This is a genomic window from Rufibacter aurantiacus (assembly GCF_017916345.1).
GTDB lineage: Bacteria > Bacteroidota > Bacteroidia > Cytophagales > Hymenobacteraceae > Nibribacter > Nibribacter roseolus.
The window spans coordinates 57,672-115,342 of record NZ_JAFMSV010000001.1; the positions used below are offsets into that span (position 1 = coordinate 57,672).

The window sequence follows — 57,671 nt, forward strand, 5'->3', positions numbered from 1 at the left end:
AAACCCGTTTAAGGGCCGATTTCTGCAAAACGGACCTTAAACGGGTTTTCTTTGATGATAAGCGTGGGTGACTAGAAGACGCCCAGGAATTTCCGACGCTTGTAGATGTTCTTCAGGTCCTTCTCAAACAGGGTGTAAGGGTCTTGGTAGAACTTTAGGAAATTCTGCTCACTCACCTGTCCGGGGAAGGGGGCATAGTAGTGGGTGGGACTGCTGGTATCATTGCGCCAGACCAATACATAAGACAGACGCATGGGATACTTCTTCATGGTCGCCAGCAAAGTGTTCGTCCACCAGGTGGTGTTGGGGATAGACTCCAGGCCGGTCTCGGTGAATGCCGCCAGCTTATTCGCTTTGCGGGCGTAGTCAGACAGGATCTTGAGTTTGTAGGCTGCGGTATCAATGGCGTAGCGGTCGCGGCCCATGTCACCGTAATTATCCATGCCTACCATGTCCACATATTTGTCGCCGGGATAACGCTCCAGGAACTCGGCCTCAGAGTGGAACCTGTTATCTGGGGAGAAGGCGTAGATGAAGTTGTGCACGCCCAGGCTGTCGCGGAGGTAAGAGACGGTGAACTGCCATAATGAGATAAACTCCTCGCGGCTGGTGTGCGGCTTGCCCCACCAGAACCATCCGCCGTCAAACTCATGGAAAGGCCGGAAAATGATGGGCACCAGTTTACCGTCGGCGCCTTTGATGCTGTGCGCCCAATCGCCTATGCCGCGCAGGATCTCCTTGTACTGCTCATGGGCCTCGCCACCGGGGATAATGTACTTCACCGCCGGCAAAGAAAGAGAGTCTACCCAGTAGAATCCGCCTTTTGATATGGGGTTGGAGAAATGCCAGGCGGCCGTGGTCACGCCGCCCCGGTTGTAGGTATCAATCACGTTCTGCCGCACCTCTTCCTTCGCAGCCTGGATGGCCTCTGGCGAACGCCCCGAGAAACCGCTGAAGTCCACCCCAATCACCGCCGGATGCGATCCCGTCACCGATTTTACATCGGAGCGGTCTTTCCCGCTGAACCAGCCGTGCCCGTACTCTGTGGCGTGCTGGTGCCCGAACAAGGTGTGTTTTTTGGCCAGTTTACCTAAATTCTGATACAGAGCCCGGGTTTCTGGGGTGGCTTTCCGGTCAATGGGCCGACCGCCCACACAACCAACCAGGAACAACACCCCGGCCACTAAAATATTGGTGATTCTGTGCATAGATAAGGTTTTGGAACACAATAACCTGCAAGATAGCACGCGACCGCAGGTTATTCAATCTGGCAGGTGGTTTTAGCGGTCCCAAGCCCTTTTACCAAGGCAAAACCGCCCCTATCAATTCAAAACCCAGATTAAGATAAAATTAATTCTTCTGCGTTTTCCTGCGCGAAATTGCGCCACCAGCATGTTATAATTCATATTTTTACATACCTTGCCCCCACAGACGGCAACAATGTCATTTTGGCTTTTATTATATCACTCCCAAAACGAGGCATAAGTTACCATGCATATTGACCTACAACCAGAACTCATTCACCAGGATGACTATCTAAAGGTGGAAGTTGACGAGCGCGCCAAATACATTTATGTGGAATGGCTGCAAGCGCCGGCCACCGAGGAGTTCAGGAAATCTTTCAGGCTGGCGGGAATGATCTCCCTGGATAAAAAGTGCGAGTACTGGCTCAGTGACGCCCGTCCCATTCCGTTCCTGGATTTTGGGGACCAGAATTGGATTCTCAGGGAAATGAAGCCCCTGCTGCGTACCTCCAGCCTAAAAAAGTATGCCCGGTTATCTTCCATGGAAAGCATCAACCTGCTGGACATTCACCGCATTTACAGCTCCATTGCCGAAGATGACAAAGGTGAATTCAAAACCCAGTTTGAATCTTTCACCAGCAAACAGGCCGCGCTCGACTGGCTTTTCGCAGAATTTGACCAATAGAATTTCTGAGAGTTGCTATAGTTGAACTATAGGTTGATTCGCTGCTCAGAGACTTTCTATAATGTCCCCTTTTACAAGGGACTGCGAGCCGGATTTTGCCCCTCTAGAGAATCACTGTATAACTGCCGGTAAAGTTGCTTTTGAGGAGCGTCAACCATCCCAATAAAGCAAATTCAGAGGGAAGCTGTTTTCGGGCTTTTTTGCTGAAACAGGCTTAATACAGCTCCGCTTTGATTACTTAAAATTCTCAAAACTCAATGCGGAAACAAGCTTGCCCCAAGACTTTCGGCTCCGCTTTTGGTTTGAAGAACTTTTGCCAAAATCAGGCTGAAAACCTCCTCCTGCTCAAGGCCTTTTCGCCCTTTTAATCTTGGCTGTTAAGACCTAAAATATTTTACTTTTTCTATGTATTCGGTCTTAAACTATTTGTAAGTTTAGAGAAGAAAGACACGTCATTTCTTCTTCCCTATGCAACCCCCAAAAACCGATTCTGCCTGGTTTAGACCAATCCTTTTACTGGTGCTGGCCCTTCTGTTTCACCTCGCTGGCTGCGGCGGAAAAAGCGATGAACTAGGCCTGGAGCAAAAGAACTTTGAGGCCCAGATCGCCCAGGAACAGAACCTGGTGTTTACCTTTGACAAAGACCTGGTAACAGACTCGCTGCTGAACCAGTGGGACACCATTCCTTATCTGCAGATCACACCCAAGGTGAAGGGCAAGTTCAAGTGGACGGCCCCCAACGAACTGGTGTTTTCCCCCGATCAATCCTTCGCGCCCAGCACCGATTACCGCGCCGAGCTCACGCCTCAATTGCTGCGCCACTCTGCCACCAAATACAAGATCCCGGCCGGGCAGGACATCCGGTTCCATACGCCTTACCTTACGCTTACCTCGGCGAAGGCCTACTGGACCCAGAACGAGAACAACCCAACCCAACTGGAGGCCAACCTGCTGTTCGACTTCAACTATCCGGTTCCTTTCCAGAATCTGCGCGATAAACTCAAAGTCTACCACGGCTCCACGGAGTTGCCAGTAGAACTGGTGAGCGGAGGCCGGGAAAATGTATCGGTGAAGGTGAAAGGGCTGGAGCAGGCCACCCAGGGCGAGATTTCGGTGCGGGTGTACGTAGAGAAGGGACTTTCCACTCCCGGCAGCAACCACGCTACCCCAGAACTGGAGCAGCAAACCGTGGAAGTACCCAGCCGCGAGCAGATGCAGGTAATGGAAGTGGTGGCGCTGCAGGAAGAAGGCCAGGACAAAATTTTCGTGCTCACCTCCCAGCCCGTGGCCAACACCGATGTGACCTCGCTCGTTTCCCTGAACCCCGGTCGGGACTACACCGTGGAGCGCCTGGAGAACGGCCTGGTGTTGAGCGGCACGTTCACCCCGGAACAGACCTACCGATTGGCCATTTCCGGCGAACTGAGCGGCGTAGTGGGCAAACCTCTGGGCAAGGCCTATGAACACCCGGTTACGTTTGAATCCTCCAAGCCCACGGTGGCCTTTGTGAACCGAAAAAGCATTTACCTGAGCAGTGCCGGCGCCCGCAACATTGCCCTGAACCTCACGCAGGTGCCCCGGGTGAAAGTGAGCATCAGCAAGGTGTTTGAGAACAACATCCTGCGGTATTTGCAAGACGGCAAAACCTACGACGGCCACTACGACGAGGAAACCGAGGAGTATTACGAGACCTCTTACTATGCCATCAACGAAGATAACGGCAAAACCATTTTTGAGCGGGAATACGAGACCAGCAGCCTGCGCAAACAAGGCAAAAACCACCTCCTGAACCTGGACCTGGAAGACCTGGACTTTGACAGCCAATTCAAAGGCCTGTACGTGATCACCGTCTCCAGCACCGATAATAACTGGCTCAAAGACTCCAAGATCATCTCGGTCTCTGACATCGGGCTCATAGCGAAGCAAGGAAAGAACGAGGTGCTGGTCTTCGCCAACTCCATTCGTACCGCCGAGGTGCTGCCCGAGGTGGAGGTCCGGTTCATCAGCACGAACAACCAAGTGGTCCACAAAGCCACCACCGACAAAGATGGCGTAGCCCGCTTCCCAGACATAAACAAAACCGCCGATGGCTTCAAAATTGGTCTCATCACCGCCCGCCAAGGCGATGACTTCAACTACCTGCCCTACTCCCAGACCCAGGTGAACACCTCCCGCTTTGACGTGGGCGGCAAACGCATGGCAGACCTGCATTATGATGCCTTCCTTTACGGTGACCGTGACCTGTACCGCCCCGGCGACACCGTGCACGTGAACACCCTGGTGCGTACCCCAGCATGGCAAACCGTGGCGGGCTTACCGGTGAAAGTGAAACTGCTGCTGCCCAACGGTAAAGAGTATCGCAGCCTCAAAGGCACCCTCAACCAGGAAGGCTCCTACGAAGCCAGGTTTATTCTGAGTCCCTCGGTGGTGACCGGCACGTACACGCTGGAGGTTTACTCAGGGAACGATGTGCTCCTGAACTCCCGCAAAATTGGCGTGGAGGAATTCATGCCTGACCGGCTGAAAGTCACCACTATCCTGAACAAAACTGATTTCCGGGCCGGGGAACAGGTGAGCGTGAATCTTACGGCGCAGAACCTGTTCGGGCCGCCTGCCGCGGGTCGCAATTATGAGGTGCAACTCAGTCTGAAGAAGAAATCCTTTGAAGCACCCCGCTACCTTGACTATACCTTTGAACTGAACAACTCCGCCGAAGTGAACCTGCAGAACAGCGTGCGCCAGAGCCAGACCAACGAACAAGGGAAAGGCCAGGAGACGTTTGAACTGCACGGTTTCCAGGATGTGGGGCTGCTGGAAGGCTCTGTGTTCACCACCGTTTTTGACGAGACCGGCCGACCCGTAAACCGCCTCAACCGGTTCAACGTGAGCACGCAGTATGCCTTCTTCGGGATCAGGAAATTTGACTCTTATGTTAGTACCCGCCAGCAGATGCAGGTGCCCATCATCGCCCTGAATGCCCAAGGGCAGCCCATCGACACCAAAGTACAGGTGCAGCTGGTGCGCTACACCTATGAAACGGTGATGGAGCGCTACTCTGAGAATTACAACTACAAATCGCAGCGCCGGGCCAGCGTGTTGCTGAACACCGTTTTGCAGGTACCCAAAGAAGGGACCGCCGTGCGGTTCACCCCCGCTACTTCTGGCGAGTATGAGTTGCGCGTGATGCGGCCCGGAGCCTACAACTACGTGGCCCAGGAGTTCTACGCCTACGGCTGGGGCGATACCGAGAGCACCTCCTTTGAAGTGAACACCGAGGGCGAAGTAGAAATTGCCCTGGACAAGGAAACCTACGAAGTGGGCGATGATGCCCGCATCCTGTTCAAGTCTCCGTTCGCCGGCAAGATTCTGGTGACCGTGGAGCAGAATAAAGTCCTGAGTTACCATTACCTTAAAACCGACAAGAAAGCCGCCTCCTTGAAGTTGCCCATCCAGGACGAGCACCTGCCCACGGTCTACATCTCGGCGGTAGCGCTGCGCGAAGTCAAAGACAACCAAATGCCGCTCACCATTGCCCGGGGCTTCAAACCACTGCCCGTCACCAAAAAACAGACGAAACTGGAGGTAGCCATCACCGCTCCGGAGGCTTCCCGCTCTAACCGTTTGCAGCCCATTTCCATCAAAACGGCCCCAAACGCGGAGGTCACGCTGGCGGTGGTAGACGAAGGTATTCTGCAGCTTAAAGATTACCAGACCCCAGATCCGCACGGGTTCTTCTACCAGAAACGCGCACTAGAAGTAGAGGCCTTTGATCTGTATCCTTTCCTGTTTCCGGAGCTCTCGGGCACGCGCTCCAGCGTGGGCGGCGACGGCTATGACCTGGAGAAACGCATAAATCCGCTCACCTCTAAACGGGTGAAACTGGTATCCTTGTGGAGTGGCCGGCTTAAGACCAACGGCAGCGGGGAAGCTACGGTGACCGTGAAGATACCGGAGTTCTCCGGGGCGGTTAGAGTCATGGCGGTGGCGTACAAAGGCAATGCCTTCGGCTCTGCCGAGAAAATGATGCGCGTCGCCAATCCGGTGGTGATCAGCACAGCCCTGCCCCGATTCCTGAGTCCGAAAGACACGCTCATTGTGCCGGTCACCATCAGCAACACTACTGCTAAAAATGCCGCTTTCAGCAGCTCTATCTCCGTTACGGGGCCGCTTCGCGTGGTGGGTTCTGCCACTGCCTCCAACTCCGCCGGCGCCAACGCCGAGAAGCAGGTGCTCTACAAACTGGTGGCAGCGCCGGTGATTGGGCCAGCCTCGGTGAAAGTGGTTGTGAAAGCCTTGGGCGAGCAGTTCAGCACTACCACGGAACTCTCCGTGAGGCCAGCCGCTCCTCTGGCGCAGATCACCCAGGCGGGCACTTTGAAGAACGCGGCCAGTGTACAGATTAATTCAACGCCTGATTTTCTGCCTTCCTCGGTGTCGTCTAAACTGGTGGTGAGTACGTCGCCTCTGGTGCAGTTCAACGATGATATCACCTATCTGCTTCAGTACCCGCACGGCTGCCTGGAACAGACTACCTCCACGGCCTTCCCGCTCCTGTACTACACAGATCTGTCGCGCTCTTTGAACCAGCAGCAGAAAGGCCGCACGTACAACCCGGCGTACCTGGTGCAGGAGGCCATCACCAAGATTGAGGGCATGCAGCAATACGATGGCGGCTTCACCTACTGGCCAGGTGCCACCACCACCGACTGGTGGAGCAGCGCTTACGCCACCCACTTCCTGCTGGAGGCCCGCAAGGCCGGTTACCCGGTGAACCAACCGGTGCTGAACCGCGCCATTACCTACCTGCAACGCATGGTGAAAGGCAAAGCCACCGAGGTGTACCGTTTCTACAATACCGCCCGCCAGGTGCAGAGCAAATACATCGCGGCGCATGAAGCCTCTTACTCGCTGTACGTGCTCAGTCTGGCGGGCAAGCCCGATTGGCCCACCATGAACTACTACAAGGCCAAACCTGAGCTGCTTTCCCTGGATTCCCGGTACCTGCTGGCCAGCACCTACGCGCTCAACGGCGGACAACAGAGCTTCCGACAACTGCTGCCACGGGCGTTTGCCGGGGAAACCTCGGTGCGGGCCTTAGATGGGTCCTTCTACTCCCCGCTGCGGGACATGGCTATCTCCCTGAACAGTCTGGTGGAGGCCAACCCAGATCATCCGCAGATAGCCACGCTAGCCCGGCATGTGTCGCAGGAGCTGCGGTCCAGCCGCTGGTACAACACCCAGGAACGCGCGTTTGCCTTGCTAGCTTTGGGCAAACAGGCCCGGCGAAGCGCCGGTAACGCCACGGCTCAGGTTTTACAGAAAGGCAAAGCCGTAGGGGCGTTTACGGGCAAAGACCTTATACTCACGAATAAACTGAACAACGGAGCTTTCACCCTCCAGAGCAAAGGCCAGGGTACTTTGTTTTACTTCTGGCAGATGGAAGGCATCAGCGGTAGTGGCAGTTACAAACAGGAAGACAATTACCTGCAGGTGCGCCGCACGTACTTCAACCGCGATGGCAAAGAGATCACCAACCGAACCGTGAAACAGAACGACCTTGTGGTGGTGCGCATCGCGTTGCAGTCACTGGACGGCCGCACCATTCCGAACGTAGCCATCACCGATCTGCTGCCCGCTGGCTTCGAGATTGAGAATCCACGGCTGATGACCTCGCGGGAGTTCAGCTGGCTCCAGGCCATGGAACCCGCCACCCCTGACTACCTGGACATCCGCGACGACCGCATCAACCTGTACACCACCGCCCGGCCCAAAACCCAGTACTTCTTCTACCAGGTGCGGGCGGTTTCCAAAGGCGATTTCCAGGTGGGTCCGGTTGGGGCCGATGCCATGTACAACGCCGAATACCACTCGTATCATGGAGCCGGCATAATGAAAGTGCGATAGGCTTCTGTATTCTGATTTTGGGCTATTTCAGAGAAATCGGCCCCAAATCAAAAGAGTATACACGCATTCCGTCCCCCTTTGAAGGGGGACGAAGAAGTTAATAAAAGATTAGGCTAAAAAATATCGCCACGATTTGCGGCTCCATATATCATGACGCTTACCACCAAAGTCCACAGTTTAAAGGTCACCGGCCTTCCTGAGAGAGGAAGGCGATGGCCGCGTATGGTGTTGGGAATGCTAACTTGTTTCCTGGGCTTGTTTATTCTCCTGAATCTGCTGTTTCCGCTGAAAGTAGACATCTCCTACTCCCCCGTGATTACTGCCGCCGACGGTAGCATCCTGCACTCGTTTCTGAGCAAAGACGAAAAATGGCGGATGCAGCTGGAGCCCGATGAGGTGAGCCCCATGCTGAAGAAAGCGGTGTTGCTGAAGGAAGACAAGTATTTCTATTACCATCCGGGAGTGAACCCGTTAGCGGTGGGTCGGGCTTTTTTAAAGAACATCACGCAGGGCAAAACCACCTCGGGGGCATCTACCATCACCATGCAGGTGGCGCGTCTGCTGTACCCCAACGAGCGCACCTACTGGTACAAACTCACAGAGGTGTTCCGGGCAATGCAACTGGAATGGCGCTATTCCAAAGACGATATTCTGCACCTGTACCTCACCCTGGTGCCCTTCGGCGGCAACATCGAGGGCGTGAAAGCGGCCTCGGTGCTGTACTTCCACCAATCGCCCCGGCAGTTGAGTCTGGCGCAGGCGGTGACGCTGACGGTAATTCCCAACAAGCCTTCTTCGTTGCGCATCGGGCGGCAGAACGATAAAATTGTGGCCTTCCGGAACAAGTGGCTGCGGTATTACGCCCGGGAAGGTGCTTTCCCGAAACAGCAGATTGAGGATGCGCTGTACGAACCACTGAATGCCCATCGGTTGGAGGCTCCTAAGGTGGCGCCGCATTTTGCCCTTCGTTTGCAGAAAACACACCAAAATCAGGCGATCATTAAAACCACGCTGAACCCGGCGGCGCAGGAGAAGGTGGAGCTATTGGCGTACAATTACCTGCAGCAGCTGAAGTACCGCAACATCCACAACGCGGCGGTGCTGGTGATCAACAACCAAACCCACGCCGTGGAAGCGTACCTGGGCTCCGCTGATTTCACTGATGTGCTGCACAGCGGGCAGGTGGACGGGGTACGGGCCATCCGCTCGCCGGGCAGCACCTTGAAGCCATTCCTGTACGCCACGGCTTTTGAACGCGGCCTGATCACGCCTAAAACCATCATCTCAGACGTGCCCATTGATTACGCCGGGTACCGGCCCGAGAACTACTTCGGGACATACAGCGGCAACATCACCATTGAACGGGCCCTGGCTACCTCCCTGAACATTCCGGCGGTGAAGCTCCTGAATCAGGTGGGCGTGACGGCGTTTGTGCAGAAACTAACGCAGGCCGAGTTCTCGCAGATGAAGCAACGCGGCGACCAGTTGGGTTTATCGCTTATTTTAGGCGGATGCGGGGTAAAACTGGAAGAACTCACGGCGCTGTACTCGGCGTTTGCGAACGAGGGCACTTACACTCCTTTGCGGTGGCTTCAGGGAGACACGGTGCGGCAGGAAAAACGACTGCTATCTCCCGGCTCGGCGTTTATGGTGAACCAGATCTTAACCCAGCTCCAACGACCCGACCTGCCGCACAATGCCCTGAATAGTGTCCATTTACCTAAAATCGCGTGGAAAACGGGAACCTCTTACGGCCGCAAAGACGCCTGGAGCATCGGGTATAACCAAAAATACACGGTGGGTGTGTGGGTAGGAAATTTCTCGGGCGAGGGCGTGCCCGAGCTGAACGGCACTGATACGGCCACCCCGCTCCTGTTCTCCATTTTCAACACCATTGACTACAACAGCCCCAACGGGTGGTACAAAGCGCCCAAGAGCATCGGTACCCGCAATGTCTGCCTGGAGACCGGTTTACCCGCCAATAGTTTCTGCCAGGATCTGGTGGTGGATACGTATCTTCCCGGCATTTCCTCGGCCACTAAATGCAGCCACCTGAAACAGGTTCCCGTCTCTTTGGATGGCAAGTACGCGTATTGCACCAGTTGCCTGCCGGAGAGCGGATACCAACAGAAATGGTACCCCAATTATTTGCCGGAGATTCTGACGTATTTTGTCACGCAGCACCAGCCCTACCTGGCTTTGCCGCCACACAATCCCAGTTGTAGCCGCATTTTCCAGGAATTTGCCCCGGTGATCGCCTCGCCTACCCAAGGCATGGAATACTTGTTAGAGAAAGCTGATCACCAAAAACTGATGCTGCAATGCAACGCTCACAACGAGGTAAAGAAAGTGTACTGGTACGTTAATGACCAGCTCCTGCGAGCCGCCCCCTGCGATGAACCCGTGTTTTTTGAACCGCAGCAAGCCGGCAAGCTCAAAATCTCCTGCCTGGATGACCAGGGCCGCAATACCAATGCGTATGTGACCGTACGGTTTATGGATTGAATTACTTAGGCCTGCACTGCATTTTCCAACTCCTGGGGCTGTTCATTCTTCACCACGCAAGGCAGGAAAATAGTAAAGGTGCTGCCCTGGTTTTCTACGCTCTGCACCGTAATCTCACCGCCCAGGCTTTCCACCAATTCCTTGCAAAGCATGAGCCCCAGCCCCGTGCCTTCCTCTTTGAATGTTCCGGGCGTAGTGAACCGCTTTTCAGAAAACAGTTTGGCCAGGTTTCTCTCAGAGATTCCTTTACCGGTATCCTGCACCTTTACCACTACCCCGGCCTCGGCTTTGTACGCGCTCAGGGTAATTTCCCCGGATTCAAAACAAAACTTGATGGCGTTGCTCAGCAGGTTCCTCAGCACGAAGGCCAGGCGCTCTTTGTCGGTGAACAGCATGAGGTCTGGGCTGACCTGATTGCGCAACTTCACCTGTTTGGCCTGTGCTTGCTCATATACCACCTCCAGGCTCTGTCCCGCAAATTCATGAAGGTTCAAGGGCTGCATTTCCAGGGCAGAGCCTTTCATCTGGGCTTTGGACCAGGCCAGTAGGTTGTTCATCATGTTCACCATCACCTCCATGTTACGGGCCAGGGTTTCAAAAATGCGCTTTACTTCGTCCTCGGTCAAAGTCCGGTTCTGTACCAACTGCAGAATACCCTGGATAGAGTTGAAAGGAGCCCGAAGATCATGGGAAACGATGGAGAAAATTTTGTTCTTGAAGCTGTTGTGGCGGTCTAACTGGGCATTCTTTTGCTGCAGACTTTTTGACTGACGGCAGATTTCTTCCTTCTGTGCGGTGATCTGCTCGTTTTTAACAGTCAGCAAAGAGGTGGCTTCCCTCAACTGCCGCGAGATGTTTCTGAAATGCTGCCTGCTCAGGTATAATCCACCCATTACCAGCAACAACAGGCACAGAACGGCCCAGCCAAACATCAGGGTGATATTCTGCTGCCTTATTTCGGCTTGCTGCAGTCGTCTCTGGGCTTTCAGTTCCAGGTTCTCCAGATCCTTCTGCTTGGTTTCATAGCGGGCAATGATTTCCGCTGCCACCCGGTTTTGCCGTTCATTATCCAGAACAGAATCTTGTCGGGCAAATGCTTGCTGATAACGGTATGCCTGCTGGTAATCGCCTTTAGAAGCGTAGATTTCTGCCAGAAGCCGGGCCGAGGCCACCACCTTTTTCCCTGATTCCGTTTTCTCAGCTACTTCATAACTTTTGAGGGCATACTTCAGGGCGGCATCAAGTTGCTTAAGTCCAACATATGAGGTAGCGATTCCCCGCAGGGTCACGGTCATGTTCATGAGGTTGTTGATCTCCTCGTCTAATTCCAGCGCCTTAAACAGGAAGGGCAAGCCTTGCGCAGGTTTACCCATGGCATTGTGGAGGTTACCAATGTTCAGCAGGTTCACCGCATAGCTTTTCTTATTGCCTAACTTCTGCTGTATGGTAGCTGCCTTCTGGTAGTAGGCAAGGGCTTTGGCGAACTCGCCGCGGGTTTCAAAGATGTCGCCCTGGTTGTTGTACACCATGGCCATGCCAGACTGGTTGTTGGTTTTTAAAGCCAACTCAAAGGACTTGTTGTAATACTGGAGGGCACGTTTTTCATCTTTGGTTTTGAAACAGAGAATACCCAGGCTGTTGTAAGTGGAGACTAACAGCGCCGTGTCTTTCAACTCTTCCCCAATATTAAGCGATGTGTAATAATTGGGAAAAGCTTTGTCAAACTCGCCCAGCACCAGGTGCCCGTTGCCAATAAGGCCGATGGCTTTGGCTTCTCCCCGGGCGTAGTGCAGCTGTTTCGCTAAGGTTACAGCCACCCTGGCGTGTTCCATGCTTTTCTTCACATCAGAGAGGCGGTATTCTCTGCTGAGTTCACAGAGCAGGCCCACTTTGGCCGTGTCCTCTGGGGCAGTTGTTACCCTATGCTTCAATTGCTCAATCCTGTTCTCCTGTGCCCAGGCCAAGCTTGGCAACAAAAACATTAGCGCGTAAAGTATTCTCATATAATTAAATCAAGAACCCTGCAATCCTCCCCAGAAAAGATAGATAATGTCTGAACTTACCTTCAGACAACTCCCAAAGATAATTCATTCAGTAGTAAGCACATTTGCTCTGAATAACTTTATTTTGAGTAGCCTTAAAAAACCGGTTCAGGCCAAATATAAATTTTATTATGTTTCATAAGAATGGAGCTTAACTAAGCGCTTCGGGATTAGCGTTTTTAGATCCAGATAGTATGGGGTTGGCCCCTAAGGTTCCATCTAGTATCTTACCCGCACATATTTAAACCGTCACGTATGTTTCAGAAAAAGTATTGGGCTGCAAGCGCCTTTGCCTTCTTGTTTTCCTTCCAGATAATAGCCCAAGGAGATCCTGCCTGGCCAGGAGTTTTCCAGAAAATCAACACCGAGGTTCAAACTAACTCCAAGGCCTATAGTTCTTTGAAGACCGCCTCAGAGGCCATAGGGCACCGCATGACGGGCTCCCCTAACGGTAAGAAAGCGGAGGAATTCGCCTATAATCTGTTCAAGGCTTACGGTTTCACCGATGTGCGTTACCAGCCGTTTGAGGTGGAAAGCTGGAGCCGCGGATCTCTGACCTTGCAGGTGGGCCCCAATGCAAACCAATTACAGAACATCAAAGCAGTGTCTTTGGCGCACTCGCCGGTAAAAGCGAACCTCACAGGCCAGGTGGTGGACATGGGCAACGGTCTGGAAGCTGATTACCAGTCCCGTCCGGATGCAGTGAAAGGCAAGATTGCGCTGGTGTATTTAGGTGTGTTGCCCGGCTCGCCGGAAGGTACCCGCAGTCTGCACCGTTCAGAGAAAACAGCCTTGGCCACCAAATACGGCGCCACCGGCGTCATCATCATCAACACCGTGACGGGCGGCACTTTGCTTACCGGAACGGCCTCCGTAACCGGCAAACTTATTCCCATTCCGGCGGTGTGCATTGGTCTGGAAGACGGCCAGAACCTGAAGGCGCAACTACAGAAAGCCCCTTTGACCGCGAAGATTGACATGACCAACAACTCCGGCAAAATCAAGGCGCGCAACGTTATCGCGACGCTCAAGGGCACTTCGCTGCCCAACGAGAAAGTGGTGGTGGGCGGACACCTGGACAGCTGGGACTTAGCCTCCGGCGCCATTGACAACGGCATCGGTTCCTTCTCGGTCATTGACATGGCCCGCACTTTCCAGGCCCTGAAGCTGAAGCCCAAGCGCACTATTGAGTTTGTCATGTTCATGGGCGAAGAAGAAGGGCTGCTGGGTTCTGAGGCTTATTTAGAGGAAGCCATCAAAAACAAGAAATTGCAGCAATTGGCCTTTATGCTCAACTATGACATGACCAACGACCCCAAAGGCTACAACGCTAGCCAGGAGTCTTGCCGGGAACTTTTCCAGAGCATCGGGGCTATTGCGGCTAAGATAGACACCACCTTCAAGAACAGCTTCAGCTCGCGGGCCGGGCTGCACTCAGACCACCAGCCGTTCATGCTGCACGGCATTCCTACCGGGGGTTCCTCGGGCGGCAAACTGCCCAAGGGCGCCGGTGACTGCTACCACGCTGATTGCGATTCTTTCAAACTGGTGGATGAGCAAGGCCTGAAAAATACCGTGCGGTTCAGCAGCATGCTCCTCTACGGCATTGCCGATGCCAACACCATCCCGGCCCGGCGCCTGAATGACGAGGAAACCAAAGCTTTCCTACTGCAGAACAACCTCAAGGAGCCCCTGAAGATTGCCGGCGAGTGGCGCTGGAACGACTAGCAGGTATTTTTGAACTTACAAAATAAGGAATCCCGCTTCGGGCCTGTTTTTCAGAAAACAGGCCCGAAGCGGGATTCCTCTTTCAGGCCCTTTCTCGTTTCTATCCTACTTTCCACCTCTTTATAAATGTAACCCAAAGCTGGCTGAGAAAGAATCAGGAGAGTGCCTCTTTGAATAGTTTGGTATCTAACCCGCTGTTTTCCTTGCCTTTCCCAAATAGAGGTTTTCTGGTCAGCAGGTCTTCTTAGGAAGTAATTGCTTTTCTTTTAGCGCCTCTTTGCCCACTTTAAACCCTTTCAAACCCGCTTTGGGCGAAAATACCCGCCCCCTGTTTAGCATTTTATCAACTTCAAATATGATTTACATCATCTAAATGGAACCTTTTGATACAGATATTTATTCAACATTAAAAGCTAAGAAAATATGGGAAGATTTATATGCGCAACAGATTTTTCAGGAGCCTCTGAAAATGCAATTCAATATGCGGGTGAGATTGGGCAGCGCATAAACTCTGAGATTGTTTTATTCCATAATATCTGTGAAACCAAAGAGCCTGTTCTGGTAGCGGCTTCAGGAGAAAATCACTGCCCTATTGCCAGGGAAAAAGAGCAGAAAAAAGAGGCAAGAACCCAGATGAAGCGGCTGCAGACGTATCTTGAAAACGGTGACGAGGACTTCTCTCTGGGTTATAAATCAAAGATCAGCCACGGTGATACCTCCCAAATTATCGCTACCCTGGCCCAGGAAGAACACGCTGACCTGGTGGTGCTTGGCGCTGACCCATCGCACGGGTTACGGGAAATGGTAGACCAATCCTTAACGGCCCGTATCATAAAGCAGGTGCCTTGCCCGGTGCTGGTGGTGCCAGGTAACGTTTCTTTCAGGCCAATCCGCCGGATGGTGCTGACAATAGACTTACACGGCTTTTGCCCGGCCAACATGGCCGAGGTTCTGAAACTGGCAGGCTATTTTGGGGCGCAGTTGCAGTTGCTTTTCGTGCTTCCCAAAGAAGAACCTACGGCCCGGCAGTTTGTGGAGGAAGAACTGGAAAGAATCAGCAAACGCCTTCCTTACCAACGCATTACCCGACACATAGAAGTAAACCCATCGGTGGAAGAAGGCATCAGCCAATTCTGCTTTAACCACCGTGCCGATATGCTGGTAGTGGGTGCCCACGCTACCAATGTCTGGAAACACCTCCTGCAGCCCGGCCATCAGCAAACCCCATCTTACTATCCAAACCTGCCCTTGCTGGTGGTGCACCCCAAGAAGATCAGGCTCTAATCTTCTTTCATAAGCGGGCATTCAATGGCCTCTGTCCTTCTAAATCCAGAGGCCGCATTTTTTCTCCTCATCATTCATAGTTCAAACAAAAAGCCGGACAAACTGCCCGGCTTTTTGCGTTCTCTTAAACTTAAATGGTCTTCTCAACCTGGTATTCTTTTGGGACCTATTTCCCAAAAACAGATTAAATTCAGGAAACAACGGCGGGGCTCCAATCCTGGCTGTTGCAGTTAGGGCAGATAGTCTGGGGCTTCTGGGCCTGCTTTTCTACATGGCCACAGGTGGCGCACGCAAATATGTTGGGCTCTGTTTTCTGTTCCTGCCGCAGTTCCTCGTCTATCTCCGGGATAATGGAAAGGCCGGGCCGCTCGTCTGGGTACTGCAGGATGGTGAAGGCGCCGTTGGCTTCCATGTAGGTGCGCTGCACCTTGCCCAGGTTGTAGATATCCTCGTGGCGGAACTGGGCCAGCAGGCGTTCGCGGGTAATGCGGGTGCGTTCCATCACTCCCAACTGCAGCGCGCCGTCTTTCACCAGAATATCCATGTCATCCATCACTTTCCGCTCAAAACCGGCATCCTGGGTGCTGCGCCAGGCAATAAAGCGTTCCACGCCCACCACCACCACGGCAATGATCACAATGGGCAGCACGCCCCTGGAAGGGTCCATGAGCGCCACCCCGTTCGCGGCGGCCAGGGAAACCAGGGCGGCCATCTCGGTACGGCTCAGCATAGAGGACATCCGCTTGCCCATGGCGCGCATGGCAAACATCAGAATAAAGTAGATAATGGCAATCCTGATCACCACTTCCAAAAGGAAAATCCAAGGCACCTCGCCCAGCACTATCCGCAACCAATCGGTGATTTGTATTTCTTCTGGTCTCATGTTCGTTTACTTATTTGGCCGCCGGAATCCATTCGTCACAGGAACAGTTGGGGCATGGCTGGTCTTGCACCTGGATGGCCTGAGCTATGGTACCGCAGCGGGTACAGGCCTGGTGATTTTTATCTACATCAAGGGAATCCATTAACTCCCGGTCTTTGGCCGGATAAATAGGTAGTCCCGGTTTAGGGTCTTTGGCTTTTACCACACTAAAAAGGCCACAGGCCTCCAGATACAGCCGTTTCACCTGGCCCAGATGGTGGATATTATGAGTTCTCAGGGCCGCAAACACCTGGTCTTTTGACAAGCGTGCCTGCTCCATCTCATTGATATTCAATACGCCCTCCTTTAATACCATGGAAAGCTGTCCCTGGGTGATCTCTTCCATCCGTCGGCTCCGGAAAGCCCACAGGTTAATGCCGCGCTGGAAGAACAAGGCGCAGATGAAGATCACAATGCCCAGCAGAATACCCCGGTCGGGCAACTGCATAGGCGCCGAGGCTATTCCGCCCAGGGTAACCATCACGGCCAGTTCTGATATGGTGAGCTGCGCGTTCATGCGTTTTCCCATGAGGCGCAGGACGATGAGCAAGGCAATGTATATCACGATGGTCCGGATGAAGACCTCCAGCATGAATTCCCAGGGCGTGTTCCCGATGAGGAGCCGTTGCCAGTCTGGGAAATAGATCTCTTCTTTTTTCATAACCTTCTGCAATACGAGGTGGCAACAGAACAGAGTTACCCTGATTCTTAGGGGATTAATACGGATGCTTTCCTTAAAGAGAGATCTGCAGTCCTCTAATCAAGGTTAATTTTTCTTAAATTCTAATGTTTGTTTAGGGCCTCTTTGGGCAAAACAGGCCCTAAACTGGGAAAGCTCATATACCAAAAACCTACTCTTACACGGGGACGGTTAATACGCAGGAGAGAAAAGAAAAAAATTCAATTCTCGTTTATGGATTCTGCGCCGATACAGCATCTTACCTTCAAAGAATAGAAAAGGCCAAGACAGGTATGTTTTACTTTTAGTTATTATCCTTTTATTTATACCCGCTTACTGACCCGCTGCATGTTTCTAAAGCTATTCTCCCGCGCTAAGCCTCCGCAAGACCTGGAACTGATACAGCAGTACCGGGAAAGTGGTGACGTGGAGTTGGTGGGGCAGTTGTTTGAGCGCTACACAGAGATGGTGTACCTGATCTGCCTCAAGTACCTGAAGAACGAGGACGAGAGCAAAGACGCCACCATGCACATCTTTGAGCAGCTGATCCCCGCGCTGCGCAAACATGAGATCGGCAATTTCAAAAGCTGGCTGCACGTGCTCTCCAAGAACTACTGCCTCATGTACCTCCGGAACCAGAAAAAGCGGGGCGCCGACCTGATTGACGAAAAAACGCTACCAATGGTAGAGAAAGCAGCCAGCACCCTGGCAAACGATCCGGACCATGAACCGGAGTTGCAGCTGCTCTCAAAGGCCCTCACCACCCTGGGACCTGAGCAGCGCGCCTGCGTGGAGCTCTTCTACCTGGAGAAAAAAAGCTACAAAGAAGTGGCCGAGCTGACCGGACTGGAGATGGGCAAAGTGAAAAGCCACATCCAGAACGGCAAAAGAAACCTTAAAATCTACATGGATAAAAACTATGAGCAGGAATAACCTTCCCGAAGACTGGGACATGCAGGAGCACCCTTCCCTTGAGGTGCTGCGGCAATACCAAGCCGGGGAACTATCCGCTCCCCAAAGCCACCAACTGGAACGGCACCTGCTTTCCTGCGAGATGTGTTCTGATTTGGTGGAAGGTATGTCGCTCTCCCAGCCTTACCGCGTAAAATCGGCGGTGCGGGAAACCCGCGGGCGCCTCAAAAACTTTTTGGCCCAAAAGAAACGCAAACGCAAGGTGTTTCAGTGGCCAGCCTGGCAAACGGCGGCCGTACTGCTGGTGCTGCTCTTCGCCATTGGTGAGGTGGTGTACCACCAGTTCTTTGCCAACCACAACCACTTCCAGACCACTACCGGAGAAACGGAAAAGGCCTGGAGACTAACCGGACGCGTAGAAGACAACAACGGGCAAACTGTTTCCGGCGCCACCATCCAGGTAGTTGGAGGCAAAACCAAAACCACCACAAACCAGGGCGGCGGATTTGAACTGGAAATACAGAGCCAGAAATCAAGGATCATGGTTTCGCACCCAGACTTTAGCACCAAAGAAGTTGAAGTCAACTCCTCCAGCCCTCAGGTTAACATTACCTTAGAAAAGGCAGAATAAGTTTCTACTGCTAACATGATGGACAACTACCTCCGCCAGACGTGGCAGCAACTGGCCTCGCGCTACACCGCAGATCAGGCATTGATCACGCGATTATGGGAAGAACTGGAAAAAGCGTACTCGGGTAAGTCAAGGCATTATCATAACCTGCGGCACGTAGAAGCCATGTTGCGGTTAGCCGAGGAATACCAAACAACCCCCGGCGCACCCGACCTAGTGAAGTTCGCCATTTTCTACCACGATGCCGTGTACCGTTCCACCAGATCAGACAACGAGGAAAAAAGCGCGCAACTGGCTTGTTCCAGGCTTCAGGAACTAGGCATTTCTCTGGCAGAGGCAAACACCGCTGTAAAGATGATTCTAGCCACCAAGACACATGCTTCCGACGGCAATTCTGATGTTAGCTATTTGCTGGATTTTGACTTAGCCATCTTGGGTGCTCCCTGGAATGCTTACCTGCAGTACAGCAGACAAATCAGAAAAGAATACAGCCTCTACCCGGATTTCCTGTATAACAGTGGCCGCCAAAAGGTGCTTCGGCATTTCCTGGAAAAGGAGAGTATCTTCCAAACAGCATTCTTCAAGGCAAAACTGGAGGGACAAGCCCGTCAGAACCTGGAAAAAGAGTTGGAGTTACTAAGACCGTAGCAAATCCCCTATCTGAGTTTCAGGCCTTCTTTTCTAAAATCAGCCATGAAACCGGGTGTTCTTTACTTTCCTCTAAAAAAGTAATTCACTTTCTCTTTCCGTGGATTCTCTCCTACATTTAGGGGCCGGTTTAGAAAAAACTGGCGAAAAATGCCATGGCAGAAGAAACTACAAAAACCATCCGGTGGGGCATTATTGGGTGCGGCGATGTCACCGAGGTGAAAAGCGGTCCGGCCTTCCAGAAAGTACCCCATTCCAAACTGGTGGCCGTCATGCGACGAAATGGGGAGAAAGCTCAGGACTACGCCCGGCGTCACGGCGTGCCCAGGTGGTACGATGATGCCCAGGCCTTGATCCAGGACCCCGAGGTGGATGCCGTATACATCGCGACGCCGCCCGGCTCCCACCTGGAGTACACCCTGGCCGTGGCCGCCGCAGGCAAACCGGTGTACGTAGAAAAACCTATGGCCTTGAACCACACGCAGTGCCAGGAAATGGTAGCCGCCTGCCAGAAAGCTGGGGTGCCTTTGTATGTGGCCTATTACCGCCGGCGCCTGCCCTCGTTCCTGAAGGTGAAAGAACTGGTAGACAGTGGCGCCATTGGCGAGGTGAGATTCGTCAACATCAGGCTTTTCCATCCAGCGCAGGACAACCTGGACCAGCAGAACCTGCCCTGGCGGGTGCTGCCCGAGATCTCCGGGGGCGGCCTCTTCTTTGACCTGGCCTCCCACCAACTGGATTACCTGGATTACCTCCTGGGTCCTATCGCCAGCGCCTCGGGGCAGACCGCGAACCAGGCTGGCCTCTACCCTGCCGAGGACATTGTGACCGGGCAGTTCCGGTTCCAGAACGGTGTGCTGGGCACCGGCATCTGGTGCTTTACCGTGGCACCCGGCCAGTTTAGGGATGAGATTGAGATCATCGGGAGCCGGGGACGCATCACGTTTCCTTCTTTCGCCTTGGAGCCTATCAAACTGGAGACCGAAAAGGGAACGGAGGAGTTCTTTCTACCCCCACCGCAGCACGTGCAGCAGCCTTTCATCCAGACCATTGTAGAAGAACTCACAGGTCAGGGCCAATGCCCCAGCACCGGCGAGACTGCGGCCCGCACTGCCTGGGTCATGGACCAGATCGTGGGCCGGTAAATTCTCCTTTCCTATTGCACTTCCTTTCCGGGTGCCTGTTTAGCGCTTGTTTTCTCCATAACGGCCCTGAAACAGGCACCCGGGGTCTTTTCTGCCACCCTTCAGTTAAGCAGGCGAACCATCATCCTGTCAGAAGCACAAGAAGCTTTGGTGAACAGCAAAAGACTCCCCTGTTTTTATGAACGCCTGCTCCCAGCATTACTCCATTTCTGGCAAGTCATAAACCTTTAAATAGCCTATCATTTCATTTATATTTTAACTAGCTTTATTTCAATGTGATACGCTTCTAAAATTCAGCCCGATGGAACAGAACTTTATTCCGGAACCCCTGCAGGAGAATCATCCCCACGGGTCCCGGTTGGCCAGATTGAAGCGCCTCATCAGCGCCCGGTTCCCGCATTTAAAAGAATCCGTGGTGGAGGAGTTGCTGCTGAAGTTTAGTTGGGTTGAATTAAACCGGGGCGAAATCCTGTGCCGCGAAGGTGAGGTGGGCAACTGCGTGTACCTTCTGGTCTCGGGCAGGTTGAAGGCCTGGGTGGATTTTGCTAAGCCAGAGGCCCGCGAAGTAGGGGAAGTTGCCCAAGGCGAAAGCGTAGGCGAGATGGCGCTGATCACCGGCGAGGCCCGCACCGCTACCATTGTGGCCATGCGCACCTGTATGCTGGCCAAACTGCTCAAATCAGACTTTGATGAACTGGTGACCCACCACCCTGAGGTAGCGGTTAATCTTTCCAAGCTGATCATTGACCGGCTCACCTTTGCCATGCACCACACCCGTGTGCCGGCCAAATACACCAACATTGTCCTGGTGCCCGCTACCTCCAGTTCTGTTACCAGGGAGTTCACGGCTCAATTGGTTGAAGCTTTCCATGGGCATTACCATATCAGGCATGTCCACAAAGATTTGTTGCCTCAACCCTTGCGGAACGGGTCAATGCCGGAGGAGGAGCGCTTTTTTGAAATCCACAACTGGCTCGCCGAGCAGGAAGTAGACCAAGGCTACGTGATTTTCGAGGCCGACCCACAGGACCAGGAATGGACAGGTCATTGCCTCCGTCAGGCCGATAAAATCCTGCTCTTGACCGAGGCTGCCCAGGGAACCGCCCTTTCACAGGTGGAGGAATCCCTGTTCTCTGGCGACGATTTGCAACTGCAACAGGCCACTGAAGTAGCATTTTTGTACCCTCCTGCCACCGAGACTCCCACCCAAACCCACGAAATGCTGGAACTTAGGCCGGTTTCCCGCCACTACAACATCAGGCTACAAGACCAGCGACACCTGAACCGGTTGGCCCGAATGCTCACAAACAAAGGCATCGGGCTGGTGCTGGGCGGCGGCGGGGCCAAAGGCTTTGCCCACGTCGGCGTTTTTAAAGCACTGCGCGAGGCCGACATCCCCATTGACATGGTCTGCGGTACCAGCATAGGTGCCATCATTGCCGCGGCCGTCGCCCATGAATGGGACCCTGAGGAGATTTATCAGAAAGGACGAAGCGCTTTTGTGACTGACAAGCCCCTGAATGATTACACCTTGCCCGTGCTCTCGCTTATCAAAGGCCACAAACTCCAGAGTACCAACCGGAAATACTTCGGGGAAAAGAACATTGAGGACTTATGGCTTAACTTCTTCTGCATCTCCAGCAACTACACCCTCTCAGAGATGGTAGTGCATGAACGCGGTCCTCTCTGGAAATACGTCACGGCCTCTGTTTCCATTCCCGGGGTGCTGCCGCCGGTGGTAGATGGCAACAACCTGCTCATTGACGGCGCTTCCTTCAACAATTTCCCGGTAGATGTCATGAAAGCCCGGTACGGCGGAAAACTCATTGGCATCAACCTCTTAGAAGACAAGGAATATAAACTGAACTACACCAATCTGCCGGGCGGCTGGCATCTCTTCTTTTCCAGGTTCCTCCCCTTCCTTAAACGCTACAAAAGCCCCAGCATCTCCGCCATCATGCTCAAATCCACCATTCTCTCCAGCATGGTGCACCAGCGGAAACAAATCAATGACCTTGACCTTTTCCTGAATCCACCGGTAGGTAAGTTCAGCCTCCTGGACATGAAGAACTTTGATGCCATCGCCGCCACGGGATATGCCTACGGGAAAGAATTCCTCCAGACAACTAACCTTGATGCCCTGAGAACCCAGATAAAGGTGAAGGCCCATGTAGCCTAGATGAGCCCCTTAGCAGCATTTATCAGTGGCCTTTTTACCGGCCAACCAAATGCTGGAAACAGGGTTTGGGAACAGCATCTGTTTAAAAGGTATTTTAGGAAAAACAGGTCCAAAACAGATTTACCCTGTTTGAAAAACCTCGGTTTGTACTATTATCCTGAAGAGCACAGACGTCCTGTAGGTGCGTGCACCCAATTACTTGCGGTTTCCCTTGAAAATAGCCAATCATTTTAGTACATTGGCAGGAAATTTTATAAATGACCAACTTTTTAGTTGAGTTGATTAAACAAAAATCAGAGGACTCTCGCCACCGTTCATATTCCCAAGTAACGGTTTTTAGCACAGTTCAGGAAAAAAGCTATCAAAACAATCCTGTTTGGGTGAACCTGATAGTTTTTTAATGCGAAATTGAACAAACATCACCTTTAAGCAGGAAAACTGCTTCATTCACCATTCCTTTCTCCTTTTTAATCAATACCCAAAAGCAGTTTGCCTTTTCTTTTTCTCTTGTCCTTTGCTACGCCCTCCTTCCCCCAGCATTTAGAAGGCGTTTTCAATTTCAAAGTGGTCTCCTTTATATCACCTTATTGAAGCACTTCATGATGGCAACCAATACCTTACATATTCAGACTCAAATCAGAAAACCTTCTATTTCTGCTGCGATCAGGACCTTTCTTCTCTATTGCTCCTTCTTTTTCAGTTTCTTCTTTTATTTACCTTTTAATGGGTTTGCCCAAACCACCGATACAGAAATTGTCCCCATGCTGGAGTGCGTCAAATGGCTTCCGGCCGAAAACAAGTTTGAGGCCGTCTTTGGCTACAACAACCCCAGTAAATCAAACATAACCGTGCCCCCGGAAAACAGTACTTTGTCTTGTAACGCCCAAGTGGTCGCCGGGCAGGTACCTACCGTTTTCAAGCCTGGCCGGGTATTCTCCGCGTTTTCAGCCAAGTTTGACTGCCCGGTGCTCACCTGGACCGTGACAGGGCCCAGCGGCAAACCTAAGTCAGTAACGGCCAGCGGCAGCTCCACTGCCTGCACCACCAGCGGCAACATTAAACCCGTGATAAGTTCGCCGGGTAAGAACTTTACTAAGATTGGGTCAGAACTCAGCATTTTACCTAATTCAGGGGTACTTACCACGAACAAAGTCTACCAGATAGAGCAAGTGAACGGACAGAGTTACGTGTTCATCAGCCTTTATGCGGTATCAGGAGCCACCACTGCCCTGCTCACTGATCTGAAAACCTTAGGACTTTTAGACCCCAAAGTAAGTAACCTGCACATCACCGGCTGGCTACCCATTGCCCAACTGTCTAACCTGAACGGGTTGGCCAACCTGGACCTGGCCATGCCGGTTTTCACCCCGTTGACCAACGTAGGTGCCACTACCACCCAGGGAGACCGCGCCCAGCGCACCGATCTCCTCCGGACCGCCTTTGGCGTTCAGGGCCAGGGAATCAAGATTGGGGTCTTATCTGACAGTTACAATGCCCGTTTGGGAAACGGAGCCTTGCTGGGAGTAAGGCAGGGTGATTTACCCGGTCCCGAAAATCCTCTCAATACCGTTCCAATCCAGATTTTAAGAGATCTCCCCCCTAACTCTGCCCTAGGCACCGATGAAGGAAGAGCCATGCTGGAGATTATCCATGATGTCGCTCCTAAAGCAACGCTGGCCTTCCGGACCGGCTTTGACGGCCCCATTGACATGGCCCAGGGCATCAGGGATTTGAAGGCAGCCGGCTGTAACATCATTTTAGACGACATCACCTACATAGATGATCCTTTCTTCCAGGATGGGATTGTGGGGCAGGCGGTAGACGAGGTGGCTGCTCAGGGCGTCGCTTACTTCTCCGCGGCCGGTAACTTCGGGGAGTTGTCTTACCAGGGAGTGTACACCCCTGTAGATCCTGCCACAAACCGGAAACACAATTTTGGCGGCGGTGATGTGCGGCAACGCGTTTTCCTGCCCGAAGGGGCTTATACCCTGGGTATGCAGTGGTATAGTGCTACCGGCCAGGACCTGGACTTCTACCTCACTGATGACAACGGAAACATTCTGGTGGGGCATAACCGGGCCAGTACGTTTCCTTTTGAGGGCATGTCCTTTGATGTAACAGCCGGCGGCGCCACCGCCAATATTGTGGTGGAGAATGCCAGTACTACGTTGGACCCTAGCGTGGTATTCAAGTACATCATCTTCAGGGGCAATGCTGCCATTGGCGAGTACCGCACCGGCACTTCCACCATCACCGGCCACTCCAACTCTGCCGGTGCCATGACAGTGGGTGCGGTTCTGTACTCCAATACTCCCCGGTATAATGTTCCTTTGCCCACCATTGCCTCATTTTCCTCCAGAGGCGGCACTCCCCTGCTAGCCTCCGGCACTCCGGCCCGGAGCAAACCAGATTTTGCCGCGCCCAACGGCGGCAATACCACCGTTCCGATCGGTACTCTGTACAATGACGGGGATTCATTTTTTAACTTCTTCGGGACTTCCGCAGCGGCCCCGCATGCCGCCGCTGCCGCCGCACTGCTCATGGAAGCGCACGTGAGGTTCTCGGGCCCAACGCTGGCCCCGGCCCAAGTGAGAAGCCTCCTGCGGTCCACGGCGCTGGACATGGGACCAAGTGGCCCAGATGTAGCCACGGGCTACGGGTTTATCAGGCCAGACAACGCCATCTCCACCTTTGCCACTCCTACTCCAATTGCTTTGAGCATTTCAACCCCGGAAGGCGTTACGCCAGGCAGTAAACTGATTGTGACCGGGCACTATTTCAAGGGCTCCAGCCAGGGCAGCATCTCCAGAATCAAGTTCGCGGGTGCTGAACTACCTACTACCTTTATCAGTGAAACCGAACTGCAGACAGTTATCCCCACTTACACCGGCAATCCGTCCATCCAGGTCTGCAGCCCCTCTACCAGCATCAAGGGCGGGGACGGTGGTTGCTCCAAACCGCTGTACCTGTTCCCCAAAACGCTTATCACCATCAAAGCCAATAATACAACCAAGGGCTACGGCGATGCCTTGCCCACCTTTACCGCAACCTTTACGCCCAATGATAGCCTCAGGGCAAGTAACATCGCTTTCACTACCCTGGCTACTGACCTGAGCGATGTGGGTGCTTATATTGTTACCCCATCGCTTGCGCCTACCCACCCATTTTTGGCTCGGGCCGATAAGTACGAGGTGGTGTATGAACCCGGCATTCTGCAGATAGAGAAAATAGCCCTGGAAATAGCGGCCCGGGATGTGGCTATTACGGAAGGCGCGCCGCTCACCGGCTTTGCCTACAACTTCAACTTCCCTACGCCCGTCCGGAACACGAGCGACCGGGTGGAACAGGTCCGGAATAGCCTCCTGCAATCTCACTTGTCGCTCCAGACCAACAAGGTGGCCCTGGTCACTGAAGCTGAGCTATTGAACCTGGAAGCTATCAGGAACCGGAGTTTCTTGGTGAGTGATCTGGCAGAGACCAGTGCCGCTAGGGTCATCAATGCCACCCGGGTATTGAACGTGAGCAGCAGGTTGCTCAATGAGGTATACACCAGCGAACTGAACGTCTCGTCTGTCTTCAATGCCACCTACCTCATGAATGCCGCCCGCGTGATAAATGCCGCCCGGGTGCTCAATGCGGCCCGGGTCATCAATGCCGCCAGGGTACTGAACACCAATACCGTAGGACCGGCCAACAATGAGAAATCAATCCTGATCCTGAACGAGGCAGACGAGGTGCTCTCCAGGTTGTATTCCATCAACCTCATCACCGGTTACACGCTGGGCACGCACCGCTGGGCGCCGGCTTCGCTGCTTTCCCCTAACGTGAACGTGACCTACGGAGAACCCGCCAACTTCTTTGTGAACCCTATAGGCACCGGGGTAAGGGCTGTGAAACCTATTCTGGAATGCGTGCAGGTATCCAGCAGACCGGGTTACTACATCGCCCATTTCTATTATGAAAACCCCAATACCATCACAGTAGGCTTACCGCTCAACAGTGAAAACAAACTAACCTACGCCGGAGCCCAGCCCCCTTGTTTTGTGAACAACACCAGGATCCCGACCATCTTCAAACCGGGTAGAAACTATGCTTTCTCCGTGGAGTTTGACGGCACTAAAGTCTCCTGGAATCTGACCAGTATACAGGGTACCAAAAAGACTTCCATCGCCTCCGACGCCAGTTCCACTTCGGCCAGGTGCAAAACCAACGTGGCTATTACCTCTCCCTGTGCCAACACTACTCTCCAGGGGGTAATCGCCAGCAAACTGGAAGCTGCTCCTGTTGAAGAAAGCGGCGCTATCAGAGTATTTCCTAACCCTATCGGGAATGAAGTTTCCCTGGACTTGAGCGCCTTAGGGGAAACAGAGGTGACCGTCTCCATTTCAGATGTTCTGGGAAAAACGTGCCTGAAACGCCAGCAGTTACCAGCGGGCAAGTCCGCACCGGTCCTGAATACCAGCCACCTGGCTTCCGGGGTGTACCTGCTGAAAATAGAATACGGCAACGAGGTGAAATCCTTCCGGCTGGTGAAGCGGGAATAGGCTTTGCCTCTGGCCAATAAGACTGAACCTAACCGCCTTCTTCGGGTAACTTCCCGGGGAAGGCGGTTGGATTCAAGAATGTAGAAGCACTTAAATGCATGAGGTATGAAAAATTCAACGTTGCTGCTGCTTTGTTTCTTTCTCTCCCGTCTACTGCTAGCCCAACCCACACCCCAGGACAGCTTGCAGGCCCTTCTCAAAACAGCCAGAGACACATCCAGGGTAAATATTCTCTTGGAGTTGAGCAAAGCCTATAACGGTTCTGACCAGGCCAAAGCTATTTCCTATGCAAAACAGGCGTTGGCCGATTCCAAGACCTATAATTTCCCCAAGGGAGAAGCCTATGCCCTGAAGAGCCTGGGCCTGGCCTCCGTGAACGAGGGAAACTACCCCGAGGTAATCCGCTACTGGGAACAGTCCTTGGCCATCTTCAACAAACTAGGAGATAAAGTGGGCGCCAGCAACATGCTCAGCAACATCGGGGTCATTTACTCTATCCAAGGCTGGGAAGCCAAAGCCATTGAGTTTTACCTCAAATCTTTGAAAAAGGCCGAGGAAAGCGGCGACAAACTCCGGATTGCCACCGCCCTCCTGAACATCGGGGCCGAGTACTACAACAACCCCGCTACCCTGGACAAAGCGCTGGCCTACTACCTGCGGGCCCTGCCCCTCAGCAAAGAGATCGGGGACCAGACCACGCTGGGTACGCTCACGGTGAACATCGGGGAGATTTACTTTGCCCAGGGAGACCACAAAAAAGCGCTGGCTTATTACCAGGAGGCCCTGAAGATTCTGAATGCCGCGGGGGTGAAAGACAAAGTGGCCTATACCCTGAACAACATCGGGAAGGTGTATGCATCCCGCGGAGATCTGCCCATGGCCCTGGAACAGCACCAGAAAGCCCGGCAGATTGCCAACTCTGTGGCGGCCAAACTGGAAGAAGCCCAAGCCCTGAATTACATCGGGCAGATCAATCTGAAGCTGAACCATGCAAACCTAGCCTTATCCACCTTCCACCAATCAAAAGACATTGCCACTTCATTAGGAGCCAACTATGAACTGAAGGACGCCTACGCCGGCCTGGCCCAGTCTTACCAGAAACTCTCAGACTACCGCCAAGCCTATCGGTACCAATCACTGCTGCTGGGCATCAAAGACACCTTGTACAACGCCGAGACCAAGGAGAAAATCAACAACCTGGAGGCCGCTTACCAGAATGAAAAAAAGCAGAACCAGATAGATCTTCTCACCAAAGACAGCCAACTGAAACAAGCCAGCCTTCAGCGGCAACAGGTTTTCCGTAACGCGTTGCTGGCGGTGCTGGGCCTGATCATCATCATTGCGGTAGGGCTGTTCTTCAACATCCGGAACAAGGTGAAAGTAAACCGGCTGCTGCAACACAAAAACGAAGAGATCAACGCGCAGAAAGAGGAACTGGCCACCCAGCGGGATAATCTGGAGAAAACTTACAATAACCTGGTGAACACCCAGGACCAACTGGTGCAGTCAGAGAAGATGGCCTCGCTGGGTCAGCTTACCGCCGGGGTGGCCCACGAGATCAACAACCCCATCAACTTCGTCTCGGCGGGCATTGAATCTTTGCGTGCCAATTTCACTGATATCATGGAGGTAGCCAAAGGATACTTCCAGCTGAAACCCGGCAATGATAACACCCAGCAGCTGCAGCAGCTGGAGAAACTCAAGGCAGAGCTGGAGGTGGAAGAGCTTATTGAAGAATCTGAACAGCTTTTCTCCAGCGTGAAAAACGGCGCCACCCGCACAAAGGAAATCGTGAAAAGCCTGAAAAACTTCACCCGCCTGGACGAAGACAACCTCAAAAAAGCCAACCTGCACGAAGGCCTGGACTCTACCCTGGTGATCCTGAACAACCAATTGAAAAACCGGATCAAGATTGTGCGCAACTACGGCGACCTGCAGGAAGTCAACTGTTACCCCGGCCAGCTGAACCAGGTGTTCATGAACATCCTCAACAACGCCGCCCAGGCAATTCCGGGAGAAGGGACCATCGCCATCAAAACCTACTCCGATGATGACTATGCCGTGATCAAGATCAGAGACAACGGGGTAGGGATGTCTGAGGAAGTGAAGAAACACATCTTTGAACCCTTCTTCACCACCAAAGACGTGGGTGAGGGCACGGGGCTAGGCCTTTCCATTTCCTACGGCATCATTGAGAAGCACAAAGGCAAAATAGAGGTAGAATCCCGGCCCGGTGAAGGGACCGAGTTCACCATCCGGATTCCCCTGCAGTTCACCCCAGCCTCCCAGAACCTAAAATTAGAGACTGTTTCATAATTAGCTACCTGTACAGACCGCCATTCATCCCCCCTATAAACCATGGAAAACATGACCTTGGAACAAGTTGTTTCATTCCCTACCCAAGCCTCAGAGAAACCTTCCATTCTGTACATAGATGATGAGGAGGATAACCTGGTTGTCTTTAAGTCAGCGTTCAGGCGGCACTACAACGTGCACACGGCCAAATCCGGGGAAGAAGGGCTGGAGATTCTCAAGTCGCTGGATGCCAGCCTGGTGATCACCGACCAGCGCATGCCCAGGATGACGGGCGTCCAGTTTCTGAAAAACCTGCCCGAGGACAAAGACACCATCCGGATGATCCTGACGGGTTACAGCGATATGGAATCTGTGGTGGAGGCCATCAACACGGGGCAGGTCTACCGTTACATTGTAAAACCCTGGGACAAGGAAGAACTCAAAATCACCCTTGATAACGCCATTGAGGCTTTCCAGCTGCGCCGCACAAACAAACACCTCATCCATGAACTCCAGGAAGCCAACGAAGTATTGGAGCAGAAAGTAGAGGAACGCACCCAGCAGGTAAACCGGCAAAAAGAAGAGATTGAGAAGCTATTGCTCAACATTCTGCCCCTGGAGGTAGCCAACGAACTGAAGGAGACGGGAGCGGCCACGCCCCGGTTCTACGAAAGTGCCACCGTCCTTTTCACCGATTTTGTGGGGTTCACTTCCATTGCCGAGGGGCTTTCCCCTAATGAGCTGGTGTCTGAGCTGAACAACTGCTTTCTGGCATTTGACACCATTGTGGAGAAGAACAACCTGGAGAAAATCAAGACGATTGGTGATGCTTACATGTGCGCCGGCGGCCTTCCTGTCTCTAACCAGACCCACGCGGTAGACGCCATTCTGGCCGCTATTGAAATTCAGGAGCACATGAAACGCGTGAACGAGGCAAGGGCCTCCCAGGGCCTGGTACCGTGGAGTTTACGCATCGGCATCCATACGGGTCCGTTGGTGGCAGGGGTGGTGGGCCGCAAGAAGTTTGCCTATGACATCTGGGGCGATACTGTGAACCTGGCCAGCCGCATAGAGTCCAGCGGAGAGGGCGGTAAAATCAACATCTCTGAGACTACTTTTGAGGCCGTGAAAGAATGGTTCAGTTGCCTGTACCGGGGCAAGGTGCCGGCCAAAAACAAAGGAGAGGTAGACATGTACTTTGTGCAGAGTAAGTTAAATAAGAGAGAGTAAAGGCGGCTTTCTAGCCTGTATTCTTCAAATTACCCTTCCCGATGAGGTCGTTTTACGGCCTTTTTCCTGAAATCTGCTTTAAAACGCCCCTTATGGCCTGCAGCACTAACCCTTGATAACCCGTATGGCCCCTACCCCTTTTCCGCAGATTAGGCAGCACGTCATCCAGAAACTACAGACTGGCCTGGCATCGCACCTTACCTACCATTGTATTGCCCATACCCTTGATGTTCTGGAACAGGCCGAGGCGATTGCCCTGGCAGAGAAATTCAAAGCCCCCAAAGAGCTGCTGCTATTGAAGGTAGCGGTTCTTTACCACGATGCGGGTTTTGTGAAGACCTACCAGAACCATGAAGAAATGAGCTGCGAGATAGCCCGGCAGGAACTACCGATGTTTGGGTTTTCCCCCCGGGACATAGAAACCATAGGTCACCTCATCATGGCTACCAAGCTGCCTCAGAGCCCCCAGACCAAGCTGGAACAGGTGATCTGCGACGCGGACCTGGATTACCTTGGCCGCGATGACTATGCCCCCATTGCCGACCGGCTGTACCGAGAACTGCTTTCCCTGGGCATTCTGCAGACAGAGGAACAATGGATACAGATGCAGATCAACTTCCTGGAGAAACACCACTACTTTACAAAGTACTGCCAGCAAAACCGGGAAAGCCGCAAACAGGCCAACCTGCAGGAACTGAAAGTCAAAACAAGTCAACTTCAGAAGACTGGTGCGTAGACACCAGCCGGGCATCCATCTGCCGGAGCCGGCGGCACAAGGTCTTCAGGATTCCTTTGAGCACTTCGGCGTTGTTCAGCAGAATCTCATAGAACGGTTCCTGGGCCAGTTTGAGCAGGATGGCGTCTTCCAAGATGGTGGCGCTGGCCGACCGGGGTTCCGTATCCAGGATGGAGAGTTCTCCCAGCAACTCGTTTTCCTCCAGCTCGGCAAAGGTGTGTTCATGGTCATGGATTTTGACCCGGCCTTTGTAGATGATGTACATGCTGTCTCCAATCTCGCCTTTCCCAAACAAGACGGTACCCGGCGCTAAATGGATTTCTTCCAGCACGCCAGCCAGTTCCACCAGCTCCGGTTCGGGGGTTTCGCTAAATATTTCTGAGGCCCGTAGCGTCAGTACCTTTTCAATGAGTAACATAGTACAGATTACTTTAAGGCAGATAAAACATACTCTTTTGTCTCCTGGAAGAGGAGATCCTGCGGGAGCCTTTCCTCATCGGAAAGAATCATCTGGGCAGAGGAAATTCCAAGCTGGGGCAGCAGGTAACAAGCCACTGATCTGGTCCAGGCGGAGCACTGCATCTGGGTGTTCTGGATGATGGAGGCCACCATCATCGAGGCCGGTACTTCGTGTTTGATCCTTACATTCGGGTTATTGCCTTCGTCTGGTGACTCACTGGTGAAGTCCAGGATGCGGTCCAGTTGCAGAAAGCAGGCTTTGGGGATGAGGTGCTCCAGAATTTCTATGGCATTGGCCATTCGGGATTCATCATGCAGTTTCAGCAGGCTCATAACGCGGCCAATCTGCTGGCGGTCGTACCGGAGGGCCAGGCCCTTCAGCAGCAGCAGCACATCCTGGTTTATCTCCCGGGTGAGGGTGGTAGCCAGCAACTGCAGTTCTGGTTTTGTCCTGAGCTCGCGGCAGACAGAGGTTTTCTGCAGGCAGCTCGCCAGGTTCTTACTCAGCCAGGCATCCAGGTTCTTCTGGCCTTCATTGCTCATTTCGGCCTGTTTTAGCCAAAGGGCCTCAATAACGTCACCGGTGGGCCCCTCTTCCCGGGCCAGCAAATCCAGCAGGAATTCAGTGGAGTTTTCCCCCTTCACCTTACCCGCGGCCAGCACCACCGCCCGTACAAAAGCCGCCTGGGCCCGAGACTTAAGCGCCTCTGCCGTAAACACCGGGTCTCCGAAATATACCAATGATTTCTGCAGGGCGTGCCAGGCCTGGTGTGTTTTGGCGGTTTCCACCACTTGCCCCAGCAGGCTGAATTCCTTCACCCGGCCCACGGTTTCAATGGCTTTTTTATAAATCGGCTCAAAATCAGAGTTCAGCAATTTGCCCAGTACCTCCTGGAACCCACTGGCCGGCGCTTCCCAGAGAATGTCCAGAACCAGTTGCTGGTGAGGGGCATTGCCCGTATCCACCATGGCGTTCAAAGCGATTTGCACCACTTCTTTCGCATCTTCGTTCTGCCGCTGCAGAAACCCCACCAAGGCCGCCTGATAGGCCACCGGCTCCATTGATGCCATAGCCGCCTGGTCAGCGACACTGATTTCAGGAACCAGGCTGTAATAGGCTTTGAGTAGTTCGGGCTTCAAAGGGTCGGGCTTTTCCGAGGCCAACTGCTGCTGCACCAGGTCCAGCACGTTCTTACCTTCCAGCCTGATAAGGCTGGCCAGGACAAACCGGCGCACCTCATAGAAAGGGCTGTCAAATTGGTGCTCAAGCAGTTGTTTCAACTTGCGGTACCCCGACCGCTCCAACAGCTCCAAAGCCAAGAGGACGTCTTTGGGATTGTTGCTGGTGGCTTTGCTCAGAAGCAATTCCTGCACGGGCCCGTCATGCAGGAAGAGCTCAGAACCGGTAAACCACCCCTTCCGGATGGCCCGCACCAAGGTGCGCAGGTATTCTTTCTTCACCAGGAAAACAGAACTGATCCAAAGCACCAGCAACACAAAGAGCACCTGCGCAATAAAATGAATGCCCAGTTCTCCCCTTAGTTCGTAGCAAAGCAGCAGGAAAGCCCCGCTACCCAGCAACGCAAAGGGCAGCATGTAGCCTTTTGCCACCAAGTGCCCTTTGAGCCGCACGTGGGGTTCAAGCGGTTGAAAAAGAATAAAGAAGGCCGGCTCCTGCACCGCAGACTTCAACACTTCAGAAAGCAGCACCATCACCCCAAAGATATACAGGATGGTATTCACGCTTTCTCCGGGCAAAAGCAACAGGCCGGTCAACACCAGCACCACCACCGGAGAAAGCAGCAGAGCATTGGTTAACCCCAGCCTACTGATGACCCGACTGCTGAACAGAAGCTTGAAGAAGATGGCCAGTACCCGCCCCACGGCGAAAAACACCCCAATGAAAATGGCCAGATCAGGACTTTTGGCAAACCTGGCTTTTACCTCACCCAGCAGCGTGTAATCAATGAGCGCGAACACAGTAAAGGCGATGAGCGAAAACAGCGCGATGGAAAAGATAAGGCGGTTGTAAAAAAGCCGGGTGATAAGTGAGGAACGGAATGGTGCCTTTTCCTGGGCTGCCAACATGAGGCTTTGGTGCGGAGCATGCACGGTGCGGTCTACTACCCGGTGCTGAAATTTGCCCAAGAAATGGTAGGCGCCCACAAAAGCCAGCACCGAGATCCACAGCAGGTTATTGACCCCAATGAAGGGCGTGAGTACCGGCACCAGGGCGTACCCCATCAGTTTAGCCGGAATATCGCCGGACCCCACCACCGCAAAGATGCGCTTGCTTTCCCGCACATTGAAAATAATGGCCGCCATACCCCAAAAGGCATAACTGACCAGCATATACACCACCATGTTCCAGGCCGAGAGCAGGAATGGAAGCCACTTGAAATCCAGGAATGAAATAGTGACCCAGGTAAAAAGCAGGGAACCCGCCGAGAAGAGAATGATTTTCTCCAGCAACTTGCGCGAGGTGAGTTGGTGCTCCAGCCTAGAGTAGCCCCAGTTGGCCACCAATAACAGCAAAGCAGACAGAATGTACACCTCCGGGATATGCTGCACTGAGAAGGAATGCAGAAACATAGTCAAGGTGCTGGTAAACAGGAAGGCCGTGGCAATACCCAGGAAGAACTGCACCAAAAACAACTGCCGGACTATCTTATACTCAGAAGGCTTGATGTTGAGAAGTGCATAGAACTTGTAATGCATAGATGAATTCTCCTCTGTTCATGGTACACAACTCCTGCGAAACATCAAAAAACAACATCTATACCTGGCTGGGGATTTCCCTATAAACTCAGATAGTGGCGGGTATGGGGTTCAATTCACCTATAGGCGTTTTCTAACCTCATCCAAAATACAAAATTTATTTGGCTTATTTATAAAACAAGGCCCAAAGACGCCAATTAACAGCTTTTATACGGTGTAAATCCGTATTCCCGCAGCCTCTGCCATCCTCCATTTTCTACTTCACTTTGGCGCTGAGTAAAAGCAAACAATTTCCGCTGGATGGTTTTTAATGGATTTTCCTTGAGCCAATCTCTCTGCTTGGTCAAAGGGAAAAATCCTCGCTGAGAGTAGATCATACCAGAACCCGGAAAATTTTTAGCCTGACAGTTTTTGGGCAAATGGAATATCCGTCCCGGTAAGGGAGAAGAACAACAGCGTGAAAGATTAGCAGCGTCAGTAAGGCACCAGTTCTGCGCAGGCAAAACATCTTTCTTACCCAACACAGCCTAACAGATTGGTAAAATTGTAATTTGCGCAAACGATTACATCATTTAAGCCAAAGCTATGAGCCTCCACCATACCACCCGGCACGCCATTCACCCCGCCGATTTTAAGGGATATGACACCGCCAAACTTCGCGAGCACTTTCTGATTGAGAACCTTTTTCAGGCAGACACTATCCAACTGACTTATACCTTATATGACCGGTTGATTGTAGGAGGCGTGCACCCGGTAAACGGTCCGGTCCGGCTGGACACCTTCCCAACCCTGCGGTCAGAGAACTTCCTGGACCGGCGGGAGATTGGTATCATCAACGTGTCTTCAGACAGCACCATCACGGTTGACGGCGAGGAAATCATCCTGAAGAACAAAGAGGCTTTGTATATAGGCAAGGGCGTGCAGGAAGTCCTGTTCCACCCGGCTCCCAACGGCGCCGACACCCGCTTTTACTTTAACTCGGCGCCCGCGCACCACGCCTATCCTACCAAGAAGGTGCAGTTAAGCGAGGCCGAGACCGTGGAACTGGGTTCCCTGGAGACCGCCAACGCCCGCACTATCCGGAAGGTGTTGATCAACTCCGTAGTGGAAACCTGCCAGCTGCAGATGGGCATCACCGAACTGAAAACCGGCAGCGTCTGGAACACCATGCCTGCCCACACCCATGACCGACGAATGGAAGCCTATTTCTATTTTGAGGTACCCGAGGACCAGACGGTTTGCCACTTCCTGGGCGAGCCGCAGGAAACCCGCCATATCTGGATGCAGAACCAACAGGCGGTGCTCTCCCCACCCTGGTCCATCCACTCGGGCACCGGAACCTCCAACTATACCTTTATCTGGGGCATGGCCGGCGAGAACCTGGATTACAACGACATGGACAAAGTAGCCACCACCGACCTTAAATAGCCGTTCATGACTCATTTATTTGATTTAAGCGGTAAAGTAGCTTTAGTAACCGGCGCCACCCACGGCCTAGGAATGGCCATGGCCATGGCCCTAGGCAAAGCGGGCGCCACCCTGGTGGTGAACGGCAATACCCCGGAGAAAATGGAACGCGCCCTGGAGCAGTACCGCCGACAAGGGCTGGACGTGAAAGGCTATCTGTTTGATGTCACTAACGAGGAACTTGCCAAAGAGAACATCGCCCGTATCGAGCAGGAAATAGGCCCCATCTCCATTCTGGTGAACAACGCCGGCATGATCCAACGCACCCCCGCCCTGGAGATGGAGGTAGCCGATTTCAGGAAGGTGCTGGACGTGGACCTGACCGGTCCGTTCATTATGTCCAAGACCGTGGGCAAGTTTATGGTGGAGCGCCGGGCCGGCAAGATCATCAACATCTGCTCCATGATGAGCGAGTTGGGGCGTGACACGGTTTCTGCCTACGCGGCGGCCAAAGGCGGCCTGAAGATGCTCACCAAGAACCTGGCCACCGAGTGGGCGCGGTACAACGTGCAGGTGAACGGCATCGGGCCGGGGTATTTTGCCACCGACCAAACCGCCCCCATCAGGGTAGACGGGCATCCGTTCAATGAGTTCATCATCCACCGTACCCCGGCTGGGCGCTGGGGAGACCCCGAGGATCTGGCGGGGGCCACCATTTTCCTGGCCAGCAAAGCCAGCGATTTTGTGAACGGACAAATTGTATATGTAGACGGCGGCATTCTGGCCACCATCGGGAAACCCAGCAACGAGCGGTAAGGCTTAGCGACCGAAGGAAAAGTGTTGTGGATTTTTCAAAGTACCCCAGGAGGTCGCCATAGCAGGTTTCAGAAACGAGCCGTTTACGTCGTTCTCTGACCCAGTGCTCACCACGGTGGACCAGTTCAGTTTAACCATGGGCCGCATCACCGCCGAACTGTTCTTTGAGCATTTCAAAACCGAGCCGGATCAGTAACAATTGGCCCAGAAAACGGTGCTCAAACCTGAACTCATCATCAGGGGATCATCGCTCAAAAGAGACTTGGGTAAGGAATAAAGAACATCGGCCCTAAGCACTTTACCCATGGTTTTGGGCCCGATTTCCTGAAAACAGCACTTAAACGCCAAGGATAGCTTCATCCTCTATCAATTCCCTGTTTACAGGATAACAACAAAGGAAGCCCCTTTCCTTTCCTTTCCTGACTTACAAAGCAAAACCGATAGAGACTTGTTTCTCCTCTCCAAAAAGCACTGACAGTCCCTCAACAGAGGTGCTGGACTTCTCCCGAGCCGCCTGGCAGAAAACCTACCCCCGAGACCGTGCAGCCCGGGCTTTCCAACCAGAAGGTCTGGGGCCTCGATCTGACCCAGGAACAAGGCTTGGAGACCCTAATGAACCAGAAACTGGAAGCGCTCCTGCAATAAAAATAGTCTAAAAGGCACTAATTCATACTCTTTTAACAAAAACAGGCACCCACACAGGTGTTGGTGTCTGTTTTTGTCCTATTTTAAGCAAATTACCCTGAAAACGCCCGACTAACTTACCGGCAATCGGGCTGTTTTCAGATCCTTTACAGTATCCCAACGCTACGTTTATGTCATTTTTAGACGATAACTTCTTACTTCAGACCAAAACCGCCCAAACGCTGTACCATGAGCATGCCAAACACATGCCCATCATTGACTACCATTGCCACCTGAACCCCGCCGACATTGCCAATGACCGAAAGTTCAGAAACCTGACCCAAATCTGGCTGGAGGGCGATCACTATAAATGGCGGGCCATGCGCACCAACGGCGTTCCTGAGCGTTTCTGCACCGGCGATGCCGATGATTTTGAGAAGTTTGAGCAGTGGGCCAAAACCGTTCCGCTCACCATGCGCAACCCGCTATATCATTGGACGCACATGGAGCTGAAACGCCCCTTCGGGATACAGAAAATCCTGAAGCCGGAATCGGCCCGCGAGATCTATGATTCAGCCACTGAGATGCTGCAATCCGATGACTTCAGCGTACGCGGCATCCTGAAGAAGATGAACGTAGTCACCATCTGCACCACCGATGACCCCATTGACACCCTGGAGCACCACCAGAAAATAGCCGCTGATGATTTCGGGATCAAGGTATTACCTACCTTCCGTCCAGATAAAGCCATGGCCATTGAAGACGCCGGTTACCTAGGGTACCTGGAGAAACTGGAAGCCGCTTCGGGCGTTTCCATCAGAGACTACCAAAGCCTGCTGGATGCCCTGCAACAGCGCCACGATTTCTTCCACTCCCAGGGCGGACGTTTGTCTGACCACGGCCTAGAAACCATGTACGCCGAGGAATACACCGACCAGGAGATTGCCTCTATTTTTGAAAAAGCGCTGCAAAAACAGGCCTTGAGCAAAGAAGAGGTACTGAAATTCAAATCTGCCATGCTGGTGGAACTGGCCCTGATGGACCACGCCAGAGGCTGGACGCAGCAGTTTCACTTGGGTGCGCTGCGTAACAACAACACCCGCATGATGCGCGAACTGGGCCCCGATACCGGCTTTGATTCCATCGGGGATTTTGACGTGGCCCGTCCGTTGGCTAAATTCATGGACAAACTAGACAACTCCAATCAGTTGGCCAAGACCATCCTCTACAACCTGAACCCAAGCCAGAACGAGCTGTACGCCACCATGATAGGCAACTTCAACGACGGCAGCACGCCGGGCAAAATCCAGTACGGATCGGCGTGGTGGTTCCTGGATCAGAAACAAGGCATGGAGGCCCAAATGAACGCCCTGTCTAACATGGGCTTGCTGAGCCGCTTCGTGGGCATGCTCACCGATTCCCGCAGCTTCCTCTCCTACCCGCGCCACGAGTATTTCAGAAGAATCCTCTGCAACATGCTGGGCAACGATGTGGAGAACGGCGAACTGCCGGCCTCAGAACTGGAATGGATAGGCCAGATGGTGGAGAACATCTGCTACAACAACGCTAAAAACTACTTCAACTTCTAAGCTATGGCCAGCGGAAAAGTATTGTCGTTTGGGGAGCTGCTACTCAGAATCTGTCCGGATGGGCAAGGCCAGTGGCTGCAGGAAAACCGGCTACCCTTCTACGTGGGCGGCGCCGAGCTGAACGTAGCCACGGCTTTGGCGTTGTGGGGCGTTCCCTCGGCGTACCTCACGGCATTGCCCGAGAACTTCGTGTCTGAGCAACTCATGGGCTACATGCAGGAGCGCCAGATTGATACCAGCCCCGTGGTGCTGCAAGGCGACCGCGTGGGCCTTTACTACCTGCCTAAGGGAAAAGACCTCAAAAACGCCGGCGTGATTTATGACCGCGCGGGCTCGGCGTACGCCGATTTGAAAACCAGCACCATCAACTGGGACCAGGTATTTGAAGGGGTGAGTTGGTTCCATTTCAGCGCCATCTGCCCGGCCATCAACCAGAACGTAGCCGAGGTCTGCGCCGAGGCGCTGCAAGTCGCCCAGGAACGCAACATCTTCGTCTCGCTGGACCTGAACTACCGCGCCAAGCTTTGGAAGTACGGCAAAGACCCGGTGGAGGTCATGCCATCGTTGGCCCTAGCCTGTGACCTGATCATGGGCAACGTGTGGGCCGCAAACAAAATGCTGGGCATGCCGCTGGATGAGGAACTGGTGCAGGACATCGAGAAAGAGAAACTGCTGCAGCACGCCACCTTAACATCTGAAGCGATTCTGAAAGCATTCCCCAAGTGCAGGATCGTGGCCAACACCTTCCGGTTTGACCACGGGCCACAGGGCATCCGGTACTTCACCACGCTCTACACCCAGGGCGAACTGCACGTGTCACAGGAGTACGTGGTAGATAAGATCCTGGACAAAGTGGGCAGCGGCGACTGCTTCATGGCCGGGCTCATCTACGGCTTTTATCACCAGCGCGCACCGCAGGAAACCCTGGAGTTTGCCACCGCGGCGGCCTTTAAGAAATTATTCATTGAAAGCGACGCTACCACCAGCACGGTAGCCGAGATTGAGGAAACCATTCAAGCGTATGCCAAATAAAGAAACGGCCCTGCAGGCCATCGTAAACCAGGGGCTTCTGCCGTTATTCTTCCATGAGGACCCACAACTGAGCCTGGACGTGGTGAAAGCCCTGTACCAGGCGGGCGTGAGAACGCTGGAGTACACCAACCGCGGGGCCACCGCGCTGGAAAACTTCACGTTTCTGAAAAACGAGCTCAAAACGTACCAGGACCTGCACCTGGGCATAGGCACCATCAAAACCGTGCAACAGGCCAACGATTTTCTCAAAGCCGGTGCCGATTACGTGGTGGCTCCCATTGTGGACCCGCAGGTAGGCAACCTGGTGCATGAGGCCGGTCTGCTCTGGATTCCGGGGTGCTTCACGCCCACCGAGATCCATGTGGCGCAGCAGGCACAGGCAGCCTTGATAAAGATCTTCCCGGCCAACATTGTGGGCCCGGCGTTTGTGTCTTCCATCAAGGAGTTATTCCCGGGGCAGTTGTTCATCCCTACGGGGGGCGTGGAAATGGAAGAGGAGAACTTCCGCACCTGGTTTAAAGCGGGGGTCTGTGCCGTGGGCATGGGCAGCAAACTTATCAGCAAAGACATTCTGGCCAATCGGCAGTTTGATACCTTACAGGACCTCACGGCACAAGCATTGGAATTAGCGCAGAGATGTAGAAAATAGTTAACCCCGCCCTTATGACCCAAACGAAACAAACTAAACCAATCACTATGACAGGCCAGGAAAAGATTGGCAAGTACCGGTGGACCATCTGCGCCCTGCTTTTCTTCGCCACCACGGTCAATTACCTGGACCGGCAGGTGCTCAGCCTGCTGCAGCCGCTGCTAGCGGAGAAGTTTGGCTGGTCCAACACCGATTACGCCAACATTGCGGCGGTTTTCCAGTTCACCTACGCCATTTCCATGCTCTTCGCCGGCCGCATTATTGACCGTTTAGGAACAAAGCAAGGCTATGCCTGGGCACTGATCATCTGGTCTTTGGCTGCCATTCTGCACGCCTACGCCGAGCCGCTGGGCAGGTCGGTGAGTCCGTTGTTCACAGCCCTTGGGTTTGGGGCGTTGCCGGTTTCGGTGATCGGGTTCATGGTGGCCCGGGCTTTCCTGGGCTTCGGGGAGTCGGGGAACTTCCCGGCGGCCATCAAGGCTACCGCCGAGTACTTCCCTAAAAAAGAACGCTCTTTGGCGACGGGTATCTTCAACTCGGGTTCCAACGTGGGGGCCATCCTGGCACCAATCACCGTGCCCTGGATTGCCGCGCACCTGGGCTGGGAATACACCTTCTTTATCATCGGGGCGATTGGGTTTCTGTGGCTGTTTTTCTGGTTCACTTTCTACGAAACACCCGATAAACAGAAAAGACTCTCGGCCGCCGAGCGCGACTACATCAGCAGCGACAGCGAGCCCGTGCTGGAGCCTGATTCCCCGGCCTCGGCGGAGAAAGTGTCCTGGTTCAAGCTGTTGGGCTTCAAACAGACCTGGGCATTCGCCTTCGGGAAATTTCTCACCGACGGGGTTTGGTGGTTCTTCCTCTTCTGGCTGCCGGCCTACCTCAAAGCCCAGTACGGCCTCACCGGCACCCAGGTGATGCTTCCCTTATCTGTGCTGTACAGCATGACCATGGTGGGCAGCATTGGCGGTGGCTGGTTCCCGATGTACTTCATCAACAAAGGCTATAATCCTTACGAAGGCCGCATGCGGGCCATGTTCGTGATCGCGTTGTTCCCGCTGTTGGTGCTGGCGGCGCAGCCTTTGGGAGGCATCAGCTACTGGTTTCCGGTGCTGTTCATTGGGATTGGAGCTTCGGCGCACCAGGCTTGGTCGGCAAACATCTTCACCACCGTTTCCGATATGTTCCCTAAGAAATCCGTGGCCTCGGTGACGGGTATCGGCGGCATGGCCGGGGGTATCGGGGGCGTGGTTGTGACCAAAGTAGGCGGTTACCTCTTTGACCATTATGAAGCCCTGGGTCACGTGGAGACCGGTTACACCATCATGTTTGCGTTCTGCGCCTTGGCGTACCTGGTGGCCTGGTCAGTGATGAAATCGCTGGTGCCTAAGATGAAACCGGTGGTGTTGTAATCAGCCTGCCTCGTTTCTTAGGTGCAATCACTGGAAGGCTTTCTTCTAAGATTCTCCTCCTGAATAAGCCTTTGGATTCTGCGATCTGAAGGCTTATTCATGTACAAGCCTTCCTCTTTCTGCATTATCTACCGCTTTGTTTCCCGTTACCTGTTTTTAGCCTATTTTCAGAAAATCAGCCCCTAAACGTAGCCCCATGAACCCCGTGTATGTCCTCAGGTTTACCTTCCTACTGCTATTCACTGTTACTACCTGTTTCGCTCAGCACCAAGCGCCCCTCACGCTTTGGTACGACAAACCCGCCGCCAACTGGAACGAAGCGCTTCCGCTGGGCAACGGTCGCCTCGGGGCCATGGTGTTCGGGGGGCCCGCCAAAGAGCAGTTGCAGTTGAACGAGGAAACGGTCTGGGCCGGCGAACCTGGCAACAACGTCAAGAACGACCTCTACAGCGCCCTGCCTAAAATCCGGAGGCTGATTTTTGAAGGCAAGCACAAAGAGGCGCAGGCCCTGGCGTTGGAAAAACTTCCCAGAAACGCGCCCGCCGGCAACAACTACGGCATGCCCTACCAACCCGTGGGCAACTTGTTCCTGCACTTCCCCGGCCACGAGAAAGCCACTTCCTACCGCCGTGAGCTGGACATCAGCCAGGCGGTGGCCTCGGTCTCCTACAAGGTGGGCGACGTGAACTACAAACGGGAGATGCTTTCTTCTTTCATCGATGATGTCCTCCTCATCCGGCTCACCGCCGATAAACCCCGCAGCCTCACCTTCACCCTGGGAGCCGACAGTCCGCATAAAAGCTACGCAGTCAGCACGCAGGGAGACCAGTTGCTGCTGAACGGAATTTCCGGCGACAAGGGCAACAAGAAAGGCAAGGTGCGATTCCAGGCGCGGGTGCAGCCCAAGGTGATCGGGGGCAAACTCACGGCTTCTGCCAACGCCCTCCAGATCACCGGCGCCGATGAAGTAGTCCTTTACATTTCCATGGGTACCAACTTCAAGAACTACCGGGACATCTCCGGTGATGAGGATGCGAAAACAGCCCATTTCTTGAAAAAGGCCTTCAAAAAAGACTACCCAAAAGCCCGCGAGGCGCACATCCGGCACTACCAGAACTACTTCAACCGGGTATCGCTGGATTTGGGTACCACGGAGGCCATGGGCAAACCCACCAACGTGCGCCTGGCCGAGTTCGCCAAAGGCAACGATCCGCAGCTGGTGAGCTTGTACTTCCAGTTCGGGCGGTATCTATTGATCTCCAGCTCGCAGCCGGGCACCCAGCCGGCCAACCTGCAAGGCATCTGGAACGACAAAGTTTCCCCGCCCTGGGACAGCAAGTACACCGTGAACATCAACACCGAGATGAACTACTGGCCCGCCGAGGTCACCAACCTGCCGGAGATGCACGAGCCGCTTTTCAGCATGCTGAAGGACCTGTCCGAGGCCGGCAAGGAAGCCGCCTCCAAGATGTACGGCGCGCGCGGCTGGGCTCTGCACCACAACACCGATCTCTGGCGCATGACCGGTCCGGTAGACGGGGCTTTTTACGGCCTGTGGCCCATGGGCGGTGCCTGGCTCACGCAGCACCTGTGGCAGCATTACCTCTACACCGGCGATAAGAAATTCTTGAAGCAGGTCTACCCCACCCTCAAAGGCGCCGCCACCTTCTTCGTCGATGTGTTGCAGGAAGAGCCCAGCCACCGGTGGCTGGTGGTGGCCCCGTCCATGTCACCGGAGAACACCCACCAGAACGACGTTTCCATTGCGGCCGGCACCACCATGGACAACCAGTTGGTGTTCGATGTCTTCTCAAACGTCATCCACGCGGCCGCGGCCCTGAACACCGACTGGGCCTTCGCCGACACACTCCAGAAAATGCGGGACCGGTTGCCTCCCATGCAGGTAGGCCAGCACGGCCAACTGCAGGAATGGCTCCACGACTTGGACAGCCCCACCGACAAGCATCGCCACGTATCGCACCTCTACGGTCTGTTCTCCAGCAACCAGGTGTCGCCCTACACGCAGCCTGAGCTGTTTGAGGCCGCAAAAACCTCGCTCGTTTACCGCGGCGATAAATCCACGGGTTGGTCCATGGGCTGGAAAGTGAACCTCTGGGCCAGACTGCTGGACGGAAACCGCGCCTACAAACTCATAGAAGACCAACTCACACCCGCCGGGGCGGTGGAATCGGGCGAAGGCGGAGGCACCTACCCCAACCTTTTCGATGCCCACCCACCCTTCCAAATCGATGGTAACTTCGGCTGTACGTCTGGCATCGCCGAGATGCTGTTGCAGAGCCATGACGGGACCCTGCACCTGCTTCCCGCCCTGCCGGACAAATGGCAGACAGGCGAGGTGAAAGGCTTGGTGGCCCGGGGCGGCTATGTGATTGACATGCGCTGGGAGTACGGGAAAGTGAAAGCCCTCACTGTCCATTCCAAACTGGGCGGTAATTGTCGCATCAGGGTAGCCAACGGATTGGAACTGAAAAGCAAGGGAGACCTGAAGAAAGCCGAGGGAACCAACCCCAATTCCTTCTACCAGATGGCAGCCATCAAAACGCCTTTGGTGTCGCCCAAGGCAACCATTAAGCCGGCTACTGTTCCCAACACCTCGCTGCTTGATCTGAAAACTGAGAAAGGGAAAACCTATGAGCTCATCGGGCTGTAAGTATTTCCGGGTTTATCTTGTTTAAAGCCTTCTGATTTCCACACAAGGGATAGACTTCCATTTAGGGCCAGTTTTAGAGAAATCGGCTGGAAAACGGGAAGCTTCTGCCACTTCGGCGGAGAAAAGGAAATTAGCTTATATTTTAAAAATTGGTTATTAAAGCTCATTTAATACTAGAGAACCCTTAACAAAGAAGCCAATATCTTCTATATTTGTTAATGACCATTCCCTTATACTACCGAGTTGGTCTGAAATTAAGAAATGAGGCGCCTCTAGAGGTACCTCGCAAATTGCCAAATTATGGATGGTTCATCTAACAGTGCCCTGCATACCTATGACAAACACGTAGGGCTGAAATTCCAGTTATACAACAGCTTGTTCACGGCGCTTCCGTTCCACCGGGTGGAGAAAACGGGCGTATTGCTTTCCATTTTCCTGCTGCACTGCGAGGAAGGTTTTGGGAAAGTGTTAAGCCCCGCCGAGATCATCAGCACGTTCTTCAGCCAGTACACACCCTACCGCACCGAGCAGGAGCAAATGGATTTGCTGTTTCGGTTTGTGCAGTATGCCGAGCGCCAGGTGGTGCTGTTCGATGCCCTGGAGGACGCCTCTTTCCGGGAAACGCATGACATGAGCGGGGCCGGTACCCTGAAGCACCTGCAGGCCGAGGTGGAACAGACCCAGGCCCACCAGCAACTGAAAGAGAAGCTGAAGGATTTTTCGGTAAGGTTGGTGCTTACGGCCCATCCCACCCAGTTCTATCCTAGTGAGGTATTGGGCATCATCAACGACCTGTCCAAGGCTTTGGTGAGCGATAACACAGCGCAGGTGAACAGCTATTTGCGGCAATTGGGCAAAACTCCGTTTTTCAAGAATGAGAAACCCTCCCCCTATGACGAGGCTGTCAGCCTGATCTGGTACCTGGAGAACGTGTTTTACCAATCGGCGGGGCAAATCATGTCTTCCCTGAAAACCCAGTTCCCGGAGGCAGTATCGGCGGATAATCCTTTGATCCGGCTGGGCTTCTGGCCCGGGGGCGACCGCGATGGCAACCCATTTGTCAATGCCCAGATTACGCTCAAAGTGGCAGAGGCCTTACGCGGGGCCATCATCAAGTCTTATTACCAGGATGTGCGGCGGCTCAAGCGGCGACTCACGTTCAAAGGCGTTTTGAACGAGCTGATTGCGCTGGAGGAAAAGCTGTACAACAACCTCTTTTTGCCCGGTTACAAAGCCGATATCACCAAGGAAGACATTCTGGCACCACTGGAGAAAATCACCCAGACGCTCATAAAAGACCACAACGGGCTGTTCCTGAACCTGGCCGAAAATTTGGTCCGGAAAGTGGAGCTGTTCGGGTTGTACTTCGCCTCGTTGGATGTGCGGCAAGACAGCTCGGCGCACACTGAGGCCCTGGAAGCCATCGCAGCCCAAACCGAGGCACTTCCTAAAAACTACACCCAGCTTTCGGCGGAAGAAAAGATTGGTGCGCTCCTGAAGGCAAATACTACTGTGGACCCAACGACGTTTGAGAATGACCTACACCGCGATACCGTGGAGTCCATGCAGGCCATCAAAGCCATTCAGCAGATTAACGGCGAGCAGGGTTGCCACCGCTACATCATCAGCCACAGCACCAGCGCCCTTGATATCATGGAAGTCTACGGCCTGTTCCTCTTGAGCGGCTGGAAACCCGAGGAACTGAGCGTGGACATTGTGCCGTTGTTTGAGACCATTGATGACCTGAGAAACGCCCGCGGGGTGATGCAGGCCTTGTACACCTCTGAGGTGTACCGGCAGCATTTGCAGCGGCGCGGCAACATCCAGACCATCATGCTGGGTTTCTCAGACGGCACCAAAGACGGCGGCTACCTCATGGCCAACTGGAGCATCTACAAAGCCAAGGAAGAACTGAGCCTGCTGGCCAAACAGCACGATTTGCAGGTGGTCTTCTTTGACGGCCGCGGCGGACCTCCTGCCCGGGGTGGCGGCAGAACGCACCAGTTCTACGCGTCCATGGGCTCCAACATCGCCAGCAAGGAAATCCAGTTGACTATCCAAGGGCAGACCATCAGCTCCAACTTCGGGACCATTGACGCGGCGCAGTACAACATGGAACAGCTCATGCACGCCGGCATTAGGAACGCGCTGTTCACCGCCCGCGAAACCACCCTCACTCAGGAAGAGGAACAACTCATGCAGCAGATGGCCGACGAGAGTTACCAGGCCTACAACACGCTCAAAAACCTGCCTAACTTCCTGGAGTACCTCAACTACGCCAGTCCGCTCAGGTATTACGCCGAGGCCAATATAGGGAGCCGTCCGGCCAAGCGGAAGCCGGGCAAACTGAACCTGAACGACCTCAGGGCGGTACCGTACGTGGGTTCCTGGAGCCAGTTGAAGCAGAACTTGCCCGGCTATTATGGCGTGGGCACCGCCATGGAGAAGCTGGAAAACGAAGGCCGCTGGGAAGCCGTGGAGCAACTGTATTCCCGCTCTTTGTTCGTCCGCACCTTGGTGGGCAACTGCGAGATGGCTATGACCAAGTGCTTTTTCCCGCTCACCGCCTTTCTGGCCAAGCACCCGCAGTACGGCGAGCTCTGGAAGATGATCCATGAGGAATTTGAGCGCACGAAGCAATACGTTTTGCGCCTCACCGGCAATGCCCAGCTTATGGAAGACAAACCCGTGAACCGGTTGTCCATCCAGATGCGCCAGCGCATTGAGTTACCCCTGCTCACCATCCAGCAATTCGCCCTCACCAAAATCAGGGAAATGGAAGAGCAGGAAACCGAGGCTCCGGACAAAAGCAAATTTGAGAAACTGGTCATGCGCTGCTCTTTCGGGATTATCAACGCCGAACGGAACTCTGCGTAAACTTTGTGGTAATTGATGAAAAAGCGAAACCCGACTACTCTGCAGCAGCCGGGTTTCGCTTTTTCTGTTTTAGGCCTTTTTTCTGGAAACAGCAGCTAAAACAGAGCCAAATGTGAATTTCTTTTTATGTCTGGCGCAAGTGTCCGCTTGTGCCTTTTTGGGTGAGGTCTGTTTTGGGGCTATTCTCCAAAAAATAGCTGAATATACGTTGGCACAAGGGAACGCTTGCGCCAGGTCATCCTTTATAAGGGTTTCGTGTAAACAATGCGCAAGAGAGCCGTTGGCAGAAGTATGGTGTTTACACAACTTTAGACACAGGCTTTTTCTTTTCATCGACCAGCTTTACTTTGACAAAGAACCAAAGCACCGGCTCGAAACCATTTTCTTCAGCATTCATGTATTCTACTAGCTTTTCCCAATTGTTGTCATTGGCAATAAGACCGTATTGATTAATCTGCACACCAAACTTATCTACTAGATCGTCAGCAATGTCATGGCAGTGAAAAGTATGGAAGTCGCCACTAGCCTCAATTCCTATCAAATCATAGCCAATTACTTTTTCTGATTCATCAGCTACTTCAGGTATCTGCCTGTTTACGTTATCCCAAAGTCCGATAGCTCCAATATCTTTTCCCTCAACTACAAACTCCGCTATCAATGCATCTTTCTCCGTTTCGGGAAAATTCACACTAAAAATTTGATAGTCCTGTGCCGTGGCAAAGAACCTTTCTTTATATTCATGTAAGGTGTCAAAATCAGAGAAGGTATTTACCCAGCCAATTTTCTTTTCCTCAAACTTTTGGTCAGCCCAAGTCTGGATTTCCTTGATCTGGGATGTGGTCAGATTGAATTCTTCTCTTGCCTCTTTAAGTCCGCTGTTTCCGCTTGAACTCCAAGAAATTGACCAAGCATCGAAGTAGGAGTCGTTTATACAAGTACTGCATGTGCAAACTTTAGAACCCTTTCTGGAGCCGAAATCTGCAAGACGTACTTTCAGGAAATAATAGGCTCCTAGATAATACTTCATATTTTTAGCTTGTGCCTAAAAGTGAAAAAAAGAAAACTCTAAACAGGCTAAAGCCCTTCTGGAACTCACTCACAACTTCAAGTTTAGCTCTGATTTCCGAAAAACAGCTGTGAAACGGAATCCTACTTCCAGGTTTGCACCAAATGGTAAATGAGACCTGCGGCCAGCTTGGCGGTGCGGTTGTCAATGTCAAACCGGGGATTCAACTCCACCACATCCACGGAGAGAAGCTTTCCGCTGCCGGCAATTTCTTGGAGGAGGGGCAAAACCGCCTGTGGCGTAAGGCCCAGTGCAGTGGGCGCACTCACGCCGGGCGCGTAGGCCGCCGCGAACACGTCCAGGTCAATGCTGAGGTAAACCTTGTCCACCTGGCTGATGAACTGCTGAATTTTCTGCTTTACGTTTTCCGTCATCCCAAAATGCAAGTCCTGAGCCTCTACATACTCCACGCCCAGATCAGCGGCAGTTTGAAAAAGTTTTCGGGTGTTTCCGTACTCTTGGATGCCCAGGCAGAGGTAATGGAACTCTTTTCCCGCTACGTCCACCTCATGAGCAATCTGCAGGAATGGGCTCCCGGAACTGGAATGAGGCATGTAGCTTCGGAGATCAAAATGGGCGTCCAGGTTGATGATGCCTAGTCTCTCCTGGGGTTCCAACTGTTTGTGGATGCCCAGGAAATGACCATACGCCGTTTCGTGGCCCCCTCCCATGACAATGGGCCGGTATCCTTTTTTGAGGAGTACTTCCACTTTTCGGCCGAGCTGGGTTTGGGCCTCCTCCAGTTTTTGGTTCGCGCAGATGATGTCGCCGCCTTCGAAGATTTGTACCTCGTTGGGCAGATGATCCGCGAGTGCCGACATGGCCAGGCGGAGGGCATCGGGTCCCTCGGCGGCGCCCACCCGACCCAGGTTACGCCGCACGCCTTCGTCACAGCTGAATCCTATAAACGCGAAATTTCCGTTTCCATCGGCTACTTCCCCGGAAAGGTCCATTAATTGCACCACCTGGTGCCATCGCAGGCCCAACTCGCCGTCCTGCGGGTCTATCCTCCCCTTCCAGGTAGTTTTGTCTGATGGTTTGTACATTTATTCCTAAACTATTTTAAATCAGGTTAAGACATCACGGCTGCGGTTATTGCGCTTTGCAGAGCTTTCCACGTTTCCAGACCATGGCTGGTTTCAGTTTGCCTTGATGATACAGTATTTCCCGGTAATCTGCCGTCGGGAAAGCGACCATATCGGCCAGCAGGCCGGGTACCAGGCGACCCCGGTCCTCCAGGCGTAGGGCGTGGGCTGCCCGGAAGGTAATACCGGCAAACGTCTCGGCCAGGGTCAGTTTTTCGGCGGCACCCAGTAAGGCAGCCTGCAGTAGCAGATCACCCATAGGCGCCGAGCCAGGATTCCAGTCGGTGGCAATGGCCACACAGAGGCCTCCGTCCAGAAACTGGCGGGCGGGTGCAAATGGCATTCCCAGGCCCATGGAGGCTCCCGGCAGCACAGTGGCCACCACCTCAGTGGCTTTCAATTCCGCAATTTCATCGGGTCCGCTGGCCTCCAGGTGATCTGCGCTGGCTGCTTTTACCTGCGCCGCCACCTGACTGCCGCCGGTACTGAACTGATTGGCATGCACGGTCACCTCGAATCCTAGAGCTTGGGCGGCTTGCAGGTAAGCCAAGGCTTCTGCCTCAGAGAAGGCGGTGTCTTCAATGAAGATATCTACCCGCTGGGCAAGGTTTTGCTCTTTTACTTTCGGGAGCAGTTCTTGTAAAATGTGCTGTAAATAAGCGCCTGCATCTGAGAACTCCGGCGGGCGCATGTGGGCGGCCAGGCAGGTAGGCACCAGATCTAAGGCCAATTGTTGGTCTGCTTCTTTGATGGCCTGCAGCATTTTGATTTCCTCGGCTACCGTGAGGCCGTAGCCACTTTTCACCTCACAGGTAGTCACGCCCTCGGCCAGGTGCCGCTTTCCCCTGTTTATGATTCCTTGCACCAGTTCTTCCTGAGAAGCAACCCTGGTTTTGGAGACGGTATCCAGGATACCGCCGCCGCTGCGGGCAATCTCCAGGTAACTTTTCCCGGCTACCCGCAAGGCATAATCGCGGGCTCTGTATCCCGCAAAACACAGGTGCGTGTGGGCATCTATGAACCCGGGCAATAGCACCATGGGCTCTTCTATCTTCTGCAACCTGTAATGCCGGGCTTCCGCTTCCTGCGCCAACTCTGCATAGGAACCCACCTGCTCAATCTTCTCCCCTTTAATGAGGACACCGGCGCTTTCCAGTACTTCCAATTGTCCGTCATCCAGCGCCCCGTTCAACGGCAAACCTGCCATGGTAATAATCTGACTGAAAGGTCCGATGAGGGTAAAGCGGTCTAGGTCTTCTAGCATGGAGGTTAGGTTACTGGAGGAATTAGGTGCAGGTAGCAAGTTAATGACTGTTGCTTTGCAAAAATGGTTTTAAGGCTCTTTTATGAAAAACAGGCGAAAAATGCCAAATAGAAGGAAGCAGGTTATGACCAGTAAGCAATGCCGATGTAGGGGCAATCCCTTGTGGTTGCCCAATTACGATTGCCGCTGCATTAGGGTAACCACAAGGGATTGCCCTTACAGAATCGATTCATCGCTGGCATGAGCTTGCAGCTCTTGTCCGCATGCATTTCTGCTCTCAGGTTTTAGATTGCCCTTTCTTGGGTCTGTCCCCTTATAGAGCGAAGTATTGATAAAGTGAAAAACGTGCGTTGTACGGTCAGGGACAGGCCGAAGTGGAGGATTGTCCCTTCTTTATTCAATACACCGCTGGCGCGAGCCTCCGGCTCGTGTCCAAACGCATTGCTGATAATTACTACCTTGGTAATGAGCAAAAGAGGATCGGGAATATGTGCGGACACGAGCTGGAGGCTCGCGCCAGCGAAAATTACCTCACTAATATCAGGTAGCACAAATCAGATATCGTAGAGACAAGGCGTTGCCTGGTCTCTACATAGATTGCAAAACCTGAGATTTGACTACTATCAGGTGAAAGAACTCTCCGCTTCTTATAACTCCAGTCCGAACTTCTCAGCGTTATCCTGGGCGGTTTCATAGCCGGCATCGGCGTGGCGGAAGATGCCCATGGCGGGGTCATTGTGCAGCACGCGACGGAGGCAACGGTCTGCGCGGTCGGTGCCATCGGCCAGGATGACCATGCCGGCGTGCTGGGAATAGCCCATGCCTACACCGCCGCCGTGGTGGAAGGAAATCCAGGTGGCGCCGCCGCTGGCATTGGCCATGAGGTTGAGGAGCGGCCAGTCAGAGACGGCATCGGAACCGTCTTTCATGCCCTCGGTCTCACGGTACGGAGAGGCCACAGAGCCGCAGTCCAGGTGGTCCCTGCCGATGACGATAGGGGCTTTTACTTTGCCTTCGCGCACCAGTTGGTTGAATAGCAGACCTGCTTTTTCGCGCTCGCCCATACCCAGCCAGCAGATTCGGCTGGGAAGTCCTTGGAACGCCACTTTCAACTCGGCTTGTCGAAGCCAATTGATCATGTGTGTGTTCTTGGGGAAAAGCGCTTTCAGGGCTTCATCGGTTACTTTGATGTCCTCGGGATGACCGGAGAGCGCCGCCCATCGGAACGGGCCTTTGCCCTCGCAGAACAGCGGCCTGATGAACTCTGGCACAAAGCCGGGGATCTCAAAGGCGCGGGGCTCGCCACCCTGCTGGGCGAACTCGCGCAGGTTGTTGCCATAATCAAAAGTCACGCTGCCGCGGCGCTTGAGTTCCAGCATGAAGCCCACGTGGCGGGCCATGCTTTTTAGTGATTGCGCACGGTACTGCTCAGGGTCTCTTTCCCGCAGGGCCAGGGCCTGAGGCAAACACATGCCGTGGGGCACGTAGCCGTTCAAAGGATCGTGGGCCGACGTCTGGTCGGTGAGGATGTCTGGGGTGATGCCGTCCTGGATAAGTTGCTCCAGCACATCGCCAATGTCGCCCACCAGGCCAATGGAAACGGCTTCTCCCTTGTCTTTGGCGGCCAGGGCCAGGCGCACGGCCTCGCGGTAATCAAAGGTCATTTTGTCTATGTAGCGGGTCTCCAGGCGTTTTTTGATGCGCTCGGGGTCAATGTCCACGCCCAGAAACGTGGCGCCTGCCATGGTCGCCGCCAAAGGCTGGGCTCCGCCCATACCGCCCAGGCCGCCGCTCACCACCAGTTTGTGGCGCAGATCGCCACCGTAGTGCTGCCGGGCGCAGGCCGCAAAAGTCTCATAAGTGCCCTGCAGAATGCCCTGCGTCCCGATGTAAACCCAGGAACCGGCCGTCATCTGCCCGTACATCATCAGGCCGCGCTCCCGCAGCTGGTTAAAATGCTCCCACGTTGCCCACTTGGGTACCAGGTTGCTGTTGGCGATGAGCACGCGCGGCGCCTCGGCGTGGCTCCTGACCTTGCCCACCGGTTTCCCGCTCTGGATAAGCAAACTCTCGTCTTCCTCCAGGGTCAGGAGCAGCTCCACAATCTTGCGGGCATCCTGGGGCGTGCGCGCTGCCTGCCCGATACCGCCGTACACCACCAGCCGTTCCGGGTCCTCGGCCACCTCTTCAGACAGGTTATTCAAAAACATCCGGAGGGCGGCTTCTGCCTGCCAGTTCTTCGCGTGGAGCGTGGACCCCACCGGCGGAATGTACACGGGGTGGTTTGCGTAGGTCTGGATGAACTCTTCTACAGAAAGCTTGAGTGAGGAGGCTGGGCGGGACAGAGAGATAGTTTCCATGTGGACAGAGTGGTTTAGTGCTAAAAAGGAAGGCTTGGGCAATAACAATCCATTAATTTACTAAAAATTCTTAATTTGATTACAAATGGGTAACACAAATCTGGTGGAATTTTGTTTTTAGGTTCCTTTACGTAAAATAGGCTTAAAACAGGATACGGTAAGCAGCACAAAACCACGAAGCCATTCTATCACCCGGAGAGGGGCATCCGCGTAAACTCAGGGAGAAAAGACTACCTTTGTCCTGGAAATATGGAAGAACAGAAAAACAACCCCTTGCACGGGAAAACACTAGAGATGATTCTGGTGCTGCTGGTAGACCATTATGGATGGGAAGAACTAGGCGACCGCATCAGGATCAACAGCTTCACGCACAACCCCAGCATCAAGTCCAGCCTAGCCTTTCTGCGAAAAACCCCCTGGGCGCGCAAGAAAGTAGAAGACCTGTACCTGCGCACCTTCGCCTGAGAGCTTGTTTAACTTTTGGATTGGTAAGCGAAAAGGGCAAACTCAGGCTCTTGCTATGGACATTTGCAGCACCAAAGACAAAGTTTACATATGCCCAGAGGTTTTCTTTTCAGGGTCTTGCCGCCAAATAAGGTGGCGTACATTTTTCCGCACACGTATAGTATTCAGAATCAGCACAAGACATGCCAACAGATAACACCATTCGGCTCAACAAATTCATCAGCGACTCGGGCTTCTGCTCGCGCCGCGAGGCCGACAATTACATAGACGAAGGCCGGGTTACCATCAATGACCGCACCGCCAAAAAAGGCGCCACCGTAAAGCCCGGCGACAAAGTGGCCGTGGACGGCGAGGCCATTAAAACCCGCAAACCCAGCGACCGGCCCATTTACATCGCTTTCAACAAGCCCACGGGCGTCACCACCACCACTGATACCAAGGACAAGAAGAACATCATTGACTTCATTGGCTACCCCAAGCGCATCTTCCCCATCGGGCGTCTGGACAATGCCTCTGAAGGACTCATCTTCCTGACCAATGACGGTGACATTGTGAACAAGATCCTGCGCGCCGACAACAACCACGAGAAAGAATACGTGGTGATGGTGGACAAGCCCGTGACCGATGACTTCATCCAGAAGATGAGCAACGGCGTGCGCCTGTTTGAAGGCGTAACCAAGAAGTGCTTTGTGCAGCAGCAGGGCCACAAGGGCTTCAGGATTATCCTGACACAGGGCCTGAACCGGCAGATCCGGCGCATGTGTGAGGCACTAGGCTACAAAGTAGAGCGCCTCAAGCGCACGCGCATCATGACCGTGAAACTAGACGATCTGCCTACCGGCCACTGGCGCTATCTTACCCTGGAGGAGATCAAATCCATCAACCAACTGGTGGCGGAGTCTTCCAAAACTGAGGATGCCTCCTCGTGGGGTAAAGAAGCGGCCCGCGCCGCCAGAAAAGCCGATGCCGCCGACTTGGCGGATGAAGACGAGGTAACAGAGGAATTCGGGGTGAAAGTGCACCGCGTGGCCCGGCCTCAGCGCACAACCCAGGAGTACGTGAACCCCAAGTCAAAAGCAGTCCGCAGACCCAAGGAAGATGAGACCGCCAACCGCCGCCCTGCGCCCGCGTCCAAGGCTGCCCCTACCAGAAAACCCAAAGCAGACCGCGACGACTTCTATGACGATGACTTCGCTTCTGAAAGACCAGCCAGAGCCTCCTCTGAGCGCAAGCCCAAAGCCTCAGGGGGTAAGAACCTGAAAACCAAATCTGAGCACGCTTCCAAAAAGACCCCTCGTTCGCCCAAAGGTTCGCTGGCCCCCAGAAATCCCAAAGCCAAAGCAACCCGCAAGCCCAAACCAGCCGGTGACCAGACGCCCAAAAGAACGGCCGGTACCCGTGGCAGAGGCAGACGGTAAAAGCCAGATTAAGCTATTTCATTTATAAGCCAGAAGCGTTTAGTACCTGTTTCAAGAAAAACGGGGCCTAAACGCTTCTCTCGTTTACAGGCACCAAACAACCCACCCGGCTAGCAATTTTGGCCTTTACTGGAAAAAGCGCTTTCTTTCGCCTAGCAATTAATCCCGATTTGCCCGCCATGACCCACACCGCCTACGAAGAAAAAGCGCTCCAGGAGCTACGTGAGTGGCAGCAGCAGATGCTGAGGGAACCGTCTTTGTTCAACCATCTCTCCCGGGGCGTGCAGCAAAAACTAAACAGCTACATTCCAGAGAAGGTGCACCAGGCCATTACGGCAGCCATTAAGCAGATGATCAGGGCGGTGCTGTTTGGCGCGCGGCACACCACGGGAAGTGCCTTTGCGCATGCCACGCTGGAGCTGCAGGAGAATGTGGTGCGTGACCGGATTGACTTCTATAAGAAAACGGCCGCCACCGAAGGGGGCATCACGGGCGCGGGCGGCTTCCTGCTGGGCCTCGCCGATTTTCCGCTGCTGCTGAGCATCAAGCTGAAGATGCTGTTTGACATTGCCGCGCTCTATGGCCACTCCGTGGATGATTACCGCGAGCGGGTGTACCTTCTGCACATTTTCCAGCTGGCTTTCAGCGGACAGCAGCAGCGCCGCGAGGTGTACCTGCAGATGGTGGACTGGGAAACCCAGAAGCTGCACCTCCCCGAGGACATCCACCAGTTTGACTGGCGCACCTTCCAACAAGAATACCGTGACTACATTGACCTGGCCAAAATGGCCCAGTTGATTCCGGTCATCGGGGCACCCGTGGGCGCGGTGGTCAATTACCGGCTCCTCCAGAAGCTGGGCATCACGGCCATGAACGCCTACCGCATGCGCTGGAAAGAACAATCCTCTTTTAACCTGCTCACCCCGGCAGACGATTCTATCCTGTGATTATCCTTAGAAGCCCATCCTTCTAACGGGCACATTCCAGCTCGTTGTTTCAGGGCCAGATTCTTAAAAACGGCCTAAAAATAAAGGGAGTCTCCTAAGGTTACCTCTCTAAGATAAATCCTAGAAATAGGGCGCTGCAACCTATAATTTATTAACACGTTGCTAAGAACAGCACTGCCTGCGCTGCGGGTTTGTACTGACTGTAATACTACTTGAGCCTTAACCCTACCGCTATGAAAAATCTATTCACTTATAGTTTGGCCACCGCGGCCATTCTATTGTTCAACTCCTGCGCCACAAACCCGGTTACCGGAAAAAGAGACATCAACTTTGTGTCTGAGGAACAGGAGGTAGCCATGGGCATGCAAGCCGATCCGGGCATAGTAGCCCAGTTTGGATTGGTGCAAAACCCCACCCTGCAAAAGTTCATCCAGGAGAAAGGCCAGCAGATGGCCGCAATCTCGCACCGGCCTAACCTCAAATACGAATTCAAGATCGTGGACTCTCCCGTGCTGAACGCCTTTGCGGTGCCGGGCGGGTACGTGTATTTCACCCGTGGCATTATGGCGCACTTCAACTCTGAGGCGCAGTTCGCCGGGGTATTGGGCCACGAGATCGGGCACATCACAGCCCGGCACTCGGCGCAGCAGCAAAGCAAGGCCACGCTCACCCAAGTGTTGCTCATAGGCGGGATGATCGCGTCCCCTACCCTGGCACAATACGGAAATGAGCTCATGCAAGGAGCCGGCCTGCTGTTCCTGAAATTCGGGCGCGACGATGAGCGCCAGTCAGATGAGTTGGGCGTGGAATATTCCACCAAGATTGGTTACGATGCCAGCCACATGGCCGATTTCTTCCAGACGCTGCAGCGGCAAACGGAGCAGGGTGGCCAGGGCCGAATCCCGGAGTGGCAGTCTACCCACCCCGATCCCGCCAACCGCTACACCACTGTGCACCAGCTCGCCGATCAATGGAAACAGAAAACCCCTGCCGCCAACCTCAAAGAAGGGCGCGATAGCTACCTGCGCATGATTGACGGGCTCATCTACGGGGAGGATCCCAAACAGGGCTTCGTGGAGAACAGCACCTTCTACCACCCAGAGTTGAAGTTCCAGTTCCCCATCCCGGCCGGATGGCAGCACCAGAACTCACCGCAACAAGTGCAGATGGCGCCCAAAGATGGCAAAGCCCTGATGTTCCTGCGCCTGGCCGAAGGCAACTCCCTGGAAGCCGCGGCCCAGAAAATGCTCACCGATAACCAACTGCAGGCCATAGAGTCTAAACAGGTGACCGTAAACGGCATGCCCGCTCTGGCCGTGATCTCACAGCAGGCACAGCAGCAACAACAACAACAGCAGCAACAAGCCCAGCAACAGCAGGCGGCGCCCATTCAGGCTTTGAGCTATTTTATCCAGTACGGCGGCAACATCTACAACCTCACCGGGGTGACCACCGCTACTGACTTCAACACCTATTTCCCGTATTTCAATGGCACC

The 57,671-nt window shown here is 53.6% G+C and carries 36 protein-coding genes and 1 pseudogene (1 of these 37 only partly in view); 27 read left to right on the plus strand and 10 right to left on the minus strand.

The annotated features are described in order from the left end of the window. Positions 1-71: 71 nt before the first annotated feature. Positions 72-1,208 carry a glycoside hydrolase family 26 protein gene (locus J3P34_RS00265; protein WP_210485849.1) on the minus strand — a complete coding sequence of 379 codons (1,137 nt, stop codon included), beginning with the start codon at positions 1,206-1,208 and terminating at the stop codon, positions 72-74. A 283-nt stretch (positions 1,209-1,491) separates the two neighbouring features. On the opposite strand from J3P34_RS00265, the gene J3P34_RS00270 reads away from it, so the two are divergent. The 3 genes from J3P34_RS00270 (at position 1,492) to pbpC (ending at position 10,338) form a co-directional block, all read left to right on the plus strand. After that, positions 1,492-1,929 (plus strand): hypothetical protein, encoded by a 438-nt coding sequence (locus J3P34_RS00270; RefSeq protein WP_210465711.1) that lies wholly within the window; start codon positions 1,492-1,494, stop codon positions 1,927-1,929. A 468-nt stretch (positions 1,930-2,397) separates the two neighbouring features. Continuing rightward, positions 2,398-7,833 carry an alpha-2-macroglobulin family protein gene (locus J3P34_RS00275; RefSeq protein WP_210485851.1) on the plus strand — a complete coding sequence of 1,812 codons (5,436 nt, stop codon included), beginning with the start codon at positions 2,398-2,400 and terminating at the stop codon, positions 7,831-7,833. Positions 7,834-8,067: 234 nt separating this feature from the next. After that, positions 8,068-10,338: a penicillin-binding protein 1C gene (pbpC, locus tag J3P34_RS00280; RefSeq protein ID WP_246853483.1), complete on the plus strand. Its 2,271-nt coding sequence runs from the start codon at positions 8,068-8,070 to the stop codon at positions 10,336-10,338. A gap of 5 nt (positions 10,339-10,343) precedes the next feature. Here the strand turns inward: pbpC and J3P34_RS00285 are convergent, their stop codons facing one another. Then, complete coding sequence (locus J3P34_RS00285; RefSeq protein WP_210485852.1) at positions 10,344-12,269, minus strand: tetratricopeptide repeat-containing sensor histidine kinase; 1,926 nt, start codon at positions 12,267-12,269, stop codon at positions 10,344-10,346. Positions 12,270-12,635: 366 nt separating this feature from the next. On the opposite strand from J3P34_RS00285, the gene J3P34_RS00290 reads away from it, so the two are divergent. Continuing rightward, positions 12,636-14,108 (plus strand): M28 family peptidase, encoded by a 1,473-nt coding sequence (locus J3P34_RS00290; RefSeq protein ID WP_210485853.1) that lies wholly within the window; start codon positions 12,636-12,638, stop codon positions 14,106-14,108. Between the two features lie 423 nt (positions 14,109-14,531). Further along, positions 14,532-15,392 carry a universal stress protein gene (locus J3P34_RS00295; protein WP_210485854.1) on the plus strand — a complete coding sequence of 287 codons (861 nt, stop codon included), beginning with the start codon at positions 14,532-14,534 and terminating at the stop codon, positions 15,390-15,392. 190 nt (positions 15,393-15,582) lie between these two features. Here the strand turns inward: J3P34_RS00295 and J3P34_RS00300 are convergent, their stop codons facing one another. Then, positions 15,583-16,275, minus strand: a complete 693-nt coding sequence (locus J3P34_RS00300) for a DUF421 domain-containing protein (RefSeq protein ID WP_210485856.1) — start codon at positions 16,273-16,275, stop codon at positions 15,583-15,585. A 10-nt stretch (positions 16,276-16,285) separates the two neighbouring features. Beyond that, a complete protein-coding gene (locus J3P34_RS00305; protein WP_210485858.1) occupies positions 16,286-16,975 on the minus strand; it encodes a DUF421 domain-containing protein in 690 nt (229 codons plus the stop codon). 366 nt (positions 16,976-17,341) lie between these two features. Here J3P34_RS00305 and J3P34_RS00310 point away from each other — a divergent pair, with 366 nt between their 5' ends. From J3P34_RS00310 to J3P34_RS00350, 9 genes are all read left to right on the plus strand, one after another. Further along, a complete protein-coding gene (locus tag J3P34_RS00310) occupies positions 17,342-17,926 on the plus strand; it encodes an RNA polymerase sigma factor (protein WP_210485860.1) in 585 nt (194 codons plus the stop codon). After that, entirely contained in the window at positions 17,913-18,536 is a 624-nt protein-coding gene (locus J3P34_RS00315) for a carboxypeptidase-like regulatory domain-containing protein (protein ID WP_210485862.1), read from the plus strand. The genes J3P34_RS00310 and J3P34_RS00315 overlap by 14 nt, the downstream gene beginning before the upstream one ends. Before the next feature lie 15 nt (positions 18,537-18,551). Then, positions 18,552-19,184, plus strand: a complete 633-nt coding sequence (locus tag J3P34_RS00320) for an HD domain-containing protein (RefSeq protein ID WP_210485864.1) — start codon at positions 18,552-18,554, stop codon at positions 19,182-19,184. Positions 19,185-19,339: 155 nt separating this feature from the next. Then, positions 19,340-20,329 (plus strand): Gfo/Idh/MocA family protein, encoded by a 990-nt coding sequence (locus tag J3P34_RS00325; protein ID WP_210485866.1) that lies wholly within the window; start codon positions 19,340-19,342, stop codon positions 20,327-20,329. Positions 20,330-20,630: 301 nt separating this feature from the next. Next, the gene (locus tag J3P34_RS00330) at positions 20,631-22,508 is read left to right on the plus strand and encodes a patatin-like phospholipase family protein (RefSeq protein WP_210485868.1); all 1,878 of its coding nucleotides are present in this window, start codon (positions 20,631-20,633) and stop codon (positions 22,506-22,508) included. Positions 22,509-23,269: 761 nt separating this feature from the next. Next, on the plus strand, positions 23,270-27,052 hold the full coding sequence (locus J3P34_RS00335; RefSeq protein ID WP_210485869.1) for a S8 family serine peptidase: 3,783 nt from the start codon (positions 23,270-23,272) through the stop codon (positions 27,050-27,052). A 105-nt stretch (positions 27,053-27,157) separates the two neighbouring features. After that, complete coding sequence (locus tag J3P34_RS00340) at positions 27,158-29,368, plus strand: tetratricopeptide repeat-containing sensor histidine kinase (RefSeq protein WP_210485870.1); 2,211 nt, start codon at positions 27,158-27,160, stop codon at positions 29,366-29,368. Positions 29,369-29,410: 42 nt separating this feature from the next. Then, positions 29,411-30,577, plus strand: coding sequence for an adenylate/guanylate cyclase domain-containing protein (locus J3P34_RS00345; RefSeq protein WP_210485872.1), 1,167 nt, complete (start codon positions 29,411-29,413; stop codon positions 30,575-30,577). Between the two features lie 124 nt (positions 30,578-30,701). Continuing rightward, complete coding sequence (locus J3P34_RS00350) at positions 30,702-31,313, plus strand: HD domain-containing protein (RefSeq protein ID WP_210485874.1); 612 nt, start codon at positions 30,702-30,704, stop codon at positions 31,311-31,313. Here J3P34_RS00350 and J3P34_RS00355 read toward each other — a convergent pair. Together J3P34_RS00355 and J3P34_RS00360 are read right to left on the minus strand one after the other, a co-directional pair. Then, positions 31,279-31,731, minus strand: coding sequence for a Crp/Fnr family transcriptional regulator (locus J3P34_RS00355; RefSeq protein ID WP_210465728.1), 453 nt, complete (start codon positions 31,729-31,731; stop codon positions 31,279-31,281). The genes J3P34_RS00350 and J3P34_RS00355 overlap by 35 nt on opposite strands. An 8-nt stretch (positions 31,732-31,739) precedes the next feature. Beyond that, positions 31,740-34,490: an NTP/NDP exchange transporter gene (locus J3P34_RS00360; RefSeq protein WP_210485876.1), complete on the minus strand. Its 2,751-nt coding sequence runs from the start codon at positions 34,488-34,490 to the stop codon at positions 31,740-31,742. 585 nt (positions 34,491-35,075) lie between these two features. Between J3P34_RS00360 and kduI the strand changes: the two genes are divergently transcribed. The 9 genes and pseudogenes from kduI to J3P34_RS00405 all read left to right on the plus strand — a co-directional run bounded on the left by kduI (position 35,076) and on the right by J3P34_RS00405 (position 47,570). Next, a complete protein-coding gene (gene kduI, locus J3P34_RS00365; RefSeq protein WP_210485878.1) occupies positions 35,076-35,918 on the plus strand; it encodes a 5-dehydro-4-deoxy-D-glucuronate isomerase in 843 nt (280 codons plus the stop codon). A gap of 6 nt (positions 35,919-35,924) precedes the next feature. Continuing rightward, complete coding sequence (locus tag J3P34_RS00370) at positions 35,925-36,713, plus strand: gluconate 5-dehydrogenase (RefSeq protein WP_210485880.1); 789 nt, start codon at positions 35,925-35,927, stop codon at positions 36,711-36,713. Between the two features lie 46 nt (positions 36,714-36,759). Next, positions 36,760-36,909, plus strand: a pseudogene (locus J3P34_RS22305) (LacI family transcriptional regulator); the annotation flags it as partial. Between the two features lie 619 nt (positions 36,910-37,528). Next, complete coding sequence (uxaC, locus tag J3P34_RS00380; RefSeq protein ID WP_210485882.1) at positions 37,529-38,926, plus strand: glucuronate isomerase; 1,398 nt, start codon at positions 37,529-37,531, stop codon at positions 38,924-38,926. Positions 38,927-38,929: 3 nt separating this feature from the next. Beyond that, positions 38,930-39,958: a sugar kinase gene (locus J3P34_RS00385; RefSeq protein WP_210485884.1), complete on the plus strand. Its 1,029-nt coding sequence runs from the start codon at positions 38,930-38,932 to the stop codon at positions 39,956-39,958. Next, entirely contained in the window at positions 39,948-40,607 is a 660-nt protein-coding gene (locus tag J3P34_RS00390; protein ID WP_210485885.1) for a beta/alpha barrel domain-containing protein, read from the plus strand. Before J3P34_RS00385 ends, J3P34_RS00390 begins: the two co-directional genes overlap by 11 nt. A 47-nt stretch (positions 40,608-40,654) precedes the next feature. After that, the gene (locus J3P34_RS00395; protein WP_210485887.1) at positions 40,655-42,022 is read left to right on the plus strand and encodes an MFS transporter; all 1,368 of its coding nucleotides are present in this window, start codon (positions 40,655-40,657) and stop codon (positions 42,020-42,022) included. 196 nt (positions 42,023-42,218) lie between these two features. Beyond that, positions 42,219-44,693 carry a glycoside hydrolase family 95 protein gene (locus J3P34_RS00400; protein ID WP_210485889.1) on the plus strand — a complete coding sequence of 825 codons (2,475 nt, stop codon included), beginning with the start codon at positions 42,219-42,221 and terminating at the stop codon, positions 44,691-44,693. Positions 44,694-44,993: 300 nt separating this feature from the next. After that, a complete protein-coding gene (locus J3P34_RS00405; protein ID WP_210485891.1) occupies positions 44,994-47,570 on the plus strand; it encodes a phosphoenolpyruvate carboxylase in 2,577 nt (858 codons plus the stop codon). Positions 47,571-47,868: 298 nt separating this feature from the next. Here J3P34_RS00405 and J3P34_RS00410 read toward each other — a convergent pair whose 3' ends face one another. The 4 genes from J3P34_RS00410 to hutU all read right to left on the minus strand — a co-directional run bounded on the left by J3P34_RS00410 (position 47,869) and on the right by hutU (position 53,345). Further along, positions 47,869-48,597 carry a hypothetical protein gene (locus J3P34_RS00410; RefSeq protein ID WP_210485893.1) on the minus strand — a complete coding sequence of 243 codons (729 nt, stop codon included), beginning with the start codon at positions 48,595-48,597 and terminating at the stop codon, positions 47,869-47,871. Between the two features lie 122 nt (positions 48,598-48,719). Continuing rightward, positions 48,720-49,682, minus strand: coding sequence for a formimidoylglutamase (hutG, locus tag J3P34_RS00415; protein ID WP_210485895.1), 963 nt, complete (start codon positions 49,680-49,682; stop codon positions 48,720-48,722). A gap of 46 nt (positions 49,683-49,728) precedes the next feature. Continuing rightward, positions 49,729-50,985, minus strand: a complete 1,257-nt coding sequence (hutI, locus tag J3P34_RS00420) for an imidazolonepropionase (RefSeq protein ID WP_210485897.1) — start codon at positions 50,983-50,985, stop codon at positions 49,729-49,731. Positions 50,986-51,632: 647 nt separating this feature from the next. Further along, a complete protein-coding gene (hutU, locus tag J3P34_RS00425) occupies positions 51,633-53,345 on the minus strand; it encodes a urocanate hydratase (RefSeq protein ID WP_210485899.1) in 1,713 nt (570 codons plus the stop codon). A gap of 249 nt (positions 53,346-53,594) precedes the next feature. On the opposite strand from hutU, the gene J3P34_RS00430 reads away from it, so the two are divergent. The 4 genes from J3P34_RS00430 to J3P34_RS00445 form a co-directional block, all read left to right on the plus strand. Further along, positions 53,595-53,810 (plus strand): VF530 family protein, encoded by a 216-nt coding sequence (locus tag J3P34_RS00430; protein WP_149092955.1) that lies wholly within the window; start codon positions 53,595-53,597, stop codon positions 53,808-53,810. A 182-nt stretch (positions 53,811-53,992) separates the two neighbouring features. Then, positions 53,993-55,228 (plus strand): 23S rRNA pseudouridine(2604) synthase RluF, encoded by a 1,236-nt coding sequence (gene rluF, locus J3P34_RS00435; protein WP_210485900.1) that lies wholly within the window; start codon positions 53,993-53,995, stop codon positions 55,226-55,228. 179 nt (positions 55,229-55,407) lie between these two features. Next, a complete protein-coding gene (locus J3P34_RS00440; protein WP_210485902.1) occupies positions 55,408-56,175 on the plus strand; it encodes an EcsC family protein in 768 nt (255 codons plus the stop codon). Positions 56,176-56,408: 233 nt separating this feature from the next. Then, positions 56,409-57,671, plus strand: the 5' portion of a protein-coding gene (locus J3P34_RS00445) for a M48 family metalloprotease (RefSeq protein ID WP_210485904.1). Its footprint extends 216 nt past the window's final position; the window shows 1,263 of its 1,479 coding nt (coding positions 1-1,263); the start codon lies at positions 56,409-56,411; the stop codon falls past the right edge of the window.

Excerpts from the sequence above, each read along its gene's own strand:
- J3P34_RS00355 (WP_210465728.1), bottom strand. The coding sequence starts at position 31,731 with ATGTTACTCATTGAAAAGGTACTGACGCTACGGGCCTCAGAAATATTT.
- J3P34_RS00405 (WP_210485891.1), top strand. The coding sequence starts at position 44,994 with ATGGATGGTTCATCTAACAGTGCCCTGCATACCTATGACAAACACGTA.
- hutG (WP_210485895.1), bottom strand. The coding sequence starts at position 49,682 with ATGTACAAACCATCAGACAAAACTACCTGGAAGGGGAGGATAGACCCG.
- J3P34_RS00275 (WP_210485851.1), top strand. The coding sequence starts at position 2,398 with ATGCAACCCCCAAAAACCGATTCTGCCTGGTTTAGACCAATCCTTTTA.
- J3P34_RS00385 (WP_210485884.1), top strand. The coding sequence starts at position 38,930 with ATGGCCAGCGGAAAAGTATTGTCGTTTGGGGAGCTGCTACTCAGAATC.
- J3P34_RS00430 (WP_149092955.1), top strand. The coding sequence starts at position 53,595 with ATGGAAGAACAGAAAAACAACCCCTTGCACGGGAAAACACTAGAGATG.
- pbpC (WP_246853483.1), top strand. The coding sequence starts at position 8,068 with ATGCTAACTTGTTTCCTGGGCTTGTTTATTCTCCTGAATCTGCTGTTT.
- J3P34_RS00315 (WP_210485862.1), top strand. The coding sequence starts at position 17,913 with ATGAGCAGGAATAACCTTCCCGAAGACTGGGACATGCAGGAGCACCCT.
- J3P34_RS00410 (WP_210485893.1), bottom strand. The coding sequence starts at position 48,597 with ATGAAGTATTATCTAGGAGCCTATTATTTCCTGAAAGTACGTCTTGCA.
- J3P34_RS00265 (WP_210485849.1), bottom strand. The coding sequence starts at position 1,208 with ATGCACAGAATCACCAATATTTTAGTGGCCGGGGTGTTGTTCCTGGTT.
- J3P34_RS00300 (WP_210485856.1), bottom strand. The coding sequence starts at position 16,275 with ATGAGACCAGAAGAAATACAAATCACCGATTGGTTGCGGATAGTGCTG.
- hutI (WP_210485897.1), bottom strand. The coding sequence starts at position 50,985 with ATGCTAGAAGACCTAGACCGCTTTACCCTCATCGGACCTTTCAGTCAG.
- J3P34_RS00295 (WP_210485854.1), top strand. The coding sequence starts at position 14,532 with ATGGGAAGATTTATATGCGCAACAGATTTTTCAGGAGCCTCTGAAAAT.
- J3P34_RS00320 (WP_210485864.1), top strand. The coding sequence starts at position 18,552 with ATGATGGACAACTACCTCCGCCAGACGTGGCAGCAACTGGCCTCGCGC.
- J3P34_RS00340 (WP_210485870.1), top strand. The coding sequence starts at position 27,158 with ATGAAAAATTCAACGTTGCTGCTGCTTTGTTTCTTTCTCTCCCGTCTA.
- J3P34_RS00290 (WP_210485853.1), top strand. The coding sequence starts at position 12,636 with ATGTTTCAGAAAAAGTATTGGGCTGCAAGCGCCTTTGCCTTCTTGTTT.
- J3P34_RS00325 (WP_210485866.1), top strand. The coding sequence starts at position 19,340 with ATGGCAGAAGAAACTACAAAAACCATCCGGTGGGGCATTATTGGGTGC.
- rluF (WP_210485900.1), top strand. The coding sequence starts at position 53,993 with ATGCCAACAGATAACACCATTCGGCTCAACAAATTCATCAGCGACTCG.
- J3P34_RS00370 (WP_210485880.1), top strand. The coding sequence starts at position 35,925 with ATGACTCATTTATTTGATTTAAGCGGTAAAGTAGCTTTAGTAACCGGC.
- J3P34_RS00395 (WP_210485887.1), top strand. The coding sequence starts at position 40,655 with ATGACAGGCCAGGAAAAGATTGGCAAGTACCGGTGGACCATCTGCGCC.
- J3P34_RS00305 (WP_210485858.1), bottom strand. The coding sequence starts at position 16,975 with ATGAAAAAAGAAGAGATCTATTTCCCAGACTGGCAACGGCTCCTCATC.
- J3P34_RS00270 (WP_210465711.1), top strand. The coding sequence starts at position 1,492 with ATGCATATTGACCTACAACCAGAACTCATTCACCAGGATGACTATCTA.
- kduI (WP_210485878.1), top strand. The coding sequence starts at position 35,076 with ATGAGCCTCCACCATACCACCCGGCACGCCATTCACCCCGCCGATTTT.
- hutU (WP_210485899.1), bottom strand. The coding sequence starts at position 53,345 with ATGGAAACTATCTCTCTGTCCCGCCCAGCCTCCTCACTCAAGCTTTCT.
- J3P34_RS00350 (WP_210485874.1), top strand. The coding sequence starts at position 30,702 with ATGGCCCCTACCCCTTTTCCGCAGATTAGGCAGCACGTCATCCAGAAA.
- J3P34_RS00400 (WP_210485889.1), top strand. The coding sequence starts at position 42,219 with ATGAACCCCGTGTATGTCCTCAGGTTTACCTTCCTACTGCTATTCACT.
- J3P34_RS00440 (WP_210485902.1), top strand. The coding sequence starts at position 55,408 with ATGACCCACACCGCCTACGAAGAAAAAGCGCTCCAGGAGCTACGTGAG.
- J3P34_RS00310 (WP_210485860.1), top strand. The coding sequence starts at position 17,342 with ATGTTTCTAAAGCTATTCTCCCGCGCTAAGCCTCCGCAAGACCTGGAA.
- uxaC (WP_210485882.1), top strand. The coding sequence starts at position 37,529 with ATGTCATTTTTAGACGATAACTTCTTACTTCAGACCAAAACCGCCCAA.
- J3P34_RS00390 (WP_210485885.1), top strand. The coding sequence starts at position 39,948 with ATGCCAAATAAAGAAACGGCCCTGCAGGCCATCGTAAACCAGGGGCTT.
- J3P34_RS00345 (WP_210485872.1), top strand. The coding sequence starts at position 29,411 with ATGGAAAACATGACCTTGGAACAAGTTGTTTCATTCCCTACCCAAGCC.
- J3P34_RS00360 (WP_210485876.1), bottom strand. The coding sequence starts at position 34,490 with ATGCATTACAAGTTCTATGCACTTCTCAACATCAAGCCTTCTGAGTAT.
- J3P34_RS00330 (WP_210485868.1), top strand. The coding sequence starts at position 20,631 with ATGGAACAGAACTTTATTCCGGAACCCCTGCAGGAGAATCATCCCCAC.
- J3P34_RS00335 (WP_210485869.1), top strand. The coding sequence starts at position 23,270 with ATGCTGGAGTGCGTCAAATGGCTTCCGGCCGAAAACAAGTTTGAGGCC.